The sequence below is a fragment of the Aeromonas sp. R1-2 genome (assembly GCF_040908505.1).
GTDB classification, from domain to species: Bacteria; Pseudomonadota; Gammaproteobacteria; order Enterobacterales; family Aeromonadaceae; genus Aeromonas; species Aeromonas veronii.
Window position 1 is genome coordinate 1 of the sequence record NZ_JBFODU010000050.1, and the last position, 57,671, is coordinate 57,671.

50 protein-coding genes and 1 pseudogene (1 of these 51 running past the window's edge) are annotated in these 57,671 nt (G+C 59.8%); 30 read left to right on the top strand and 21 right to left on the bottom strand.

Annotated features, from left to right (window positions below):
- From AB5Y76_RS16955 to htpG, 3 genes are all read left to right on the top strand, one after another.
- On the top strand, positions 1–296 hold a 296-nt coding region (locus AB5Y76_RS16955; RefSeq protein ID WP_368177766.1), incomplete at its 5' end, for an IS3 family transposase.
- A 669-nt stretch (positions 297–965) separates the two neighbouring features.
- Positions 966–1,568: a recombination mediator RecR gene (recR, locus tag AB5Y76_RS16960; protein ID WP_019444931.1), complete on the top strand. Its 603-nt coding sequence runs from the start codon at positions 966–968 to the stop codon at positions 1,566–1,568.
- Between the two features lie 164 nt (positions 1,569–1,732).
- On the top strand, positions 1,733–3,646 hold the full coding sequence (gene htpG, locus AB5Y76_RS16965; RefSeq protein ID WP_040097518.1) for a molecular chaperone HtpG: 1,914 nt from the start codon (positions 1,733–1,735) through the stop codon (positions 3,644–3,646).
- Between the two features lie 105 nt (positions 3,647–3,751).
- Here the strand turns inward: htpG and AB5Y76_RS16970 are convergent, their stop codons facing one another.
- The 6 genes from AB5Y76_RS16970 to pspF form a co-directional block, all read right to left on the bottom strand.
- Positions 3,752–4,537, bottom strand: a complete 786-nt coding sequence (locus AB5Y76_RS16970; RefSeq protein ID WP_005333681.1) for an ABC transporter ATP-binding protein — start codon at positions 4,535–4,537, stop codon at positions 3,752–3,754.
- Positions 4,538–4,571: 34 nt separating this feature from the next.
- Positions 4,572–5,570, bottom strand: coding sequence for an oligopeptide/dipeptide ABC transporter ATP-binding protein (locus tag AB5Y76_RS16975; RefSeq protein ID WP_005333679.1), 999 nt, complete (start codon positions 5,568–5,570; stop codon positions 4,572–4,574).
- Positions 5,570–6,463 (bottom strand): ABC transporter permease subunit, encoded by an 894-nt coding sequence (locus AB5Y76_RS16980; protein ID WP_263717060.1) that lies wholly within the window; start codon positions 6,461–6,463, stop codon positions 5,570–5,572. The genes AB5Y76_RS16975 and AB5Y76_RS16980 overlap by 1 nt, the downstream gene beginning before the upstream one ends.
- Positions 6,464–6,498: 35 nt before the next feature.
- A complete protein-coding gene (locus AB5Y76_RS16985; protein ID WP_368177767.1) occupies positions 6,499–7,458 on the bottom strand; it encodes an ABC transporter permease in 960 nt (319 codons plus the stop codon).
- Positions 7,459–7,460: 2 nt separating this feature from the next.
- Positions 7,461–9,056, bottom strand: coding sequence for an ABC transporter substrate-binding protein SapA (gene sapA, locus AB5Y76_RS16990; RefSeq protein WP_041202111.1), 1,596 nt, complete (start codon positions 9,054–9,056; stop codon positions 7,461–7,463).
- Between the two features lie 108 nt (positions 9,057–9,164).
- Positions 9,165–10,193: a phage shock protein operon transcriptional activator gene (pspF, locus tag AB5Y76_RS16995; RefSeq protein ID WP_005333674.1), complete on the bottom strand. Its 1,029-nt coding sequence runs from the start codon at positions 10,191–10,193 to the stop codon at positions 9,165–9,167.
- A gap of 196 nt (positions 10,194–10,389) precedes the next feature.
- Here pspF and pspA point away from each other — a divergent pair, with 196 nt between their 5' ends.
- The 11 genes from pspA to AB5Y76_RS17050 all read left to right on the top strand — a co-directional run bounded on the left by pspA (position 10,390) and on the right by AB5Y76_RS17050 (position 19,913).
- Positions 10,390–11,076, top strand: coding sequence for a phage shock protein PspA (pspA, locus tag AB5Y76_RS17000; protein WP_005361184.1), 687 nt, complete (start codon positions 10,390–10,392; stop codon positions 11,074–11,076).
- A gap of 3 nt (positions 11,077–11,079) precedes the next feature.
- Complete coding sequence (pspB, locus tag AB5Y76_RS17005) at positions 11,080–11,316, top strand: envelope stress response membrane protein PspB (protein ID WP_005333672.1); 237 nt, start codon at positions 11,080–11,082, stop codon at positions 11,314–11,316.
- Positions 11,313–11,717, top strand: a complete 405-nt coding sequence (pspC, locus tag AB5Y76_RS17010) for an envelope stress response membrane protein PspC (protein ID WP_005333670.1) — start codon at positions 11,313–11,315, stop codon at positions 11,715–11,717. The genes pspB and pspC overlap by 4 nt, the downstream gene beginning before the upstream one ends.
- 145 nt (positions 11,718–11,862) lie before the next feature.
- On the top strand, positions 11,863–13,269 hold the full coding sequence (locus AB5Y76_RS17015; RefSeq protein WP_263717062.1) for a YcjX family protein: 1,407 nt from the start codon (positions 11,863–11,865) through the stop codon (positions 13,267–13,269).
- A gap of 65 nt (positions 13,270–13,334) precedes the next feature.
- Positions 13,335–14,366 (top strand): YcjF family protein, encoded by a 1,032-nt coding sequence (locus AB5Y76_RS17020; protein WP_263717064.1) that lies wholly within the window; start codon positions 13,335–13,337, stop codon positions 14,364–14,366.
- A gap of 157 nt (positions 14,367–14,523) precedes the next feature.
- Positions 14,524–15,318 (top strand): phenylalanine 4-monooxygenase, encoded by a 795-nt coding sequence (gene phhA, locus AB5Y76_RS17025; RefSeq protein WP_263717065.1) that lies wholly within the window; start codon positions 14,524–14,526, stop codon positions 15,316–15,318.
- Between the two features lie 63 nt (positions 15,319–15,381).
- Entirely contained in the window at positions 15,382–15,720 is a 339-nt protein-coding gene (locus AB5Y76_RS17030) for a 4a-hydroxytetrahydrobiopterin dehydratase (protein ID WP_021231380.1), read from the top strand.
- Positions 15,721–15,868: 148 nt separating this feature from the next.
- Positions 15,869–17,416, top strand: a complete 1,548-nt coding sequence (gene tyrR / locus AB5Y76_RS17035) for a transcriptional regulator TyrR (protein WP_005333656.1) — start codon at positions 15,869–15,871, stop codon at positions 17,414–17,416.
- A gap of 189 nt (positions 17,417–17,605) precedes the next feature.
- Entirely contained in the window at positions 17,606–18,163 is a 558-nt protein-coding gene (locus AB5Y76_RS17040; protein ID WP_005333646.1) for a YfiR family protein, read from the top strand.
- Complete coding sequence (locus AB5Y76_RS17045; RefSeq protein WP_005333644.1) at positions 18,160–19,389, top strand: diguanylate cyclase; 1,230 nt, start codon at positions 18,160–18,162, stop codon at positions 19,387–19,389. The genes AB5Y76_RS17040 and AB5Y76_RS17045 overlap by 4 nt, the downstream gene beginning before the upstream one ends.
- A gap of 35 nt (positions 19,390–19,424) precedes the next feature.
- Positions 19,425–19,913, top strand: a complete 489-nt coding sequence (locus AB5Y76_RS17050; RefSeq protein ID WP_005333642.1) for an OmpA family protein — start codon at positions 19,425–19,427, stop codon at positions 19,911–19,913.
- A 96-nt stretch (positions 19,914–20,009) separates the two neighbouring features.
- Here the strand turns inward: AB5Y76_RS17050 and AB5Y76_RS17055 are convergent, their stop codons facing one another.
- Positions 20,010–20,747: a TerC family protein gene (locus tag AB5Y76_RS17055; RefSeq protein WP_042083356.1), complete on the bottom strand. Its 738-nt coding sequence runs from the start codon at positions 20,745–20,747 to the stop codon at positions 20,010–20,012.
- Between the two features lie 120 nt (positions 20,748–20,867).
- Between AB5Y76_RS17055 and AB5Y76_RS17060 the strand changes: the two genes are divergently transcribed.
- The 3 genes from AB5Y76_RS17060 (at position 20,868) to AB5Y76_RS17070 (ending at position 24,124) form a co-directional block, all read left to right on the top strand.
- Entirely contained in the window at positions 20,868–21,983 is a 1,116-nt protein-coding gene (locus AB5Y76_RS17060) for an ATP-NAD kinase family protein (RefSeq protein WP_263717067.1), read from the top strand.
- Positions 21,984–22,082: 99 nt separating this feature from the next.
- Positions 22,083–22,361: a YfcL family protein gene (locus AB5Y76_RS17065; protein WP_005333639.1), complete on the top strand. Its 279-nt coding sequence runs from the start codon at positions 22,083–22,085 to the stop codon at positions 22,359–22,361.
- Between the two features lie 98 nt (positions 22,362–22,459).
- Positions 22,460–24,124, top strand: a complete 1,665-nt coding sequence (locus tag AB5Y76_RS17070; RefSeq protein ID WP_129503876.1) for an AMP-binding protein — start codon at positions 22,460–22,462, stop codon at positions 24,122–24,124.
- Between the two features lie 109 nt (positions 24,125–24,233).
- Here the strand turns inward: AB5Y76_RS17070 and AB5Y76_RS17075 are convergent, their stop codons facing one another.
- From AB5Y76_RS17075 to AB5Y76_RS17085, 3 genes are all read right to left on the bottom strand, one after another.
- Positions 24,234–25,397: a PLP-dependent aspartate aminotransferase family protein gene (locus tag AB5Y76_RS17075; protein WP_263717069.1), complete on the bottom strand. Its 1,164-nt coding sequence runs from the start codon at positions 25,395–25,397 to the stop codon at positions 24,234–24,236.
- Between the two features lie 134 nt (positions 25,398–25,531).
- A complete protein-coding gene (locus AB5Y76_RS17080) occupies positions 25,532–26,575 on the bottom strand; it encodes an isopenicillin N synthase family oxygenase (protein ID WP_263717070.1) in 1,044 nt (347 codons plus the stop codon).
- Positions 26,576–27,000: 425 nt separating this feature from the next.
- Positions 27,001–27,639, bottom strand: coding sequence for an NAD(P)-dependent oxidoreductase (locus tag AB5Y76_RS17085; RefSeq protein WP_129503879.1), 639 nt, complete (start codon positions 27,637–27,639; stop codon positions 27,001–27,003).
- Positions 27,640–27,740: 101 nt separating this feature from the next.
- Here AB5Y76_RS17085 and AB5Y76_RS17090 point away from each other — a divergent pair, with 101 nt between their 5' ends.
- On the top strand, positions 27,741–28,631 hold the full coding sequence (locus tag AB5Y76_RS17090; RefSeq protein ID WP_139399351.1) for a LysR family transcriptional regulator: 891 nt from the start codon (positions 27,741–27,743) through the stop codon (positions 28,629–28,631).
- A 124-nt stretch (positions 28,632–28,755) separates the two neighbouring features.
- Here the strand turns inward: AB5Y76_RS17090 and AB5Y76_RS17095 are convergent, their stop codons facing one another.
- The 4 genes from AB5Y76_RS17095 to AB5Y76_RS17110 form a co-directional block, all read right to left on the bottom strand.
- Positions 28,756–29,658: a LysR family transcriptional regulator gene (locus AB5Y76_RS17095; RefSeq protein WP_368177768.1), complete on the bottom strand. Its 903-nt coding sequence runs from the start codon at positions 29,656–29,658 to the stop codon at positions 28,756–28,758.
- Positions 29,659–29,758: 100 nt separating this feature from the next.
- Positions 29,759–31,018 (bottom strand): CynX/NimT family MFS transporter, encoded by a 1,260-nt coding sequence (locus AB5Y76_RS17100; protein WP_263717072.1) that lies wholly within the window; start codon positions 31,016–31,018, stop codon positions 29,759–29,761.
- A complete protein-coding gene (locus AB5Y76_RS17105) occupies positions 31,015–31,914 on the bottom strand; it encodes a pirin family protein (protein WP_263717073.1) in 900 nt (299 codons plus the stop codon). Before AB5Y76_RS17105 ends, AB5Y76_RS17100 begins: the two co-directional genes overlap by 4 nt.
- A 59-nt stretch (positions 31,915–31,973) precedes the next feature.
- Entirely contained in the window at positions 31,974–32,711 is a 738-nt protein-coding gene (locus tag AB5Y76_RS17110) for an isochorismatase family protein (protein ID WP_263717074.1), read from the bottom strand.
- Positions 32,712–32,903: 192 nt separating this feature from the next.
- Here AB5Y76_RS17110 and AB5Y76_RS17115 point away from each other — a divergent pair, with 192 nt between their 5' ends.
- Positions 32,904–33,839 (top strand): LysR substrate-binding domain-containing protein, encoded by a 936-nt coding sequence (locus AB5Y76_RS17115; RefSeq protein ID WP_263717075.1) that lies wholly within the window; start codon positions 32,904–32,906, stop codon positions 33,837–33,839.
- Positions 33,840–33,845: 6 nt separating this feature from the next.
- Here AB5Y76_RS17115 and AB5Y76_RS17120 read toward each other — a convergent pair whose 3' ends face one another.
- Complete coding sequence (locus tag AB5Y76_RS17120) at positions 33,846–34,754, bottom strand: LysR substrate-binding domain-containing protein (RefSeq protein ID WP_263717076.1); 909 nt, start codon at positions 34,752–34,754, stop codon at positions 33,846–33,848.
- 276 nt (positions 34,755–35,030) lie between these two features.
- Between AB5Y76_RS17120 and metE the strand changes: the two genes are divergently transcribed.
- Together metE and AB5Y76_RS17130 are read left to right on the top strand one after the other, a co-directional pair.
- On the top strand, positions 35,031–37,295 hold the full coding sequence (gene metE / locus AB5Y76_RS17125; protein WP_263717077.1) for a 5-methyltetrahydropteroyltriglutamate--homocysteine S-methyltransferase: 2,265 nt from the start codon (positions 35,031–35,033) through the stop codon (positions 37,293–37,295).
- Positions 37,296–37,470: 175 nt separating this feature from the next.
- Entirely contained in the window at positions 37,471–38,220 is a 750-nt protein-coding gene (locus tag AB5Y76_RS17130; protein WP_263717078.1) for an ABC transporter substrate-binding protein, read from the top strand.
- A gap of 36 nt (positions 38,221–38,256) precedes the next feature.
- Here AB5Y76_RS17130 and AB5Y76_RS17135 read toward each other — a convergent pair whose 3' ends face one another.
- Positions 38,257–39,120, bottom strand: coding sequence for a LysR family transcriptional regulator (locus AB5Y76_RS17135; protein ID WP_120414109.1), 864 nt, complete (start codon positions 39,118–39,120; stop codon positions 38,257–38,259).
- 166 nt (positions 39,121–39,286) lie between these two features.
- Between AB5Y76_RS17135 and AB5Y76_RS17140 the strand changes: the two genes are divergently transcribed.
- The 4 genes from AB5Y76_RS17140 to pflB all read left to right on the top strand — a co-directional run bounded on the left by AB5Y76_RS17140 (position 39,287) and on the right by pflB (position 46,233).
- Positions 39,287–40,720, top strand: coding sequence for a glycoside hydrolase family 1 protein (locus tag AB5Y76_RS17140; RefSeq protein WP_263717080.1), 1,434 nt, complete (start codon positions 39,287–39,289; stop codon positions 40,718–40,720).
- A 193-nt stretch (positions 40,721–40,913) separates the two neighbouring features.
- Positions 40,914–42,674 (top strand): 30S ribosomal protein S12 methylthiotransferase accessory factor YcaO, encoded by a 1,761-nt coding sequence (gene ycaO / locus AB5Y76_RS17145; RefSeq protein WP_263717081.1) that lies wholly within the window; start codon positions 40,914–40,916, stop codon positions 42,672–42,674.
- A 381-nt stretch (positions 42,675–43,055) separates the two neighbouring features.
- On the top strand, positions 43,056–43,904 hold the full coding sequence (gene focA, locus AB5Y76_RS17150) for a formate transporter FocA (protein WP_005333620.1): 849 nt from the start codon (positions 43,056–43,058) through the stop codon (positions 43,902–43,904).
- Positions 43,905–43,950: 46 nt separating this feature from the next.
- Complete coding sequence (pflB, locus tag AB5Y76_RS17155) at positions 43,951–46,233, top strand: formate C-acetyltransferase (RefSeq protein WP_139478059.1); 2,283 nt, start codon at positions 43,951–43,953, stop codon at positions 46,231–46,233.
- Positions 46,234–46,760: 527 nt separating this feature from the next.
- Here the strand turns inward: pflB and AB5Y76_RS17160 are convergent.
- Together AB5Y76_RS17160 and AB5Y76_RS17165 are read right to left on the bottom strand one after the other, a co-directional pair.
- Positions 46,761–47,195 (bottom strand): YcgN family cysteine cluster protein, encoded by a 435-nt coding sequence (locus AB5Y76_RS17160; protein ID WP_005352569.1) that lies wholly within the window; start codon positions 47,193–47,195, stop codon positions 46,761–46,763.
- A 412-nt stretch (positions 47,196–47,607) separates the two neighbouring features.
- On the bottom strand, positions 47,608–48,093 hold the full coding sequence (locus tag AB5Y76_RS17165) for a hypothetical protein (protein ID WP_064335890.1): 486 nt from the start codon (positions 48,091–48,093) through the stop codon (positions 47,608–47,610).
- A gap of 230 nt (positions 48,094–48,323) precedes the next feature.
- Between AB5Y76_RS17165 and AB5Y76_RS17170 the strand changes: the two genes are divergently transcribed.
- The 4 genes and pseudogenes from AB5Y76_RS17170 to AB5Y76_RS17185 all read left to right on the top strand — a co-directional run bounded on the left by AB5Y76_RS17170 (position 48,324) and on the right by AB5Y76_RS17185 (position 53,236).
- Positions 48,324–48,521, top strand: coding sequence for a DUF4250 domain-containing protein (locus tag AB5Y76_RS17170; protein ID WP_005333612.1), 198 nt, complete (start codon positions 48,324–48,326; stop codon positions 48,519–48,521).
- A 375-nt stretch (positions 48,522–48,896) separates the two neighbouring features.
- Positions 48,897–51,371 (top strand): glycogen/starch/alpha-glucan phosphorylase, encoded by a 2,475-nt coding sequence (locus AB5Y76_RS17175; RefSeq protein ID WP_040066347.1) that lies wholly within the window; start codon positions 48,897–48,899, stop codon positions 51,369–51,371.
- Between the two features lie 202 nt (positions 51,372–51,573).
- Positions 51,574–51,850, top strand: a pseudogene (locus tag AB5Y76_RS17180) (transposase); the annotation flags it as partial.
- A gap of 633 nt (positions 51,851–52,483) precedes the next feature.
- Positions 52,484–53,236, top strand: a complete 753-nt coding sequence (locus AB5Y76_RS17185) for a hypothetical protein (protein WP_263717083.1) — start codon at positions 52,484–52,486, stop codon at positions 53,234–53,236.
- 12 nt (positions 53,237–53,248) lie between these two features.
- Here AB5Y76_RS17185 and AB5Y76_RS17190 read toward each other — a convergent pair whose 3' ends face one another.
- The 3 genes from AB5Y76_RS17190 to AB5Y76_RS17200 all read right to left on the bottom strand — a co-directional run bounded on the left by AB5Y76_RS17190 (position 53,249) and on the right by AB5Y76_RS17200 (position 56,743).
- Entirely contained in the window at positions 53,249–53,710 is a 462-nt protein-coding gene (locus AB5Y76_RS17190) for a DUF2919 domain-containing protein (protein WP_252657000.1), read from the bottom strand.
- A gap of 148 nt (positions 53,711–53,858) precedes the next feature.
- Positions 53,859–54,806, bottom strand: a complete 948-nt coding sequence (gene corA, locus AB5Y76_RS17195; RefSeq protein ID WP_005337059.1) for a magnesium/cobalt transporter CorA — start codon at positions 54,804–54,806, stop codon at positions 53,859–53,861.
- Between the two features lie 293 nt (positions 54,807–55,099).
- Positions 55,100–56,743, bottom strand: coding sequence for an electron transfer flavoprotein-ubiquinone oxidoreductase (locus AB5Y76_RS17200; RefSeq protein ID WP_263717084.1), 1,644 nt, complete (start codon positions 56,741–56,743; stop codon positions 55,100–55,102).
- Between the two features lie 169 nt (positions 56,744–56,912).
- On the opposite strand from AB5Y76_RS17200, the gene AB5Y76_RS17205 reads away from it, so the two are divergent.
- On the top strand, positions 56,913–57,671 hold the 5' portion of the coding sequence (locus AB5Y76_RS17205) for an electron transfer flavoprotein subunit beta/FixA family protein (protein ID WP_263717085.1). The gene runs 9 nt beyond the window's last position; only the first 759 of its 768 coding nucleotides appear in the window; its start codon is at positions 56,913–56,915; its stop codon lies beyond the right edge, outside the window.

Sequence of the window (57,671 nt, forward strand, 5' to 3'; positions counted from 1 at the left end):
GGGGCAGTCAGTACTGTGCCAAGGCTTACCGGGCTCTCCAGGTACAATTTGGCATGCAGACCTCCATGTCACGCAAGGGGAACTGCTTCGACAATGCCCCGATAGAAAGCTTCTGGGGGTCTCTTAAAAATGAACTGGTTCACCACCATAGATTCGAGACGAGAGCGGAGGCCAAGGCAGAGATTCAGGAATACATAGAGATTTTTTACAACCGCCAGCGTCGGCATTCACGACTTGGCAATGTCAGCCCGGCGGAGTTTAACAAGAGGTATTGGAGAACTGCTCAGGCTGCTTGATCCGGGACTGTCCGATCTTGTCAGGACACCTCAAGACAGATTTTTGCGTTAAGCAGTTTCTCCAAGTGCCTTTGCATCGGTCAGATAGGAGCTACAACGCAGTCAATTGCCACAACCTATGTGGTTGACATTTAATTAATTTCCTATATAAAAGTATGATAAGTCTCATAGCAATCACCTGAGACAATTATGTAGCTTTTATTGCGGCAAAAAATGCGTAAGCTATTGAAATTGAAGGTTATATTTGTGCTGTGATATACAAAAGTGAGGGTTCGAATCCCTCCCTCACCGCCAAATTGCAAAAACCGACCTGATGGTCGGTTTTTTGTTTTTAAGCGCCATCCTAATGTGGGTGCCAGCAGTGCAGAGCGATAAACCTCGCTTGGTTTGTCCTGTGTCGCGGTTCGTCTTAAAAAGTGGCAATGCAGAATAATCAGTGATTTGATGCTGCGAATTTGGCGCTCACTGCCACAGTGCACTACCAGATTGCAAAGCCCTGATGGAAACATCAGGGCTTTTTGCTATCCGCGTTTTTAGCGGGCTCTGTGGGCAAGCCGATGGCGATGGGCGGCGGGCTCGGGTATAGTCCTGCGCCAGTTGCGTTATCCTGTTTTGCTGACCCGTCGTGGCCCTGGTGGTGGCGAGGGGCAGGCCTGTGTAAGGAGTGTTATGAAGTTCAGTCCCCTGCTCGATGAGATGATGAAAGCCCTGCAGGTATTGCCGGGGGTGGGGCCCAAGTCTGCCCAGCGGATGGCTTTTACCCTGCTCGAGCGTGAGCGCAGCGGCGGTTTGCGGCTGGCCCAGCTGCTCTCTCGCGCCCTGACCGAGATCGGTCATTGCAGCCACTGCCGCACCTTTACCGAGAACGACCGCTGCGATATCTGCGCCAATCCCAAGCGGGAAGAGAATGGCCTGCTCTGCGTGGTGGAGAGCCCGGCGGACGTGGCGGCCATCGAGCAGACCGGCCAGTTCTCCGGTCGCTACTTTGTGCTGATGGGTCATCTGTCGCCGCTGGACGGCATCGGCCCGGAGGAGCTGGGGCTCGATATTCTCGAGCGCCGGTTGAAGGAAGAGCACATCAGCGAACTGATCCTCGCCACCAATCCGACCATCGAGGGGGATGCCACCGCCTGGTATATCGCCGACATGGCCCGTGCGGCCGGGGTGGAGGTGAGCCGCATCGCCCACGGGGTGCCGGTGGGGGGCGAGCTGGAACTGGTGGATGGCACTACGCTTTCCCACTCCCTGATGGGGCGCCAGCGCCTCAAGTAAGGGGCGGGTGGCGGTAAGTCGCGAAAAACTGAACATAAAATCGGCGGTTACACGCCAACAGGGGGCGAATGAGCAGGATTGCACATTCGCCCCCTTGATATTTGGATCGCTGTCCCCATCTAGGTTGGGCATATGTTCAACCCGATGTTTCTGAGGATTGGTCCATGACCCAAAGTGTTCATGCCGAAACCCACGGCTTTCAGACTGAAGTCAAACAACTGCTGAGCCTGATGGCTCACAGCCTCTACTCCAACAAAGAAGTATTCCTGCGCGAGCTGATCTCCAACGCATCCGATGCGGCGGACAAGCTGCGCTTCAAGGCGCTTTCCGATGCCTCTTTGTTCGAAAACGACGGCCAGTTGCGTGTGCGTCTGGTGGTGGACAAAGAGAAGCGTACCCTGACCATCTCCGATAACGGGATCGGTATGACCCGTGATCAGGTGATTGAGCACCTGGGTACCATCGCCAAGTCCGGCACCGCCGAATTCTTCAAAAACCTCTCCGGCGATCAGGGGAAGGATTCCCAACTGATCGGTCAGTTCGGGGTCGGCTTCTACTCTGCCTTTATCGTGGCCGACAAGGTGACCGTGGTCTCCCGCGCCGCCGGTACTGCTCCGGAGCAGGGCGTACAGTGGGAATCTGAAGGGGAAGGCTCCTTCACCGTCGCTGACGTAACCAAAGCCGGTCGCGGTACCGACGTTATCCTGCACCTGCGTGCCGAAGAGGACGAGTTCCTCGACGACTGGCGTCTGCGCTCCGTGGTGGGCAAATATTCCGATCATATCAGCGTGCCGGTGGAGATGTTCAAAGAGGGTACCCCGGATCGCGAAGAGGATGGCGAGACCATCGTCGGCACCCCGGGCGAGTGGGAGCAGGTCAACCGCGCCACGGCACTGTGGACCCGCAACCCGAAAGATATCAAGGACGAGGAGTATCAGGAGTTCTACAAGCACGTTGCTCACGACTTTGAAGATCCGCTGCTCTGGGGTCACAACCGGGTGGAAGGGGCGCAGGAGTACACCAGCCTGCTCTACGTACCGGCCCGCGCACCGTTCGACCTCTACAACCGCGAGCAGAAGCACGGTCTGAAGCTCTACGTGCAGCGCGTCTTCATCATGGATGACGCCGAGCAGTTTATGCCGACCTACCTGCGCTTCGTCAAAGGGGTGCTGGACTCCAACGATCTGCCGCTCAACGTCAGCCGCGAGATCCTGCAGGACAACAAGGTGACTGCCTCTCTGCGCAAGGCTTGCTCAAAGCGCGTGCTGACCATGCTCTCCAAGCTGGCGAAAGACGATGCCGAGAAGTACGCCAAGTTCTGGAAAGAGTTCGGTAACGTGCTCAAAGAGGGCCCGGCCGAGGATTACGCCAACCGCGAAGAGATCGCCAAGCTCCTGCGTTTTGCCAGCACCGCTGGCGAGGGCGAAGCCCAGACCGTCTCTCTCGAGGATTACGTTGGTCGCATGAAGGAAGGCCAGCAGAAGATCTACTACATCACTGCCGACTCCTATGCCGCTGCCAAGAACAGCCCGCACCTCGAGATCTTCCGCAAGAAGGGTGTCGAAGTGCTGCTGATGTGGGAGCGCGTGGACGAGTGGCTGATGAGCCACCTGACCGAGTTCGACGGCAAGCAGCTTATCTCCGTCACCCGTGGCGAACTGGATCTCGGCGATCTGGAAGACGAAGCCTCCAAGCAGGCCCAGGAAGAGGCCGAAAAGGCCAACGCCGGTCTGGTGGAGCGGGTCAAGAAGAGCCTGGGCGATGCAGTGAAAGAGGTGCGGGTCACCCACCGTCTGACCGACTCCCCCTCATGCATCGTCACCGACGCCTACGGTATGAGCACCCAGATGATCAAGCTGATGCGCGCGGCCGGCCAGCCGGTACCGGAGCAGAAGTACATTCTGGAGCTCAACCCTGACCATGCGCTGGTGAAGAAACTCGACACCATTGAAGACGAGGCACTGTTCGGTGAGTGGGTCACCCTGCTGCACGAACAGGCCCAGCTGGCCGAGCAGGGCGGACTGAACGATCCGGCGAGCTTCGTCTCCCGTATCAACCGTCTGCTGCTGCAAGCCTAAGCAGCAACGCCGGTAACAGAAAGCCCACTGCATGCAGTGGGCTTTTTTGATCCCGCCGTGTGAGCTCGGCAAAACACAGCGGTGAGGGAGGTGGCCAGCGCCTCTCTATTTGCGGTATTCGTTGTTGTAGTTCTGGATGAGACGGCGAGTCACCTCATGCTGGGGATCGGCAAACACCTTGAGAGTCTTGCCGCGCTCCACCACCCGACCTTCGTGCATTACCAGCACCTCGTCGCTGATATGGCTGACGATACCCAGGTCGTTGGCTACCAGCACATAACTCAGTCCCATGGTCTCCTGCATCTCCAGCAGCAGGTTGATGATCTGGGAGCGCACCGAGATATCCAGGGTGGAGAGCGCCTCATCGGCCACCACTATCTTGGGGTTGAGGATCAGCGCGCGCGCCAGCGCCACCCGCTGCTGCTGACCGGAGGAGAGCATCTGCGGATAGAACAGGGCGTGATCCGGCAGCATCCCCACCATACGCAGGGTCTGCACCACCTTCTCGCGGCGCTCCTCCTCGGTCATCTCGGTGTTGAGACGCAGCGGTGTCTCCAGGATCTGGCCGACCCGGATCTTGCGGTTCAGCGAGGTGTTGGGATCCTGAAAAATCATCCGCAGCAGTTTGCAGCGGGTCTGGTAATCGCCGTGCACCATCAGCTGGCCGTCGATGGCGATGTCGCCGCTGGTGGGTTCGATCATCCCGGCCAGAATACGGGCGAGGGTACTCTTGCCGGAGCCAGCTTCGCCGACGATGGCGAGGGTCTGACCCACTTCGAGATCGAACGAGAGGGGTTTGATCGCCTCCACCGCCTGACGACGGAACAGACCGGTGCGGTTCTGGTAGGTTTTGCTAAGGCCTCTGACCTGCAACAGGGATGGCTCGATCACAAGCGGGGCTCCTTCATGGGGGCATTAACGGTCATCATTTTTTTGGCTCCTCCATGTTCAGCGGGAAGTGACAGCTGAACTGATGGCCCTTGATCTTGTTCATCAACGGAGTTTGCACGCACTGCTTCTGGGCGTAGGGGCAGCGCGGCCCCAGACGGCAGCCGATGGGCAGGTGTTGCAGCGGCGGGATGACGCCGGGCAGGGTCTCGAGGCGCGACTTGTGGCGCACCAGCTTGTCAAAGTCGGGGATCGATTTGAGCAGGGCATCGGTATAGGGGTGATGCGGGGTCTCGAGGATCTGCTCCCGTGTGCCCACTTCCACCATCTGGCCGCAGTACATCACGTTGATGGTATCGGTCAGGTTGGCGATGGCGGCGATATCGTTACTGATGATCAGGATGGTGGTATTGCCCAGCTTGTTCATCTTGTCCAGCAGTCGCAGGATCTGGGAGTGGGTGGTGGACTCCATGGCGCTGGTGGGCTCGTCGGCTACCAGCAGACGCGGCTGGTTGGCAATGGCCATGGCGATCATCACCTTCTGGCACATGCCATCCGACAGCTCGTGGGGATAGGCGCGCATCACCTTGCGGTGATCCTTGACGCCTACCCGGTGCAGCAGGGCGATGGCCTTCTTCTTGCGCCACTGGAAGCGCTGCCAGAATTGTCCCTCGAACGAATCGGTCGGGATCGCCTCTTCCAGCTGGGTGCCGATCTCCTCGGAGGGGTCGAGGCAGCTGATGGGGTCCTGGAAGATCATGGCGATCTCGCGGCCCATGATGCGACGGCGCTCCTTGGGGGCCATGGTCAGCAGATCCATGTCGTTGAAGCGCATCCGGTCGGCACGTACCGTCCAGTTGTCCTTCTCGATGCCGACGATCACTTTGGCGATCAGACTCTTGCCGGAGCCGGATTCACCCACCAGACCGCGGATCTCCCCCTCGGTCAGGGTCAGGCTCACCTTGTCCACCGCCTTGACCTTGCCTTGCGGGGTGTCGATCTCGATGGTGAGATTGCGAATATCGAGCAGCGGCATCAGTCATTCCCCTCTTTGAGTGCTTCACGAATGCCTTCACCAACTAAATTGGTCACCAGCACGCTGAACAGGATGGCGATGCCGGGCAGGGTGACGGTCCAGGGGGCGAGATAGATGAGGTCGCTCGAATCGGCCAGCATGGTGCCCCACTCCGGTTGGGGGGATTGGGCGCCGAGGCCAAGAAAACCGACCGCCGAGATATCGAGAATGGCCGCCGACAAGGTGCGGGTGGTTTGGGCCACCAGGGTCTCGACAATGTTGGGCAAAATAGCCAGACGCATGATCCGGAAGGGGGGCGAGCCATCGAGGCGGCTGGCGGTGATGTACTCCTTCTGCATCTCGGCATGCACTGCGTTGTAGGTGGCCCGGATAAAGGGCGGGATCAACGCCAGGGTAATGGCTATCAGGGTATTGCCAAAACCCGGCCCCATGATGGCGACCATGATGATGGCCATCAGCAGGGATGGGATGGAGAGCAGGGTATCGAGCAGGTGGTGCAGCACGCTCGATTTAAGCCCCTTGCTCATCCCGCCGAGGATGCCGATGGCGGAACCCACCACCATGGCGATCACCACTACGACCAGCGCATAACCGAAAGTGAGGCGCGCCCCCACCACCAGCCGGGAGAGCATGTCGCGCCCCAGATCGTCGGTGCCGAGGAAGTAGTCGATGTTGCCGGTCGCCGCCCACGAGGGGGCCAGCAGCAGCTTGTCGGTGTGCTGTTCATCGATGCCGTAGGGGACGACCAGCGGCCCCACCATCGTGATGAGCAGCAACAGCAAAAAGCACCATAGCCCCGCCATCGCCAGCGGATTGCGGCTGTAGGAGGCCCACGTCTGCTCAAGGGGCGAGAGGATCTTGAGCTCGGGATAGATGTTCGATTTATCTTGCATAGGATACCTGGCTCCTGGTCACGCCATGAGCGCGTTCAATCTTGTTTGGCATACAACTCTTTGCGCCGTGCCGGATAGATAAGGGTGGTCAGCAACTCGGTGCTGACGCTGGTCAGGATCACGAAACTGGCCACCACCAGGGGCGCGCCGCGAATGGCGGCGTAATCCTGCAGGGCGATGCTGCTGATGAGCCAGCGGCCGATCCCGTGCCACTCGAACACCACCTCGGTGATCATGGCGGAGGTGAGCACGCTACCCAGTTGCAGACCCAGCAGCGGCAGTACCGGCGGCAGGGCGTTCTTCAGACCATGGCGCCAGACGATCTGCGCTTTGGAAAGGCCCCGGCTCGCCGCCGCCTTGATGTAGTTCTGCTTCATCACGTCGATGAGCGAGCTGCGTACATGGCGGATCACCTCGGTGGTAGGCACTACCGCCAGCACCAGTGACGGAAGGATCAGGTGGCGCAGGGCATCATGCAGCGCCGCTTGCCGCCAGGGCTCGTTGCTGAGCAGCACATCGATCACCGCGATGCCCGTGATGGGGGGCACGTCGTAGAGCAGGCTGATCTGCCCGGAGGCTGGCAACCAGTCGAGATCCAGCGAAAAGAGCATTACCACCAGCAGCGCCAGCCAGAATACCGGCACCGCATAGCCGATAAGACCGGCAGTCATGATGGAGAGATCCAGCGTCTTGCCCTGTGACAGGGCCGCCAGGGTACCGAGGGGAATGCCCACCAGCAGCGAGATGGCGAACGCCGCCAGACAGAGGATCAGGGTCGCCGGGAAGTAGTGGCGGATCTCGTCCAGCACCGGCAGCCCGGAGACGCTGGAGAGCCCCAGGTCACCTGCGAAAATGCGGCGCAGGAAATCGGGGTAGCCGCTCCAGAAGCTGAGCTGATTGCCGATCAGCCGATAGTCCAGCAGATAGGCGACAAAGGTCAGCGCCAGCAGAGTGATAAGCAGCAGGTTGATGCGGCGCAAGGTGTATAGAAGCATGCTTACTCCCTGTGAGCCTGGTTGAAGGAGGTGCCGCCAAAGGGCATCAGCGTCAGCCCCTCGATGTCGCTGCGGCTGACCTGGGTACGCAAGGCGTGCGCCAGCGGGATCAGCGGCAGCTGTTCGTTGAGCAGGGTCTGGGCATAGTAGTAGTTGCGCAGCCGGAACGAGAGCTGGGGCGTGGTGACCGCATCATCCAGCAACTGATCGAAGGCCGGGCTACACCAGCGGCTGTAGTTGTTGCCGCGCTCCACTGCCGAGCAGCTCAGCAGCTGGCGGAAGAAGTTGTCCGGGTCGGCGTTGTCGGCAATCCAGCCGGAGAGCAAGCTGTCGTACTGCCCCTTGGTGAGGCGGCCTTCGATCACCGGCCACTCCCGTTGCACGATCTTGAGCTTGATCCCGACCTTGGCCAGATCGCTGCGGATCAGCTGGGCTGTCTTGACCGCATCCGGGTTGTAGGGGCGGGCGTCCGGTTGTACCAGCACCTGCATCTCGAACCCTTTCTCCAGTCCCGCCTCCTTGAGCAGCTGGCGCGCCCGTTTCAGGTCGGGTTTGCGCTCGGGCAGGCTGGGGTTGTACCCCCATGAGAGGGTCGGCAGCAGGCTGTTGGCGGGCAGACCAGTATCGAAATAGACCGCCTGCAGCAGGTTGTCGATATTGATGGCGCTGGCAATGGCCTGACGCACCTTGACGTTGTTGAACGGCGGCTTGCGGGTATTGAGGGCCAAAAAGGCGACGTTCATCCCCGACTGGACCGAGAGGCTGAGCGCCGGATTTTGCTTGATCACCGAGAGCTGGCTGGCGGAAGGGGTGCTCATTACGTCGCACTCGCCGGTCAGCAGCTTGGCCAGCCGTTTGGCGGATTTGGGGGTAATGTCGTAGACCAGTTGTTCAATCTTGGCATCGCCGCCCCAATAGCCGGGGTGGCGCAGATAGCGAATGAACTCGTTGTGGCGATACTCCTTGAAGCTGAACGGCCCGGTGCCGATGGGGCGGCTATCCAGCAGGGCTGGCGTGCCCGCCTGCAACATCTGTTCGGCGTATTCGGCGGAGAGGATCACCGCATAGTCGCTGGCCAGAGTGGCGAGGAAGGAGGCGTTCGGCTGGTTCAGCTCGAACACTACCGTCTGCGGCCCCTTCTTGCTCACCCGCTTGATCAGCAGATCTTGCCCCAGGCTGTAGAAGTAGGGGTAATCGCCGCCGGAGACATTGTGATAGGGGTGCTGCTCGTCAAGCTGGCGGGCATAGGTGAAGACCACGTCATCGGCATTGAAAGTGCGGGTGGGCTTGAACCAGGGGGTATGGTGAAACGTTACCCCCTTGCGCAGGGTCAGGGTATAGGTGAGGCCATCCTCGCTGACATGCCAGTTGGTGGCGAGCGCTGGTTCCAGCGCCAGGGTGTTGGGGTTCACCTCCAGCAGGCGGTCGTAGAGCGGACGGGCACTGGCATCCAGTGTCACCCCGGAGTTGGAAACATGGGGATTGAAGGAGAGGGGGGATCCCTCAGCACAATAGATGAGTCCGGTTTTGGAGGCCTCGGGTTGCTTCTGGCAGCCGGTGACCAGCACCAGCAGACCCAGCAGCAAGGGTGTGAGCATTCTCATTGTTGAACCATGTTCTTATAGGGGTTTTGTACGCACGTTTTGATACAAATGTGCCAGCGCGAAGGCTGGCGTGTTGCTGGAGTCGGCATCAACCGCACTCCTTCACTCTTGTTCTGCATCGTTATCGCCATCCAGCAGCTGATATTTGCGTAGCATGCCACGGAACTGGTGATAGCTTAAGGCCAGCAGTTGAGCGGCTTTGCGCTGATTATACTGGGATTGCTGCATCGCTTGCTTGAGTAAATTAATCTCGTACTCCGCCACCGCCTGCTTGAGATCGAGCGGCAAGGCGAGGGGGGATGCAGATTGTACCTCGCTTCGGGCCTCTTGCGCAGGTTGCGTGACCTGTGGTCGCCAGGGGGAATCAAACGGGTTGAGCACCAGGGTCGAGAGCGGCAGCTGGGGATTGCCTTGACGATAGATACTGCGCTCCACCACGTTCTTCAGCTCTCTCACATTGCCCGGCCAGTGGTAATCCAGCAGCAACTGGGTCGCCTTGCGCGAGAAACCGGCAAACAGCGGATAGCCCAGCTCTCGGGTCATGCTGTGGGCGAAGTGCTCCGCCAGCATCAGGATATCTTCCCGCCGCTCCCGCAAGGGGGGGAGGGTGATCACATCAAACGCGAGCCGATCGAGCAGATCGTGGCGAAACTGCCCCTTGTCGGCCAGCGCAGGGAGATCCTCGTTGGTGGCGCAGACCAGCCGCACATCCACCTTGAGGGGCTTGGCCCCACCCACCCGCTCGAACTCGCCATACTCGATGACCCGCAGCAACTTCTCCTGCACCCGGGCGCTGGTGGTGGCCAGCTCGTCGAGGAAGAGGGTGCCGCCATCGGCCCGCTCGAAGCGGCCCTGGTGGCGCTTGGCTGCACCGGTAAACGATCCCGCCTCGTGACCGAACAGCTCGGTCTCCAGCAGGCTCTCGCTCAGGGTGGCGCAGTTGATGGTGACAAAGCTTTGATCCCAGCGCGCCGAGAGATAATGTAGGCGGTGGGCGATCAGCTCCTTGCCCGTCCCCCGCTCACCGATGATCAACACGGGTTTGCGCAGCGGGGCGAGCCGTGAGGCCTGCTCAATGATCTCGAGAAATGCGTTGGATTCCCCCAGCAGGCTTTCCGTGGCCGTGGTCATAGTGATCCCTGTCAGTTGTAAAAGCTGGTCAATCTTACCAAAAGTTGGTGATTTTAATCATCACTTGCGCGAGGCATCTTGCAATCCGGCTATTCTGCCCCATATAAATCAACAAGTTAAATTTTGTTCCAGATTGGCACACAAGTTGCCATTGTCAATGGAGAAACAACGCCATGCCAATAACAGGAGTGCAATCATGAGTATTTTTTCCCGTCTGGCCGACATCATCAATTCCAACCTGACGGCCCTGCTCGACAAGGCAGAAGATCCCCAGAAGATGGTGCGCCTGATCATCCAGGAGATGGAGGACGAGTTGGTCAAGGAGCGCTCCAATCTGGCCCGCTTCCTCGCCAGCCAGAAAGAGATTGGCCGTCAGGTCGCCCGTCATCAGGAGCGGGTCGACGAGTGGCAAGCCAAGGCTGAGCTGGCCCTGACCAAGGGGCGTGAAGATCTGGCCCGCGCCGCCCTTATCGAGAAGAAGAAACAGACCGAGTTGTCAGAGACCCTCTACCGCGAGCAGCAGGCGGTCGACAGCGGTATCGAGAAGTTGGGTGAGGAGATCCGCCAGCTCGAAGCCAAGCTGGAAGATGCCCGCGCCCGTCAAAAGGCGATGGCCATTCGCACTGAAGCGGCCAGCAGCCGTCTCAATGTGCAGAGCCAGGTAGCCCGTGGCGAGAGCCAGGCGGTGGTGAGCAAGTTTGAGCGGATGGAGCGTCGCATCGACGAAATGGAAGCGCGCGCCGATCTGGGACAGTCCGACAAGGCGCTGGCGCAGCAGTTTGCCGAGCTGGAAGTGGACGATCAGATAAGCCGCGAGCTGGAAGCGATGCGCCAGAAGCTGGGCCAGGGCGACAGCAAAAGCGAAGGCAAACAGGGGGAGTAACAGATGGAAGATCTGCTGGGCGTATTGATGGTTCCCATGGTGGTCTTCATGGTGGTGGTGGCCCCCATCTGGCTGGTGCTGCACTATCGTGCCAAGGGGCGCATTGGCGCCGGTCTTGCCGATAGCGAGCGGGAACAGCTGCAAGGGCTGCTGGCTCGCACCGAGAAAATGCAGGAGCGAGTGGGCGCGCTGGAGTCGATTCTGGATGCGGAAGTACCCGGTTGGAGGAACAAGGTATGAGCAGTGTCAGTCGTGAAGGCCGTAACCTTTATCGTGATCCCCAGCGCGGCAAGATAGCCGGGATCTGTGCCGGTTTGGCTGAGTATTTCGGGGTGGAGACCTGGATCGTGCGGCTGCTCGCCATCAGTGGCCTTATCTTCGCCGGTTTCATTACCTTCACCGCCTATATCGCTGCCTGGTTCTTGCTCGATAAAAAGCCGGTCACCCTCTATTCGCAAGAGGATGCCGACTTTGCCGAGGTGCGGATGAAAGCGCGCAGCTGGCAGGCGGGGATCACCCCGCATCAGGCGCTGGGCCGCATCGCGCAGGAACTTGACGCGCTGGAGCCCAGAGTTCAGCGGATCGAGAAGCTGGTGACCTCAAGGGAGTTCACCCTGCAGCGGGAATTTCGCAAGCTGTAGTGCTTGCCAAAGCACTCAATGTCGATGGTGGAATCTTCTGTGATGATCCACCATCGACGACAACTATCCAGACGTGGATAAGCGGTCGACCTCTCGCACGGCTGAGCACGCCGGATGCAACCACCAAGGGAGAACGGATCAAGCCTTGATACTCAATAAACTGGAACAGAAGTTGACTCGCCTGCAACACAAGGCGAACGACGTGGTGAACCGGGTGCGGGATCGCCATATTCGGCTGGCGGTGACCGGCCTCTCTCGCAGCGGCAAAACCGCCTTTATCACGGCGCTGGTTAACCAGCTGGAACACGCGGCCATCGATGGCCGTTTGCCGTTGTGGGATGCCCTGCGTCAAGGGCGCATCCTCGGTGCACGCCGGGTGCCGCAGCTCAATGCCCACATTCCCACCTTTGCCTACGAACGTGGCCTCGACTCCCTGTTTGGCGTTCCACCAGCCTGGCCCGAGCCCACCCGCGGGGTGGCCGAAGTGCGTCTCGAAATTCGCTATCGCACCCGTCATCCTCTGCGCAAGCATCTGGGGGAGATCTCCACCCTCTACGTGGATCTGGTGGACTACCCCGGGGAGTGGCTGCTCGACTTGCCGCTCCTTGAGATGAGCTACGAGCAGTGGAGCGAACAGGTGCGCGAGCAGCTTCGTCGCCCAGAGCTGCAGGCACTTGCCGCCAGCTGGCTGACACCCGGGTGGCAGGTCGATCAGCGCTTCGAAGAGCGGCCGGTGGCTGAGCTGGCCGAGCGCTACACCACCTATCTGCATGCCTGCAAACAGGAGCTGGGATTGCACCTTATTCAACCCGGTCGCTTCGTGTTGCCGGGGGAGTATGCCGGTGCCCCCATGCTGCAATTTGTCCCCTGGGTGTGGGAGATGCCTGCCAGCGAGCCCGCCGATGGCACTCTTTACGCCACTCTCAAGCAGCGCTTCGAGCAGTACAAACAGCATCTGGTGCAGGGTTTTTATGAGCAGCACTTTGCCGGCTTTGATCGCCAGATCGTGCTGGTGGATTGCCTGCAGCCCCTCAACGCCGGGGCGGCCAGCTTTGGCGACATGCAGCAGGCCATCGCCCGCATCATGGAGAGCTTTGCCTACGGCAAGAGCAACTGGTGGCGGCGACTCTTCTCGCCCCGTATCGACAAGCTGCTCTTTGTGGCGAGCAAGGCTGATCACGTCACCCCCGAACAACATGCGCCCATGGTCTCCCTGCTGCAGCATCTGGTGCGCAGCGGTCGCGGTCAGGCTCGTTTTGAGGGGATCACCACCGAGTGTCTGGCGCTCGCCGCCATCAAGGCGACCGAAGTGGGCAAGGGGGTGGCCAATGGCCGCGAGTTCCCCGCCATCCGTGGCACCAGCCTGAGCGGTGAGCCGCTGCTGCTGTTCCCCGGGGAGGTGCCGCCTCATATTCCCCCCGCCCAGTGGTGGAACAGTCAGGGTTTTGATTTTCAGGCTTTTCGCCCCATGCCCATGAGCCCCCATCAGGCGCTGCCCCATATCCGGCTCGATGCGGCGCTGGAGTTTCTGCTCGGGGATCACCTCGAATAACGGTGTGCGGCTCGGGTTTGTTTCCTGCGCCGCCCGCAGGAGACTGTTTTCAGGAGAACAAGGCGATGAACGATCAGATAAAAGAGCGGCCACCGCTGCAGGGCAAGGTGATCCTTGAGCCTGCCTTGACGGTGGCCAGTGACGAGCGACCGCCCGCACCGGCCCAGCGGCTGGAGGAGGCGAGCTTCGAGCGCCTCGACGAGCTGGACGATTTCACCGAGGTGGAGAGCGCCCTCGTCATCAAACCGCGTCGCCGTCATCGGCTGCTGGCGTGGGGGCTGGGGGCGGTCGGTCTGCTCTCGTTGGGCCAGTATGGCGCCTTTCTTTACGATCAATTCCTCACCACCCCGCTCTGGGGCAGCGCCTGGCTGGCAGCCTCGGCGCTGGTGGCGGCGGGTACCGCCAGCGTGGTGGGGCGCGAGTGGCTGCGGCTGCGCACCCTCAAGCGGCGTCAGGATGTGCGCTCGCGAGCAGAAGATCTGCTTGCTCATCAGGGAGTCGGGCAGGGGCAAGCCTTTTGCGAAGGGTTGGCGGTCAAAAGTGGCGACAAGGGGCGCGAGGGGTATCAGACCTGGCTGGCTCAGCTCGACGAGAGCCACAGCGATCGGGAGGTGCTGACCCTCTACAGCCAGCTGGTACTCGGCGAGCGTGACAAGCTGGCGCAGGCGCGGGTGGCCAAATGGTCGGGGGAGGCCGCCGTGCTGGTGGCGCTAAGCCCGCTCGCCACCGTCGACATGATGCTGATGTTGTGGCGCAACCTGCGGATGATCGAGGATATCGCCGATGTCTACGCCATCGAACTCGGCTACTGGAGCCGCATACGTCTGATCCGTCAGGTGTTTCGCAACATGCTCTACGCCGGTGCCACCGAGCTGGTGACCGAGGTGGGGATGGACTTGCTGGGCGCCGAGTTTGCCGCCAAGCTCTCTGCCCGCGCGGCGCAAGGGGTGGGGGCGGGGCTGCTCACTGCCCGCCTTGGCCTGCGCACCATAGAGGCGTGCCGCCCGCTGCCCTGGTGTGCGGACGAGAAGCCGAAACTCGGCGAGCTGCGCAAGCGGCTGATCGGCCAGCTGGCGGGGTATCTCAATAAGCCTTGATGGCTGCTGGAGATGAATAGCGGTTGTCACAATTTATTTACAACTGTTTCAGGCAGCCGACTCATGGGTCGGCTGCTTTTTTTGTTGCCATTTCGTTACAGTGAAACCGTGATGAAACGGCAAGGCGCCTGATGTGGCGCCAGAGGATGGAACCGCTATGGCAACCTTCTACACCGCCCACCAGCCGGATGCTGACGGGGTGATCCACTATAGCAACGAAGAGCACGGCACCTGGCAGATCCTGATCGAACGTCAGTTCGCCGCTCTCGATGGCAAGGGGTGTGATGAGTATCTGGCCGGTCTTGACAGGCTGGGGCTGCCCCGTGATCGCATCCCCCAGCTGGCCGAGATCAACGCTGTCTTGCAGCCCGCTACCGGCTGGTCGGTGGCGGCGGTGCCAGCGCTGATTTCGTTCGATCGCTTCTTTGCCCTGCTGGCCAACCGCCAGTTTCCGGTAGCGACCTTTATCCGGCGCCGCGACGAGCTCGACTACCTGCAAGAGCCGGATATCTTTCACGAGATCTTCGGCCACTGCGCCATGCTGACCAATCCGGCCTTTGCCCACTTCACCCACCTCTACGGTCAGTTGGGGCAGCAGGCGAGCAAGGATCAGCGGGTTTTTCTGGCGCGGCTCTATTGGTTCACCGTGGAGTTTGGCCTCTTGGCAACGCCGGACGGGCTGCGTATCTACGGTGGCGGCATTCTCTCCTCCATCGGCGAGACCGCCTATGCCCTCTCCGGCCAGCCGCTGCTGCAACCTTTCGATCTGTTGACCGTGCTGCGCACCCCGTATCGCATCGACATCATGCAGCCCACCTATTTTGTGCTGCCGAGTCTCGATCATCTCTACCAGCTGACCGGTGAGGAGATCATGGCTGCTCTGGCGGAGGCCAGTCGGCTTGGCCTCTATCCGCCACGTTTTGAGGTTCTCGCTGGCAAACAGGCGAGCTGACCAAAAGCAAGCAACCCTATTTCATGTTCATTAATTTTTCATTAATTCAAGCAGGAGTAACCCATGTCCGAACTGGCCAGCCAGCAGTGTGAAGCGTGTCGCGCCGATGCCCCCAAGGTGAGCGATGAGGAGCTGCGCGAGCTGATGCAGCTTATTCCTGACTGGCAGCCGCTGGTGGTGGAGGGGGCGCTGCAACTGCGGCGAGAATTTACATTTCGCAACTTCAAGGAGGCGCTGGCTTTTACCAACCGCCTGGGGGAGCTGGCGGAAGCGGAGTTCCATCATCCGGCCATCCTGACCGAGTGGGGCAAGGTGACCGTCAGCTGGTGGACCCACAAGATCGGCGGCTTGCACCGCAACGACTTCATCATGGCGGCGCGCACCGATCAGTTGCTCCGCTAATCGCACCCCAAACCAGCGTCATCGGTTGACCCGGGCCTGCCTGCGAAAGCGGGGCAGGCCCGCATTTTTATGGGCTGGCGCTCGCACTGGGGGGATCGAGACTGTATTATCCGCTCATTCATAGAGTTAGCTAGGAAGTGTGTCCCGAATGCGTCTTGAAGTCAGCTGTGAAGACCGCCTGGGCCTGACCCGGGAACTGCTCGACCGCCTGGTGGAGCACAATATCGATCTGCGCGGCATCGAAATCGATACCTCAGGCATCATCTATCTCAACTTTCCCGAGCTGGAGTTCAGTGATTTTCAGCACCTGATGCCGGAGATCCGCCGCATTCCCGGCGTCTACGACGTCAAGACCATCCCCTACATGCCTTCCGAGCGAGAGCATCACGAGATCGAGGCGTTGCTCAAGGCGCTGCCGGATCTGGTCTTCTCCCTCGACAGCAAGGGCAAGGTGACCCAGGCCAACCAGTCTGCCCTCACCACCCTCGGCTTGCCGGTGGAGGAGGTGCGCGGCGTGGCGCTCGGTTCGCTGGTCAAGGGTTTCTCCTTCACCCGCTGGCTGGAGGCGAGCGAGATCAAGCCGCAGACCTGCAAGCTCAGTTTCAATGGCGAAGAGTATCTGGCAGATCTGATGCCGCTGTTCGTGGCAGAAGCCCGCGGCAAGCAGGCGCTGGCCGGGGCCGTGGTGGTGCTCAAATCTGCCCGTCGGGTCGGCCTGCACTTCAGCGCGCTTCATGCGGTGGAAGTGGGGGGCTTCGAGCATCTGCAGGCCGAGAGCCCCAAGATGAAAGAGGTGCTGTCGCAAGCGCGCAAACTGGCGATGCAGGATGCGCCGCTGCTGATCGTCGGCGAGACCGGTACCGGCAAGGAGCTGCTGGCCCGTGCCTGTCACGGGGCCAGCCTGCGCTCCAGCCACCCCTTTATGGCCCTCAACTGCGCAGCCATGCCCGATAACGTGGCCGAGAGCGAGCTGTTCGGTTATGCCCCCGGCGCCTTTGGCAACAACACCGAGGGCAAGCGCGGCGTGCTGGAGCTGGCGAGCGGCGGCACCCTGATGCTGGACGAGATCGGCGACATGTCTCCCCATCTGCAAACCAAGTTTTTGCGGGTGTTGCAGGATGGGGTATTCCGCCGGGTCGGTGACGAGCAAGAGGTGAAGGTCAACGTGCGTTTCATCTGCACCACCCAGAAGCAGTTGCTGGATCTGGTGCACGAAGGAACCTTCCGCGAGGATCTCTACTATCGCCTCAACGTGCTCAGTCTGGCGCTGCCTCCCCTGCGCGAGCGCAAGGCAGACATCATGGTGCTGGCCCAGCAGTTTGTCTCCCGCTTTGCCAGCGAGTTGCAGCGACCCCGTCCGCGCTTTACCCGCAACATGGCCGACTACCTGACCGCCTACCGCTGGCCGGGCAACGTGCGTCAGCTGCGCAACTGTCTCTACCGTGCCATGACCCTGCTGGAAGGGGATGAGCTGGGACCCGAGCAGATCGACCTGCCGGTGGCGGCCGATACCATGCCGCTGATCGACGAGTGGTTTGAGGGGAATCTCGACGATGCGGTGAAGCGCTTCGAGAGCCAGCTGCTGGCCCGGCTCTATCCCGCCTTCCCGTCGACGCGCCAGTTGGCCAAACGCCTGGGCGTGTCGCATACCGCCATCGCCAACAAGCTGCGGGAATACGGCATCAGCAAGAAGTGATTTCCGTCTTGTTGCCTGCCACCAGAGAGCCCGTTACCAGACGGGCTCTCCGTTTTCTTTACACGAACTCCGTAGTTGATGGCGGGGTGAGACTTGTCAGGCCAGTGTCAGCCAACTTACTATCTGGGTTCATGTACCCGAACCGCAATGCCATAGCAGCGGTATTGTCAAGGCGACTACCTCCCGATCATGCTGTTACTCTTTTCCCCCCGTTTAACTGCCCGTCTGGCGCTCCTGTTGGTTGCGTTTGGCCTGCTGTTGCCCCGCGCGCTGGCGGAAACGGCCGCAGAGAGCCGGGCGACGGCGGTCAGGGAGCTGGTGCTCGATATCATGAGTTATACCCGCTGGCCCACCGAGCCTGCGGTGCTGCGCATGTGCGTGGCGGCGCCTACCGAATATGCCGGCGCCCTCTTTACCATCGATCGTCAGGCCAATGGCCGTACCGTGCAGGTCCATCGTTACGAGGCGAGCGATCCGGCCATCAGCGATCACTGCGATGTGCTCTATCTGGGAGTGCTCGACGAGCCGACCCGGATTGCGCTGTTTGCCCGCCTGCAGGGACACCCTGTGCTCAGCATCAGCGAATACAACCACGACTGCTCCACCAGCTCGGTGTTCTGCCTGCAGACCTCGCCGGACAGCGTGCGGGTGCGGTTTAAAGTGAACCTCGATGCCCTGGCCCTGAGCGGCGTCCGGGTGCATCCCGCCGTGCTCAAGCTGGCCCATGCCGACAAGGGGGTTCCATGAGACGACAGGTGAGCGCGGCTCCCCGCCGTCTGACCCTGCGTCAGAGCCTGGGGCGAACCCATCTGGTGGCCGCCATCACAGCCGTCAGTGTGGCGGGACTCTTTTTTACTCTGGTGGCCCTGCTGGTAGTGCGTTTTTACGCCGACCACAATCTGGAGCTGGTAGCCCGCGCCATCAGCTACAGCGCCGAGGCGGCGGTGGTGTTCCACGATGAGGAGGCGGCGAGCGAGGCGCTCAGTGGTATCGTTGCCAAGGAAGAGGTGGCCCAAGCCACTATCGTACTGACCAATGGTCAGCTGCTCGCCAGTTGGGAGCGCCCCAGAAGCAACCCGCTGGTGACGCTCGAAGACTATCTGGCCCAACTGCTGATGCCGGGGCCTGTCAAACTCCCCATGCTGCGGGGTGGTGAGCAGATCGCCACCATCGAGCTGCGCGGCCACGGTGAATATCTGTTGCTGTTTTTGCTCTCGGCGCTGCTGGCGATGGTGGTTTGCCTGATGCTGAGCGCCATGGTGGCACTCTATGTGGCTGACCGGATGCAGGTCTCCATCACCGCACCGCTGCGCAAACTGGCACTTGTCGCCCACTCGGTACGTCGACAACGCACCTTGGGGATGCGGGCACCACCGGCCGATATCGTCGAGATTAACGAGCTGGGGGATGACTTCAACTCCCTGCTGGACGAGCTGCAAGCCTGGCAGGCCCAGCAGGCCCGCGAAAATGCCAGCCTGCTCCATCAGGCGACTCACGATGCCCTCACCGGACTGCCCAATCGCGCCCTGTTTGAAGCGCGGCTCGCGCAGGCCATCTCCCTCGGCGAGCAAGAGGGGTTTGCGCTGCTCTATCTCGACTGCGATCGTTTCAAGCAAATTAATGACACGCTGGGGCACAACGCCGGTGACGATGTGCTGATCGCGCTCTCAAGACGGGTACAACATCAGCTGCGTCCGGATGATCTGGTTTTTCGCCTCGGTGGTGACGAGTTTGCGGTGCTGGTTGGCCCACTCCAGCGACAGCATGAGGTGGAAGAGGTGATTGGCCGCATCCAGCAGGCGATGAGCGAACCGGTGGCGCTGCGTGACGGTCGTCAGCTGGTGGCAGAGGTGAGTGTCGGCTTCGCCGTCTATCAGGCGGGCATGAGTGCCAGCGTGCTGTGTGATCAGGCCGATGCAGCCATGTATCTGGCGAAACGGGCGCGCCGCAGCGAACAGCAAACCATCGCCTGACTGGCAAGAATAACAACATAAACAAGGAGCAAACCATGAAGATCACCCACCTGTTGAAAGTGACCCTGCTGGGGTTGATGTTGTCATTGCTGGCCGGTTGCCAGAGTGCCCCCAAGGGGTTGACCCCGGAGCAAATCGCCGTGCTCAAGGAGCAGGGCTTTTATCTGACCGATGAGGGGTGGACGCTGGATCTGGCCAACCGGGTGCTGTTTGCCAACAACGTGGGGGCGCTCAATCCCCAGACTCGCCAATCCGTTGAAAAACTGGGTAAAACACTGCTTGGCGTAGGGTTGGACAAGGCGCGGGTGGATGGGCACACTGACAATACCGGCGAGAGCAGCTACAACCAGCAACTCTCTCTGAAGCGGGCCCAGTCGGTGGCCGATGTGCTGGTCTCGGTCGGCATGAAGCCAGCCAATCTGGAGATCCATGGCCGTGGCGAGACCATGCCGCTGGCGGATAACAAGACCAGAGAGGGCCGGGCCGCCAACCGCCGGGTTGCCATCGTCATCAGCGATCAATAACCCTTTCATCGTTTCGTTACCCATAAAAAAAGAGCGCCCGACCGGCGCTCTTTTTGATCGCGACAGCTGGGGTCGCGAGGGCATGTGGGGGCAGGGTTACTGCGCGCTATTTTGCCCGTTATTGTCGTGATGGCTGCGCAGGCGGATGTTGATCATCTCCACCACCAGCGAGAAGGCCATGGCGAAGTAGATGTAGCCCTTCGGAATATGCAGGTCCATCCCCTCGGCCATCAGGGCGAAGCCCACCAGGGTGAGGAAGGAGAGGGCCAGCATCTTGATGGTGGGGTGGTTATCGACGAAATCACCGATGGATTTGGCGGCAAACATCATGATGAAGACGGCGATCATGATGGCCAGCACCATCACCGGCACGTGATCGGCCATGCCGACCGCGGTGATCACCGAGTCGAGGCTGAACACGATATCGAGGATGGCGATCTGGATCAGGGTGCTGATAAAGCCCGAGGCCGCTTTGCTGACGCTTTCCGGCTCGGCCGCCCCTTCCAGGGTGACGTGGATCTCGTGGGCACTCTTGCCGATGAGGAACAGGCCCCCCAGCAGCAGGATCAGGTCGCGGCCGGAGATGGCTTCACCCAGCACGGTGAAGAGCGGATCGGTGAGGCGCATCACCCAGGCCAGCGAGAGCAGCAGCAGGATCCGGGTACCCATGGCGAGCCCCAGACCCAGAATACGCGCTTTTTGACGCTGCGCCTCCGGCAGGCGACCCACCAGGATGGAGATGAAGATGATGTTGTCGATGCCCAGCACGATCTCGAGCAGGGTAAGGGTGGCGAGTGCGACCCAGGCAGAGGGATCAAGAACCCATTCCAGCATGATTGAACCTTGGTTGAAAATTGGTTGGAAAATTGAAGCAGCGCATTCTAGCAGGGGCGCCACTGCTTGTCCCAGAGGGGGGAAAAGATAAAAATGGTGGCCATCGCAAGGGAGGCTGGCATGTTTCGATTAGGGTTCATTATTAATCCGGTCGCCGGGATTGGCGGCGCAGTGGGGCTCAAGGGCAGTGACGGCGTGGTGGATGAGGCGCTTGCTCGTGGTGCCGTGCCCAAGGCGCAGGAGCGGGCGCGGCAAGCCTTGTTGCCACTGTGCGAGCTGAGCGTCCCGTTCGAACTGCTGACGGTGGCGGGAGAGATGGGGGAGACGGTAGCCCGATCTCTGGGACTACCCTGTCGGGTCATCTATCAACCGGCCGGGGAGAGTACCTCGGCCGGTGATACCCGCCACGCTGCAGAGCTGATGCGCGAAGCCGGGGTCGATCTGCTGCTGTTTGCCGGTGGCGATGGCACGGCGCGGGATATCTGCGCCGCGGTGGGGGAGTCCTGCCATGTGCTCGGCATTCCTGCGGGGTGCAAGATCCACTCCGGCGTCTACGGGGTGACGCCCGCTGCCAGCGGGCGGGTGGTGGCGCGGATGATCGCAGGGGAACTGCTCAGCCTGATCGATGCCGAGGTGCGCGACATCGACGAGGAGGCGTTTCGCGCGGGCAAGGTGCGGGCCCGCCACTACGGCCAGCTGAAGGTGCCCGGTGATCTGCGTTACGTACAAGCGGTAAAACAGGGGGGCAAGGAGTCCGAAGAGCTGGTGTTGGCGGATCTCGCCGCCGGTGTGGTGGAGCAGATGGAGCCCGATACCCTCTATCTGATGGGCTCCGGCAGCACGGTGGCAGCCTGTATGGCTGAGCTCGGTCTGGAAAATACTTTGCTCGGTGTGGATCTGGTGGAAAATGGCCGACTTATCGGGCAGGATCTCAGCGCCGCCGAGATCCTGACCCGGATCCGCGGCCGTCGCTGCCGACTGATCATTACCCTGATAGGCGGACAGGGACATCTGTTCGGGCGCGGAAATCAGCAATTGAGTCCCGAGGTGATTCGGTGTGTCGGGCTGGACAATATCCAGGTGCTGGCAACCAAAGCCAAGCTTGCCGCCCTTGCGGGCAGGCCGCTGCTGGTGGACACCGATGATCCCGAATTAAACCGGGCGTTGCGTGGTTATCTGCGAATAACCACGGGATACAAGGATCAGGTCATCTACCCGGTGGCCAACCCGGAATAGGACGCCAAGGACGCTGCTGGCCTGGCGCCAGAGAGCTGCAATCAACCGGATTGCGGTTCCATACCCCCGAATTTTTTGCCGCAAATGAGGCTGCGTTACATGACGATTCACGATTTTGAGCACAAGTTGTTGGGACTGATCGACAGCATGGTTGCTACCGCGACCGACGATGAGCTGTTTGCGGGGGGTTACCTGCGAGGTCATATCTCATTGGCCGTTGCCCGGGCCGAGCTGGAAGGCAAGACCCTGGTGCGGGACGTCAAGAGCTATGTGCTGCGCAGCCTCAACGAGGCGATCTTGCAAGGTGAGCTTTCTGAAGAGGATGAAAAACTGGTGCAGGCGATGTGGAGTCGTTTGCAACAAGACGCAGAAGCTTGATCGGATACACAATTCAAACTGAAGTTTGAGTTTGTTCTTCCCCTGAAGTTAGTGAAAGGTTAATAATAAGTTTCGCCTTTTGTTTCAGGGATTAAACTATGGCCTCCTCCTCACGCATTGCCAATAAACTGCCGCTCGAGATGCTCTATCACTGGGAGCGGCAGTGTCCTGATCGAACCTACCTGCGTCAAACCATCAACCGCGAATATGTCGATTTCACCTGGGGTGAAGTGGCCGATGAAGCGCGGCGGATGGTGACGGCCTTGCGTCACCTCGGTCTGGTGGCCGGTGACAAGGTGGCGCTGCTCTCCAAGAACTGCGCCCAGTGGTTTATCGCCGATCTGGCGATGCAGATGGGGCAGTATGTGAGCGTGCCCATCTACCCGACTGCCAACGTCGACACCATCGAATATGTGCTGCGCCACAGCGAGGCCAAGGCGATCTTCGTCGGCAAGCTGGATGACTGGAAGAGTCAGGAGCCTGGCGTACCTGCCGATCTGCTGCGCATCGCCTTCCCCTACGACACCATGCCGGCCAGCCACCAGTGGGATGACCTGCTGGAGGCGCATGAGCCGATCCCTGACAGCCCGGTGCAGGCCCCTGACTCCCTGCTGAGTCTGGTCTACACCTCCGGCAGTACCGGCAAGCCGAAAGGGGCCATGCTGAGCGTTGAGCGTTACGCCTGGTCGTGCGAGAAGCTGGTGGAGACGGTGAGCCTGAGCCAGGCCGATCGGGGCTTCTCCTACCTGCCGCTGGCCCACATTACAGAGCGGGTCTACATCTACGGCGGCAGCCTCTATGGCGGCGCTACCATCGCCTTTCCCGAATCCCTCGACACCTTTATCGAAGATGTCAAACGCTGCCGTCCCACCGTCTTTATCTCGGTGCCACGGCTGTGGGCCATGTTCCGCATCAAGATCCACGAGAAGCTGCCCCAGAACAAACTGGAGTTGCTGCTCAAGATCCCGCTTATCTCCGGCCTGATCAAACGCAAGCTGCAAAAGGGGCTTGGGCTGGATCAGGCCCGGGTGTTGGGCTGCGGTTCTGCGCCTGTCTCCCCTGCGCTGCTTGAGTGGTATCTGAGCATCGGCCTCAAGGTGACTGAAGCCTGGGGTATGACCGAGAACCACGCCTACTCCACCATCAATTACCCGTTCCGCGCCGACAAGATCGGCACCGTCGGCAAGGCGGGGATCGGGGTGACCATCAAGATCTCCGAGGAGGGGGAGATCCTCTGCCGCTGCGAAGGGATGATGCTGGGTTACTACAAGGATCCCGAGCACAGCGCCGAGGCCATCGATGCCGAGGGGTGGCTCCACACCGGCGACATGGGCAAGCTGGACCGGGAGGGTTACCTCACCATCACCGGCCGGATGAAGGATGTGTTCAAGACCGCCAAGGGCAAGTATGTGGCGCCGGTGCCCATCGAGGGACTGCTGGGGCAGGAGCCCATTATCGAACAGCTCTGCGTGATTGGTTACGGCATGCCCCAGCCCATTGCGCTGGTGCAACTGGCCGAGAGCGCCATGAAGGGCAATCGGGAGGAGGTCAACGCCAGGCTGGAAGCGGCGCGGGTTCGGGTCAACGATCAGCTGGAATCTCATGCCAAAATTCGCGGCATTCTGGTGGTGAAAACCCCTTGGAATATCGAGAACGGCGTGCTGACCCCCACCATGAAGATCAAGCGTCACCTGCTGGAGCAAAAGTACGCCCAGGTCGGGGATCGCTGGCCCTCATCCCAGGTGGTGGTGTGGGAGGAGTAAATCCCGTCTTTCCATAGCGCAACAAACAACAACGGCCCTTGATGGGCCGTTGTTGTGTTTGAGGCATATCACTCGCCGCTGTTTTGTCGGCGAGTAAAAGCGCGCCCGGTTAGATCTGCGCCAGCGCGGTGGCCAGATCGGCGATCAGATCGTCCGCATCTTCCACCCCGATGCTGAAGCGGATGAGGTCGTCGTTGACCCCGGCGGCGAGGCGGCTCGCCTCGTCCATGGCGGCGTGGGTGGTGCTGGCTGGATGGCAAGCGAGACTCTCGAGATCCCCCAGACTCACCGCCTGCACGAATAGCTGTAGGTTATCGAGCAGGGTGGCGCAGCGCTCAAACCCGCCTTCAAGTTCAATACTCACCATGCCGCCAAAGCCGCTGGCGAAGGCGCTGAGAGCATCGTGGCCTGGATGGTTGGCAAGCCCCGGGTAGATCACCGTCTTCACCGCCGGATGTGCCGCCAGAAACTCGGCAACTTTCTGGGCATTGTGCAGGTGGGCATCCATCCGCAGCGGCAGGGTCTTGACCCCACGCTGCAGCAGGTATGCCTCCTGCGGGCCGATGGGGGAGCCGATATGCTTGAGGGCCACGGTGCGGATCGATTTCATCAGGGCGTGAGAGCCCGCCACCACCCCGGCGATGATGTCGCCGTGGCCACCCAGATATTTGGTGCCGCTGTGCATCACTACATCGACCCCGAGCTCCAGCGGACGCAGCAGGTAGGGGGTGAGGAAGGTGTTGTCACACACTGTGATGGCGCCCACCTTGCGGGCCGCTTCCACCACCAGCCGCGGATCCACCACCTTGAGGGTGGGGTTGGTCAGGGTTTCGAACAGTACCACCTTGGTGGCGGGGCGGATATTGGCAAGCAGATCCCGGTCGCTCTCGTAAGCGGTGATCTGGATACCGGCGCGGCTGAAGGTCTGCTTGAGGAACGCATCGGTGCCGCCGTAGAGCGGGCCGATATAGGCTACCTCATCGCCGCTGTCGGCCAGGGCATACATGATGGCGCTCACCGCCGCCATGCCGCTCGCCACTACCAGCGCTTCGTCAGCCCCTTCCAGCGCTGCCAGTTTCTGCTCCAGCTCGGCGGTGGTGGGGTTGCCAAAGCGGCTGTAGATAAAGCCGGGAGCTTGACCTGCAAAACGCTCCTTGCCCGCTTGAGCGTTGAAGTAGCTGAAGGTGCTGCTCTGGTAGATCGGGGTGGTGAGGGCGCCGGTCTGGGGGTCGATCCGCTGGCCGCTGTGTACGCTCATGGTCTTGAATTTCATCGTGTTGCTCCGTGATGGCCAGGCTCTGGCCATGACTTGTTTTGTTGCTTGTTGCTTGTTGTTCGTTGTCAGGGCGGGTATATCCATGCTGCTTGTGGCTTATGCATATACCCGCTGGCGGATCTCTGCGCTGCTCAGGCCAGTATCGCTTCGCTTTCAGTGCGCGGGAGGCGAGCGGGCTCCAACGGCCCATAGTGACGGGCCGCCACATCCGGGTGGGAGCGCAGCCGCCCTTTCAGCACGTTCTCCCCCACCTGATTAAAGAGCGGGTTGGTCGGGTCACTCTCCGGCCCTTGCGCCTGCGCTGCCAGTTCGGGGGAGAGGGTGAGCTGGGGTACGGTGGCATCGAGTCGCGCCGCCATAAAGAAGGCGCAGGAGAGGCGCGAGACACCGGGCGGCGGGCTTACCACCCGATGCAGGGTCGCCTTGAGATAGCCGTTGGAGGCTAGCTCCAGCAGCTCGCCGATATTGACCACCAGCGCTCCCGGCAGGGGGGGCGCGGAGATCCAGCCGTCGGCCGTCTCGACCTCAAGCCCCGAGTGATTGTCCTGCATCACCAGCGTCAGGTAGCCAGGATCCTTGTGGGCGCCGACCCCCTGACTGCTGCCACCCGCCTCTTGCCCTGGGTAGTGAATCAGCTTCATGTGTTGGTAGGGGGCGCCGCGAATACTGTCGTCAAACACGTTGGCCGGTTGCTCCAGCACCTCGGCAAAAGCGGCCAGCAGGGTGAGGGTGATATCGCTCAGCCGCTCCTGCCACGCCAGCAGATGGCCTTTCATCTCGGGAAAGGTAGTCGGCCACTGGTTGGGGCCGATCAGCCGCTGCCAGGGTTCACGGATCAAGGCCGCAGGCAGGGCTTGCGCCTCATTCATGATATCGAACTGCTCTCGCAGATCCGGCCGCTGGCGGGTCAGCTCGGCACCGACCCGGTTGTAGCCGCGAAAGTGGGGGCTGTTGACCATCTGCACTGCCAACTTCTCCTGCTCCGGCAGAGCAAAGAAGCGCTCTGCCAGCGCCAGGGTCTCTAGCATCTCAACCTTGCTCAAGCCGTGGCCGACCAGATAGAAAAAGCCCACATCGCGGGCGGTCGCGGCCAGCCTGGCCAGCATAGGGCGACGTACCTCGGGCGCCCCGTTGAGGGCAGCCAGATCGATGATCGGCAGTGGTGAATGTTCCATGTGCACCTCCTCACTCTTTCGTTATCTCTGGCGCCATCTCTTGCACTGCCTCCGCTGTTGGCAGACCTGATAAGCGGCAAACGGGATGGCGCGACAGTGTGGCGCCATCTGGGATAAAGGGGATGCTACTGTTCGGTGTTATAAGACGTAAACAACAAATTATTCTTAGTTATACACAAAATTCGAAATGGAATTCGGCAACTGATGGGCTGAAGGTTTTTTGCGCAGCCATTGTGGGGTAAAGGGGCAATGATGAGGGGGAGAGTGATAACCAGAGGCAAGCTGCCAGTGGCAAAAATGACCAAAACAGAAAATGGCCAAAACAGAAGGGAGGCGGATGCCTCCCTTCTGGTTGAGCGGGTGTTCACCTGACCGGGTGCGTAGGTGAGTGACTGTGCATTCTGGCCTTAACCGATTGCTGGCTCTCAGTAACCCAGGGTAAAGCGCTGGCGCTGGTGAGCCGGTTTTTCCACTTCGTTCAGCACGCCGTCGGCCAGATCTCCGGCGGTGATCCCGGCAGGCTGTTCGCCGCTAAAGAGCACCTGATCGCCACCAATCCGATAGCCGCCGCGCTTCTCGCCCGGTTCGAGGAACACCGGGGGAGAGACAAAGCGCCAGTCGAGGGTGGTTTCACGACGCAGGGCGGTGAGACCGTCGCGGGCCGCCAGCGCCCCCTGTTTCCACTCGGCCGGAAACTCAGGGGTATCCACCAGTTGCACGCCGGGGGCAACCTCCAGACTGCCGGCGCCACCTACTATCAGCAGCCAGCTGTTGGCCGCTTTGGCTGCTGCGACGATCGCGTTGGCGCCCTTGAGGTACTGGTCGTAGATATCCGGTGTGGTCCAGCCCGGGTTGTAGGCGCTGATCACCCGATCGTGCCCCTTGAGCACCTCGGCCAATGCCTGCGGGTTTTGGGCATCCACCGCCACGGCGGTGACCTGCGGATGGGCGGTCACCTTGCTGACATCGCGGACGATGGCGGTGACGTGATGGCCGCGGCTGATGGCCTCGTTCAGGATGGCTGAACCGACAAAACCGCTGGCACCGATCAGGGCAATCTTCATGGGGAACTCTCCTTCACTGTTGGAATGGGGCTATCCTACGCCGCCATTTATGATTTAATAATCACCTCAAAAATGCATTCACTTATAAGTTGGATTTAATAATGGAACAGCTCAGACGTTACGCCATCTTCGCCGCCGTGGTGGAAGCGGGCAGCATGACAGGGGCGGCCAAATCCCTTGGCATGACCCCCTCCGCCGTCAGTCAGCATATCAGTCAGCTGGAGAGCCTGCTCGGACTGCCCCTGCTCCATCGCTCCACCCGTCGTCTCAGTCTGACCGAGGCGGGAGAGGTGGTGTGGCAAGGGTGTCGGGCGTTGCAGCAGACTCTGAGCGAGACCGAGCTGCGCCTCTCGGAGGTGCGCGACGCCCTGCTCGGGGAAGTGCGGATCACTGCCCCGGTGGGGATGGCGGGCCAGCCGCTGGCGCTTGCCCTCTCACCGCTGCTGCAGGCCCACCCCGGCCTCACCATCCAGATCATCGCCGACGACGAGAAGCGGGATCTGATTGCCGAGCGGATCGACGTGGCGCTGCGGGTCGGCACTTTGCCCGATTCGACTCTGGTGGCCCGCAAACTGGGGCAGACCCGGATGCTGCTCTGCGCCGCTCCCGCCTATCTGGCGCGCAAGGGGACGCCGCGCATGCCCGCCGATCTGGCCACCCACGACTGGCTCTGCGGCGACATGCTGGGCAACGGTTTGCTGCTGCAGGATGAAAAGGGTGGCGAACACAGGGTGAGGTTCAAGGCCAAGGTGCTCTGCAACAACGTGTTGCCCCTGCGCCAGTTTGCGCTGGCGGGGCAGGGGATCTCGCTGCAACCGGAGGGAGAAATTGGCGAGGATCTGGCGCAGGGGCGTCTGCTCGAACTGCTGCCCGGTTTTCGGGTGCAGCCGATGGAGATCCACGCCATCACACCGCAACGGGAGATCCCGGAGAAGGTGCGGCGGGTGGTGGAGGCGCTGCGCAGCTACTTCGGCACGACGATGTCGTCATGAGCTGCGCCTTAATGGTTGAGAAAAGGCCCCCGATTATCCTGAAGGGGGATTATCCATAAGGCGGTTTGTCGAGAAGAGCGATAGCCCGGATGAGGAGATGGGCATGCTTGACTGTTAAGCATACTTAAAACGAACTGACGGCCCGCACCTGATCTTTGAGCCAATTAAGCCCGGTATCCTGACCGGAGCTCTTGTGCCAACTCATGTAGACGGGGCAATCCTCCGAGAGCCAGGGGAGGGGATAGCTGGCCAGATCCAGCGCTTGCCCCAGCTTCTCCATATGCCACTGGCTGGCGACGCAGAGCCAGTCGGCACGACTCACCAGATGCAGGGCGGTGAGAAGGGAGTCGCTCTCGTAGGCAATCTGGCGCGGCGGCAGCGGCGCCTTGGTCAGGGTGTTGAGCAGCAAGCTGTCGAGCCGCCTGGTTTGCAATACCACGTGCTTTTCGTTGAAGAAGGTAGCCATGTCGGGGGCCTGACGGATCCTGGGGTGATCCTTGCGGCAGGCGATGCGCAGGGCCTGGGACATGATCTGCTCGTTTTCGATCCCCTGCTCCGCCATCGGCTTGGTGGCCAGCACCAGATCCACGCTGTGCAGATAGAGGCTGTTCTGGCGCAGGGCTTCGTCCTGCACCTGGGTGTTCCACTCCAGCTGACAGTTGGGGGCTTGGGTCTGCAGCAGGTTGTTGAGCTCCGGCAGGAAGAAGATATCGATATCGGGCACCCCCGCGATGCGAAAAGTGCGCCGACTGGTCTGGGGATCAAAGAGATCGGTGCGCTGCAGGCTGCGCTCCATGTCGTGCAGCGGCACCATGATCTCGTGATGCAGACTGAGCGCTCGCGCCGTGGGGGTGATGCCGCGTCCCTGGCGGACAAACAGCGGCTCGCCCACCAGGCTGGTCAGGCGGCTGATGGCCTGGCTGATGGCCGAGGGGGTCATCTCCATCATCTCGGCGGCCGTGGTGACACCACCATAGCGGATCACCGCATCGAGGACGCGAAAGAGATTGAGATCGACTTGAGACATGGTGGCTACCGTTAAGCATGATTAAACAGTTAACATACTGAACAGCCTCTTGTCCGGCCAGTATTCCCTGCGATAACTGTGATGTTTCCCTCTCTATTCGTCACCTTTCATCTTGCCGCGAATGCGATCGAGCCTGTTTTGCAGCCATGCTTGAGCCCGGCAGGTGGCCCGCGGCATAGAGTAGCGCGACCAGCAGCAAGCCGCCCAGAAAGAGCCAGCGAGCGCTCCCCCAATGGCCGCTGTCCGTCATCAGGGCCGCCAGCAACAGGGGGCCAAGCAGCTGACCGAGGTTGGCGAGCTGGACAAAAAAGCCCTGCACGATGGCCAGTTGTACCGGCCCCTGACTCACTCCCTGTGCTGACGAGAGGATAGCCGGCGGCGCCATGCCACCCGCCAGGGAGAGGACGAGGCACAATCCATAGGCCCACCACGGCGACAGGCCGGGCCAGAAGGCGAGCATGCCGCACAGCGCCATCAGGCTCAGTGCCCAGCTGATGAGCCGATCTCGCGCTACGCCCCGGCGCAGCAGCCATGCCCCCAGCAGGTTGCCGGGAATATTGGCGACCACCGCCAGCGCCGAAAGCAGGGCGATCTGGCTTTGGCCAATCCCGGGGCTGCCTTGCAACATGGTTGGCAGCCAGACAAAGAGCGCCCAGAGCATCAGGCTGTAGAGCGTGAACGCCAACCCGTAGCGCCAGAGTGCCTTCTGCCGGAGCACCGTGAGCTGGCGCAGCGGGTGGCCCGAGTTGATCGAGTTTTGGGGTGCCCAGACCCGCAGTTTATCTGCCGAGCGACTGGCGAGCAGAAGCAGCAGGGCAGAGAGTTGCGGGAACATCAGGATCAGCCAGGCCAGTCGCCAGCCACCTTGCGCCGTGAGCCAGGGGGTGATCAGCATACCCGCCGCCGCCCCGAGAGGCAGGTTGACCGCCCACAGGCTCAAGGCCAGTCGCTTATCCTCCTCCCGGCTCACCGCCACGATAAAGGCGGGCATAGCCACCGAGACCAGCAAAAAGCCAATCCCCTGGACAATGCGCGACAGCAGCATCATGGCCAGCCCGGTGGCGGGTAGTGCCAACGCCCCGCCTGTGACGATAACCAGTAGCCCGACAACCCCGGTTTGCCGCCCACTCCAGCGGGTCAGCAACAGGCCGAGAAAGAGGCTGCAGAGGATCGCCAGCGTATTGAAAGCTGAGGCGAGATAGCTGGCTTCAACCAGTGTCAGCCCCAGCTCGCTGCGCAGAATGCCGAGTACGGCGGGCACTTTGCCAAGGCAGAGGGCGCCGCTGGCACCGGCAAAAATGGCGAGGAAGACCAGAGGCCAGCGCGTGCTTTGTGGCTGGTGGCCAGCGAGCGTGCTCATGGCCGATATTGGCCGTTGCGCAGCCACTCATCGTTGAGCTGACCAAATTCGCCGCGCTGATAGGCATGCAGCCGATCTGCAATGGCGTCGTGGCTGTTCATGACGAAGGGGCCATGTTTGACCAGGGGTTCATTGAGCGCCTGGCCTGAGAGCAGCACGAAGTGGCAGGGCTCGGTGGCCTCAAGCTGCAGAGCCACCGCCTCGCCGCCATCGGCAGAGAGGCTGACACCCATCCCGTGACCTGCCGGGATGAGGTGCCGCTCTCCCTCCGCCTCCAGGGTCAGCGATCCGGTTAGGGGATAGATCATGGCATTCCAGCCTGCCGCCAGCAGATGGGTGAAGCGGCTGCCAGGCACGCAATGGCCATCGAGCAGGGTAAAGGGTTGGGGCAGTTCTACCGAGTGTGGTGCCGTTATCCCGTTGCTGTGGCCTGCGACCACCCGTACTCGCACCCCTTCGCCATGAAACTCGGGGATGGTGGCTGCGGCTGCGTGGACGGCAAAAGGCGACGCCATCTTCTGACGGGCAGGCAGGTTGACGAAGATCTGCAGGGCGTGAACATAGGGCGATGCCCCTTCCGGCTGCTCGGTATGTACGGCCCCGCGCCCGGCCGCCAGCCAGTGGAGCGCCCCCGGTTCGATGGGGCCCTGATTGCCGAGGGAGTCGTAGTTGACGTGGGGGCTCGTCGAATCCTCGAACAGATAGGTGACGGCAGAGATCCCTGCGTGGGGATGGGGCTCGAAGGTGGGGGCGGTCATCTGGAAGTGATCCACCATCACCACGGGGTCTATCAGACCGTTGAAAAAGTGTTCGCCAAAATGGCTGGCTGCAAAGCCGTTGCCAATACGCAGCGGTTGGCCCTTGACGGGGGCGGAGAGAGTCAGGCGTCTGGTCATCGATATAACCTCTTGAAGACAAAAGAAGCCTTCGGTCATCTGACCGAAGGCGAGGCGAGTTACGACTTCTTGGCACCTTCTTGCATCTGCCACACCAGGGTGGCGAAAGGCATGTCGAGGGCGCTGTAGACATCGTGCGCCTTGGGGTCGACGTTGCTGCGCAGCATCTCGACCGCGGCGGAGGCGTAGTCGGTGACCGGGATACCGGCCCCCAGCAAGCGTTGCAGCCCAGTGGTGCGCTTGGCTTCGTTGAAGGTGCCGGAGGCATCGAGCACCACCCGGGCATCATAGCCGGCAGCCTTGGCAGAGAGGGCCGGGAAGCTGGCGCAGATCTCGAGGGATACCCCGGCGATGATCAGCTGTTTGCGGCCGGTCTTCTCAATGGCGGCGCGCACGGCAGGATCGTCCCAAGCGTTGATGACGGTGCGGTTGATCACCTTCACATCCGGCAGGGCACTGGTCAGTTCGGGCATGGTGGGGCCCCACATGCCATCGGGCATGGTAGCGGTCACGATCACCGGCACGCCGAGGGCGCGGGCGGCGTTGGCCAGCGCCACCACGTTGTGCTTGAGCTCGCCCACCGTGGTGTCGCGCACGCCGCTCAGCAAGCCGACCTGATGGTCGACCAGCAGCAGTACCGCATTATCTCGGGAGAGCATCTCCAGATAGTGGTTGGGTGATACGGTCGGATGGCTGGCAGCCTCGGCAGCTATAGCCGGTGTCGCTGTGGTGGTCAGCGTGGCAGTCAGGGTCGCCAGACCGAGCAGGGTGGCAGAGCAGATTTGTCGCAGTTTCATGGTGAACTCCTTGTGATATTGGAACAGTCAAACGGCCCTTGCTGGTGGGGCGGATTGCCCGCGCAGCAACCGTCTGATGGGGACAGGACCATTATGATGGCTGCAAAAATGGCGACAATCTGGTGAAATAGGTTCTTATCGTTCCATCAATGGAACGATGTAAATGCACCTCACCCTGACCAAGGCTGCCCGATGACACCACTGGAACTTGATTTGAATGATCTCTATCTCTTCACCCATGTGGTACAGCGGCAGGGATTCACCGCCGCCGCGCGGGCGCTTGGCGTACCCAAGTCGCGGATCTCGCGCCGGATCCGGCTGCTGGAGGAGCGGCTGGATACCCGGCTGCTGCAGCGTACCTCACGCCAGCTCAGCCTGACCGATGCCGGTGAGGTGCTCTATCGCCACTGTCAGGCGATGCTGGCCGAGGCGCAGGCCGGAGAGGCGGCTGTGCGGCAACGGCAGCAGGAACCGAGCGGTCTGGTGCGGATCAGCGTGCCCATTACCATTGCCGATGCGCTGCTCGCCCGCTTGCTGCCCGCGTTTATGGCGCAATACCCCAAGGTGAGACTCGCCGTGCAAGCCAACAATTGGCAGGTGGATCTGCTGGAGGAGGGGTTGGATGTGGTGATCCGCGGGGTGGCCTTCGAGCAGCCCCCCTCCAGTCTGGTGCAGGTACCGCTTTGCACGGTGCAGTGGGGCGTGCTGGCGACCCCGGCGTGGCTCTCCCGCCACGGTGCATTGATGCATCCGCGCCAGCTGGAGGGAGAGGATGCCCTGCTCTTCAGCTCGCTGGAGCGTCAGGCCGATCTGTTGCGGCTGCGGCACGACAGTGGGGAGAGTGAGGAGGTGGCGGTCAATGTGCTGCTGCGCAGCGACAATGTGCAAACCCTCAAGCAGGCGGCGCTGGCGGGGCTAGGAATGGTGGGCTTGCCACTTTACGCCTGCGTGAATGAGCTGGCGGATGGGCGGCTGCAACAACTGTTGCCCCAGTGGCGTCCCAAAGGTGGCAAGCTGGTGATGCTCTACCCAGCGCGGCGCGGCCTGTCACCGGCGGTCAGAGCCCTCATCGACTTTATCAAGGCAAAGTTGCCTACACTGCTGGCAGAGGTCGGTCAGCCACGCTGAGGAGGGCTATCCCTCCATCTTGGTGCGAATGCGCTCGAACAGGCTCTGCAGGCAGGCTTGATCCCGATCGGCGGCCCGCACCGCGCCGTACATATGGCGACGGATACCGCTGCCGAGGGGGCGGGCGCAGAGCATCCCCTGTCTGACAAACTCGTCGCTGGCCCAGCGTGGCAAGGCGGCGACGCCGAGGCCGGCGGCGGCCATCTGCAGCATCACCGAGGTGTTGTCCACCGGCTTGCAGCGGGCGGGCTCCACCCCGGCGGGTTGCAAAAAGCGGCTGAAGATATCCATGCGGCTGCGCTCCACCGGATAGACCAGCAGCACCTCCGCCCCCAGATCGCCCGGCTCGATGTGGCTCCGGTGGCAGAGGGGATGATCCGGTGCCATCACCAGAGTCAGATCAAAGGCAAACAGCGGCTCGAAGTGGAGATCGCCGCGGGCCTGCACGTCCGAGGTGAGAAGCAGGTCGAGCTGGCCGCCGAGCAGGGCATTGATGGCATCAAAGCCCGGCACCGACTCCACCTCCAGGTCTACCCCAGGCCACTGGCGGCGAAAATCGGGCAACAGCGGCAGCAGCCACTGGATGCAGCTGTGGCAATCGAGCGCCAGATGCAGCCTGCCCGCATCGCCGCTCTGCAAGGCCTGCAACTGCTTCTCGGTCTGGGCCAGGGCGGGCAGTACCTGACGGGCGAGGGCGAGCAGCTGGCTGCCGGCGGCGGTCAGCACCAGCGGGCGGCTTTTGCGCAGGTAGAGCTCCAGATTGAGGCGGGTCTCCAGCTCTTTGAGCTGATGAGAGAGGGCGGACTGGGTAAGGTTGAGGGTCAGCGCCGCACCGGCCAGCGAGCCCTGCTCGGCCAGCGCGGTCAATGTTTTCAAGTGTTTGATCTCTATCCCTGCATTGCTTGGCACTGCCATAAGATGGCTCCTTGTGAGATTGCGTATGGCGCTGAGGTTGCGGTCGGCGGTGGCCTGCTGCGCTTCTTGACTCCGGCACCTCTTGCACCTGTAAACATCGGCCTCTGTATCCTCGCGGTGAACCTGACTGGCGGTCAGTTGAGGATTATTTGAGAGCCACTTGAAGAGGATTCAATAGCCAGCGTCACCTTATCTTGTCATTTTGGATGTGTAAACATCTGGATGGCTAAATCATCCAGTTTCCCATCAGATGAATGAGCATAAGGAAATGAACCTATGACACGAGCACACACCCTGGGCTTCCCCCGTATCGGCGCCAAGCGCGAGCTGAAATTTGCCCTCGAATCCTACTGGCGTGGCGAGACCACTCAGGCCGAACTCGTTGCCGTGGGCAAGACGCTGCGTGAGCGCCATTGGCAGGCCCAGCACGGTGCCGGGGTCAATCTGCTGCCGGTGGGCGACTTCGCCTGGTACGATCAGGTGCTCGGTACCAGCCTGCTGGTGGATGCGGTGCCTGCCCGTCACCGTCATGGCGAGACCGATCTCGACACCCTGTTCCGGGTAGCCCGCGGCCGTGCGCCGACCGGCCCGGCGGCGGCGGCCGCCGAGATGACCAAATGGTTCAACACCAACTATCACTATCTGGTGCCGGAATTCAGCCGTGACCAGCGCTTCAAGCTGGGCTGGAGCCAGCTGTTTGACGAGGTAGAAGAGGCCAAAGCGCTGGGGCTGCCGGTCAAGGCGGTGCTGCTGGGACCGGTCTCTTATCTGTGGCTCGGCAAGGAGAAAGAGAGCGGCTTCTCGCGCCTTGAACTGCTCGATCGCCTGCTCATCGTCTATCAGGAGATCCTGGCCAAGTTGGCCGCCCAGGGAGTGGAGTGGGTGCAGATCGACGAACCGGCGCTGACGCTGGACTTGCCAGACGAGTGGCGACTGGCCTACCTCAACGCCTACGAGCGCCTGAGCGGCCCCTGCAAGCTGCTGCTCACCACCTATTTCGGCTCGGTGGCCCATCAGCGCGACATCATCACCAGCCTCAAGGTAGATGGCCTGCATCTGGATCTGGTGGCCGCCCCCGAGCAACTGGAGACCCTGGTGCCGCATCTGCCCGCCCAGTGGGTCATCTCTGCCGGGGTGATCAACGGCCGCAACGTCTGGCGTGCCAATCTGGCCAAGCTGGCGCCGACTCTGAAGGCACTTAAAGCCAAACTCGGTGAGCGGCTCTGGTTGGCCTCCTCCTGCTCATTGCTGCACAGCCCGGTGGATTTGACCCTGGAGCAGGAGCTGGATCCCCAGACCCGCAGCTGGTTCGCCTTCGCCTTGCAAAAATGTTTCGAGTTGGGGCTGCTCAGAGAGTATCTGGATGGGGGCGAGCTCGACAAAATCACCGCCTACAGCCAGCCCATCGTCGATCGGGAGTCCGACAGCCGGGTGCACAAAAAAGCGGTGCAGTCACGGCTCGCCAGCCTCACCAACAGCGATTTTGATCGCCACAGCCCCTATCCGGTCAGGGCCGAGCTGCAGCGCTCGGATCTCAAGCTGCCGCTGCTGCCCACCACCACCATTGGCTCCTTCCCGCAGACCTCCCAGATCCGGGTATTGCGGCAGGATTGGCGCGCCGGTCGCATCGATGACAGCGCCTACGAGGCTGGCATTAAGGCCGAGATCCGCGATGCCATTGCGCGTCAGGAGGCCATCGGGCTGGACGTGCTGGTTCATGGTGAGGCCGAGCGCAACGACATGGTGGAGTATTTCGGGGAGCTGCTGGATGGCTTTGCCATCACCCGCTTCGGCTGGGTACAGAGCTATGGCTCCCGCTGCGTCAAGCCGCCGGTGATCACCCGCGATATTGACCGCCCGACTCCCATGACGCTCGAATGGACCCGATTTGCCCAGAGCCTGACCGACAAGCCGGTCAAGGGGATGCTGACCGGCCCTGTGACCATCCTCTGCTGGTCCTTCCCGCGGGAAGATGTGAGCCGCGAGCAATCTGCCCTGCAAATCGGGCTGGCCATTCGTGACGAGGTGGCAGATCTGGAGGCCGCTGGCATCAAGATCATCCAGATCGACGAACCGGCGATCCGCGAAGGCTTGCCCCTGCGCAAGCAGGATCATCAGGCCTATCTCGACTGGGCGGTGCGCGCCTTCCGTCTGAGCGCAAGCCCGGTGGCGGACCGCACCCAGATCCACACCCACATGTGTTACAGCGATTTCAACCTCATCATCGAGGCGGTGGCGGCGCTGGATGCGGATGTGATCACCATCGAGACCAGCCGCAGCCAGATGCAGCTGCTTGAAGCGTTCGAACGCTTCAACTACCCCAACGAGATTGGCCCGGGCGTCTACGACATCCACTCGCCGAACGTGCCGAGCCAGAGCTGGATTGAGGGGTTGCTGCGCAAGGCGGCCAAGCAGATCCCGGCCGAGCGGCTCTGGGTCAACCCGGATTGCGGCCTCAAGACCCGGGGCTGGGAAGAGACTGAGGCCGCCCTCAAGGTGATGGTCGATGCCACCAGGGCGCTGCGGGCCGAGCTGGCGTAACCGGCTAGCCGTGACCGCCATCGGTAAGGTGGCGTGCTGACAAACGAACGAGAGAGGGGAAGCCATTGCTTCCTCTCTCTTTTTTCGTTGGCCACTTTTCCACTGGATCCTGAACCTTGCCGCAGCCCGCTTTGCACTAGGCTCAGAGTTGGCAGAAGTGGATGGAGTCGCGGCCATGAGAGTCAGTCTGGGGAGCGCAATCCTGTGGGGATTGCTGATGTGGCAGAGTGCATGGGCGGCGCCAGCGGCCGAGTTGAAGATGGTCTACTTTGACGACTTTGCCCCATATTCGTGGCGTGACGAACAGGGCAGGATGCGCAGGCTGATGATAGACGTGATGGATCGGGTGGCAGCGCAGATGGGGCTGCGGGTGCGCCATGAAGGTTATCCGTGGCAACGGGCGCAAAAACTGGTGCGGATGGCGCAGGCCGATGGCTTTGTCACCATCGCCACCCGGGAGCGCCGCTCTTACACATTGGTGGTGGAGGAGCCCGTTACCACGACGGTTTTGACGGTATTTACCCGGCTTGGCCACCCCCGGATGAGCGATTTTCAGCGTGCCAGCCGCTTGAGCGACTTCAAATCACTTACCTTTCTCGACTATTTCGGTAACGGCTGGGGCAAGGAGAACCTGGCGGGCTTCACCGTTCATCACACCATCAATGTCGATAATGTTTTCAAAATGCTGGCGGCGGGTCGGGGGGACCTGATGGTGACCGACCCACTGGTGGCACGCTTCAAACTCAACCAGCTGGGATTGTCCGGGCAGGTGGTCGAGGTGCCGCTGCAGCTTGCCTCTACCCCGTTCAATCTCTGCATCGGCAAGCACTCCCGCTTCAATACCCGGATAACCGAGTTCAACCGTGCCCTGCAACAGCTGCGACAAAGCGGCGAGTTGGCGCGTATCGTCGAACGCTATCGTTGATGCGTTGCCGCCATCTGCGGTTTGCCAAGGGCGTGTCTATCTTGGCGTCATATCGGCGATGGTTGCCCAGAAGGCATCGATCAAGGGCCCCTTGCTGTGGGGCGGACGGATCAGGCCAATGGTCCAGCAGGCTTCCCCGTCTCTCAAGGGGAGGGTGAGCACATCCGGGTGCTCTATGGTGGTGGAGGAGGGGACCAGGGTCCAGGCGATCTCGGCTGCCGCGGTGGCGACGCCAGCGGCGAAGTCGTTGACGTACTGGATATCGCGAAAACGCAGCCCGCTCTGGGCCAGATAGTTCATCAGGTGATCGTAAAACGACGGGGCCTTGTCCCGACGCAGGATCGCCAGCGGCTTGTCCACCAGATCCGCCAACTCCCTCACATCGCGGTAGCTGGCGGGCAGCACGGCGACAAAGTGGGCTTCGACCACTGGCAGGGCGTGCCACCCCTTGGGGGCGGGCAGGCGACAAAAACCGAGATCCAGCTTGCCTTCACTGAGCGCCAGCAGCTGGTGGTGGGTGGAGAGATCGTTGAGCTCGATAGTCACCTGCGGCCGCTCGGCGCGAAAACGGGCAATGGCGGCGGGCACCAGGATTTTGGTGGCCACGCCAAAGCCGATGCGCAGGGTGCCGACATTGCCCGCCAGCACGTCGCGGGCGGTGCGCGAGAGCTGCTCGCTCTGGATGACCACAGCGCGGGCATCCTCATACAGCGCCCTGCCCAGTCCGGTGAGGCGAGTGGTGCTGGCGTTGCGCTCGAACAGCTCACCGCCAAGCTCATCCTCCAGCCGCTTTATCTGTTTGCTCAGGGCCGACTGGGTAACGTGCTGACGTACCGCCGCTTGGCCGAAGTGCAGCACCTCCCCCAGAGTGACGAAGGCTTTCAGATCCCGTAGCTCCATCAGGGCTCCTTTCATTCCTGTTGGGAATGTTGAGTGGTCAAATTTGTCATTGGACGGAATTTTAGAAGTGATGGATGCTTATGCCAATTCATTTCGGGTGCCCAGACAGGGGGCGCCGAGTTATCAGAGATGGCTGACACCATCAGCGCAGAAGGAGCAACACCAGATGCATCACCACAAGTTCAACGACTTCCCGAGCGATTTTCTGTGGGGCGCAGCCTCCGCCGCCTATCAGGTGGAGGGAGGCTGGAATGCCGATGGCAAGGGGCCCTCGGTGTGGGATCTCTTCACCAAGCTGCCGGGCAAGACCTTTGAGGGGAGCAACGGCGATGTGGCGGTGGATCACTACCACCGCATGGAAGAGGACGTGGCGCTGATGGCCGAGATGGGGCTCAAGGCTTACCGCTTCTCGGTGAGCTGGCCGCGCATCTATCCCACTGGTCGGGGGGAGGTGAACGAGGCGGGTCTGGCCTTCTACGAGAAGCTGATCGACACCCTCTTGGCCCACCAGATCGAGCCGGTACTGACCCTTTATCACTGGGATCTGCCGCAGGCGCTGCAGGATGAGTACGGCGGCTGGGAAGACCGACGCATTATCGAGGATTTCGAGCGCTACTGCGTGACCCTCTATCAGCGTTTTGCCGGCAAGGTGAAGTACTGGGTCTCTCTCAACGAGCAGAACTACAACCTGACCAACGCCTATCAGCTCGGCACCCATCCGCCGGCCGTGCAGGATCGCAAGCGCTTCTTTGCCGCCAACCATATCGCGTTTCTGGCCAACGCCCGGGTGATCAAGGCGTTTCGCCAGCATGTGCCAAACGGCCTCATCGGCCCGAGCTTTGCCTACTCCCCTGCCTATCCGGCGTCGTGCGACCCGAAAGATATGCTGGCCTATGAGAACGCCGAGGAGTTCAACAACCTCTGGTGGCTGGATGCCTACTGCTTTGGCCGCTATCCCCAGGCGGCGCTCGCTTACTTGCGGGAAAACGGTGAGGCGCCGGAGATCCTGCCGGGCGATATGGAGCTGCTGCGCGAGGGGACGCCCGACTACATTGGCGTCAACTATTACTACACCCTGACCTACACAGATAACCCCTTGGGCGGTCAGACCCTGCAGCGGATCAACACCACCGGCAAGAAAGGCACTACGCCGTCCAGCGGCATCCCCGGCCTCTACAAGACGGCGCCCAATCCGCACCTTGAGACCAGCAACTGGGACTGGGCCATCGACCCGACCGGTATGCGCATCGCGTTGCGTCGCCTCTCTTCCCGCTATGGTCTGCCGCTGATGATCACCGAGAACGGCCTTGGCGAGTTCGACAAGCTGGAGGCGGGCGACAAGGTGAATGATGCGTACCGCATCGATTACCTGCGCAGCCACGTCAAGGCGTGCCAGGAGGCGATGCAGGATGGGGTGGAATTGCTCGGCTACTGCGCCTGGTCGTTCACCGACATCCTGAGCTGGCTCAATGGCTACCAGAAGCGCTACGGCTTCGTCTATGTGGATCGTGACGAGCAGGGGGGCTCCCTTCGCCGGATCAAGAAAGCGAGCTTCCACTGGTACAGCCAGGTGATCGCCAGCCAGGGCAAGCAGCTCTGACGGTTTATCGCGTCGCGTAACAAGCGGGCCCGGGCAATCCCCGGGCCCGCGCTGTTTGTGGCGGGGGAGAGGGGGCAAGCTGGTTTCTCACCGTGCGACTCATCCCTCTTTGCTGATTTTTGTCCTGCCAAAGCCGCCGACCCCTGCTATTATCTGCGGCCGAACATGAGCCAATAAAAATCAGGATATCGTGATGACTGACCACACTTTTATTCCCGGCAAGGACGCGGCGCTGGAAGACTCCATCGAACGCTTCCAGACCAAGCTGCAAGCCTTGGGCTTTGATATTGAAGAGGCCTCCTGGCTCAACCCCGTGCCGAACGTCTGGTCGGTGCATATTCGCGACAAAGAGTGCGCCCTCTGCTTCACCAACGGCAAGGGTGCCAGCAAGAAGGCGGCCCTCGCGTCTGCCCTTGGCGAATATTTCGAGCGTCTCTCAACCAACTACTTCTTCGCCGACTTCTATCTGGGCGAGCAGGTCGCCAACGGCGATTTCGTTCACTACCCGAACGAGAAGTGGTTCCCCATCGAGGGTGACCAGTTCCCGGCCGGTCTGCTCGACAGCTTCACCCGCAAGTTCTACAACCCGGACGGTGAAGTGACCGCCGACATGCTGGTGGATCTGCAGTCAAACAACGAGGAGCGCGGTATCGTCGCCCTGCCGTTCGAGCGTCAGTCCGATCACGAGACCGTCTACATCCCGATGAACATCATCGGCAACCTCTATGTCTCCAACGGCATGAGCGCCGGCAACACCAAGACCGAAGCGCGCACCCAGGCGCTCTCCGAGGTGTTCGAGCGCCACGTGAAGAACAAGATCATCGCCGAGGCCATCAGCTTGCCGCTGATCCCGGACGAGATCATTGCCCGTTATCCGGGGATTGCCGCCTCCATCGCGGCGCTCGAAGCGGAAGGCTTCCCCATTTACAGCTTCGATGCCTCCCTGGGTGGCCGCTATCCGGTCATCTGTGTGGTGCTGCTTAACCCGAGCAACGGTACCTGCTTTGCCTCCTTCGGCGCCCATCCGCGCTTCGAAGTGGCCTTCGAGCGTACCGTCACCGAGCTGCTGCAGGGCCGCGGTCTCAAGGATCTCGACGTGTTTGTGCCGCCGTCATTCGACAACGAGCAGGTGGCGGATCACCACAACCTCGAGACCCACTTCATCGACTCCTCGGGCCTTATCAGCTGGGATCTGTTCAAGCAGGATGCGGACTTCGAGTTTGCCGACTGGGATTTTCGTGGCACCTCGCAGGAGGAGTTCGACCACCTGATCGGCATCTTCCACGAGCTGGAGCAGCCGGTCTATATCGCCGACTACGAGCATCTGGGTGTCTACGCCTGCCGCATTCTGGTGCCGGGCATGTCCGACATCTATCCGGCCGAAGATCTGCTGCTGGCCAACAACAATATGGGCGCCAACCTGCGCGAAGTGATCCTGGCACTGCCATCACTGGATTGGGATGCCGAGCAGTACATGGCGTTGTTTGATCAACTGGATGAAGAGGGGCACGACGAGCGTACCCGTGTACGCGAGCTGCTGGGCATCGCCGCTGCCAAGGGTACCGCGCTGCACACCCTGCGCGTTGGCGAGCTGAAAGCCATGCTGGCGCTGGCCGCCGGTGAGCTGGAGACTGCTCTCGATCTCATCGATTGGACCATGGAGTTCAACCAGTCGGTGTTCTCAGCCGAGCGTGCCAGCTACTACCGCGCCCTGCGTGCCTGCGTCGAGTTGTTCCTCGACGAGGAGCGGGATCCGGAGCAGTATCGCGCCGTCTTCACTCGCATGTATGGCGAAGAGACGCTGGCACAGGCATGGGCTAACGCCACTGGCGAAGCACGCTTCCACGGGCTGGAAGCGGCCGACCTGTCGCTCTCCCAATTCCCGCTGCACCAGAAGCTGCTGGCGGCCTACGAGAAGCTGCAGAAGGCCAAGCGAGCCCATCACTGGGCGTGATCGTTGTTGTAAAGGAAGGGGCCGAGTGGCCCCTTCTGTTTATCGTGCAGCAAGGCACGGGATTGTTATTCAAAGATGAAATAAAAAACAAAAAATACCCCTAAGGGGGTTGATGACAGGGCAGGGGATGTGCTGTCGATCTGCAAAGATATCTTGCCAATGCCACATTTCCATGCTCTAGAATAAATTCTTTAAAATCATTGCATTAAAAATGTGATATTTCTGTTTCAGCTGATACCTGGTGTAAAGTGGCGTAGCCATCGCACTAAAATATTTGTAGTAAAATTACATTCGCACTCTGATAAACTTGATCAATGTCAATTTTGGCTATTTGGCCCTTTGTTATGATTTCAACAGGCAAAACATTCAGGTAGAAAATAATTGAAAGCTGAATCTCCATTCGATTGTCTCAAGCCCGAAGCCATCGCTGCACTGGCTGAAGACATCACCTATGCCAAGGCTACCAAGCCGGCATACAAGGTCATTCCACTGGCCATCACCGCAGGCGCTTTCATCGCCATCGCATTTATCTTCTACATCACAGTGACTACCGGAACCGGCTCCATGCCTTGGGGTATGGCCAAGTTGGTGGGCGGTCTCTGCTTCTCTCTCGGACTTATTCTCTGTGTGCTGCTCGGTGCCGAGCTGTTCACCTCCACCACCCTGACGCTGGTGGCCAAGGCTGCCAATCGCATCAGCTGGGCTCAGCTGCTCAAGAACTGGGGTCTGGTCTACTTCGGCAACCTGATTGGCGGTCTGCTGATGGTGGCGCTGATCATCGTTTCTGCCGAGTACACGGCCGCAGACGGTCAGTGGGGTCTCAATGCCCTCAAAGTGGCCCAACACAAAATTCACCACACCTTCTTTGAAGCGGTGGCGCTGGGTATCCTCTGTAACCTGATGGTATGTCTTGCTGCCTGGATGGCCTTTGGTGCCCGCAGCGCGACTGACAAGGTAGTGGTTATGCTGCTGCCGGTTGCCATGTTCGTTGCATCAGGTTTCGAGCACAGCATCGCAAACATGTTTATGATTCCGGTTGGTATCGCTATCCACAGCGTGGCTAGTCCGGAATTTTGGCAGGCCATCGGCCAGGATCCGGCAACCTTTGCTGACCTGACCGTATCCAACTTCGTCCTACACAACCTCATCCCCGTGACCATCGGCAATATCATCGGTGGTGGCGTGATGGTTGGTCTGACTTACTGGTTTATCTTCCGTCGTCATCATTAAGGATGATTGCGGGATACTACATCAATACCGTGTGAGGTAATGAAAAATGGCAGAACTTAACGAACAGTTCCAAAAAGCATGGGAAGGCTTCGCGGCCGGTGAATGGCAGACCTCTGTCAACACCCGTGACTTCATCCAGAAGAACTACACCCCGTATGAAGGTGACGAGTCCTTCCTGGCTGGCGCGACCGAAGCGACCACCAAGCTGTGGGACAAGGTCATGGAAGGGATCAAAATCGAGAACCGCACTCATGCGCCGGTTGATTTTGATACTGACCTGCCCTCCACCATTACCGCACACGATGCCGGTTATATCGATCAGAGCCTGGAGCAGATCGTTGGTCTGCAGACTGACAAGCCGCTGAAGCGCGCCATCATCGCCAACGGCGGTATCAAGATGGTTAAAACTTCTTGCGAAGTGTACGGTCGTCAACTGGACCCGATGGTCGAAAAGATCTTCACCGAATACCGCAAGACTCACAACCAGGGCGTGTTTGACGTTTACACCAAAGACATCCTGAACTGCCGTAAGTCTGGTGTTATCACCGGTCTGCCGGATGCCTACGGCCGTGGCCGTATCATCGGTGACTACCGTCGTGTTGCTCTGTACGGTGTTGACTTCCTGATGGCCGACAAACTGGCCCAGTTCAAGTCCCTGCAAGCTGACCTGGAAAACGGCGTCAACCTGGAAGCCACCATCCGTCTGCGCGAAGAGATCTCCGAGCAGCACCGTGCCCTGGCACAGATGAAGGTGATGGCTGCCAAGTACGGTTGCGATATCTCCGTACCGGCCAAGAACGCTAAAGAAGCCGTACAGTGGACCTACTTCGCCTACCTGGCGGCAGTCAAGTCCCAGAACGGTGCAGCCATGTCCTTCGGTCGTACCTCCAGCTTCCTGGATATCTACATCGAGCGTGACCTGCAAAAAGGCCTGATCACCGAGCAAGAAGCCCAGGAGCTGATGGACCACATGGTCATGAAGCTGCGTATGGTTCGCTTCCTGCGTACTCCGGAATACGATTCACTGTTCTCCGGCGACCCGATGTGGGCGACCGAGACCCTGGCTGGTATGGGCGTTGACGGCCGTACTCTGGTCACCAAGAACAGCTTCCGTATGCTGAACACCCTGTACACCATGGGCCCGTCCCCTGAGCCGAACCTGACCATCCTGTGGTCCGAGAAGCTGCCGGTCGGTTTCAAAAAGTACTGTGCCAAGGTATCCATCGAAACCTCTTCCGTTCAGTACGAGAACGACGATCTGATGCGTCCGGATTTCAACAACGATGACTACGCCATCGCTTGCTGTGTATCCCCGATGATCGTTGGTAAGCAGATGCAGTTCTTCGGTGCTCGTGCCAACCTGGCCAAGACCATGCTGTATGCAATCAACGGTGGTATGGACGAGAAGCTCAAGATCCAGGTCGGTCCGAAAACCGAGATGGTCAAGTCCGAGTACCTCGACTACAACGACGTAATGGATCGTCTGGACCACTTCATGGATTGGCTGGCCAAGCAATACGTTGCTGCGCTGAACATCATCCACTACATGCACGACAAGTACAGCTACGAAGCCTCTCTGATGGCGCTGCACGACCGTGACGTATATCGCACCATGGCGTGTGGTATCGCTGGTCTGTCTGTAGCGGCTGACTCCCTGTCTGCCATCAAGTACGCCAAGGTCAAGCCGATTCGTGACGAAGATGGCGTTGCCATCGACTTCGAAATCGAAGGCGAATACCCGCAGTTCGGTAACAACGACGCTCGCGTCGATGATATCGCCTGTGAGCTGGTTGAGACCTTCATGAAGAAGATTCAGAAGCTGAACACCTACCGTGGTGCTGTTGCTACCCAGTCTGTTCTGACCATCACCTCCAACGTGGTATATGGCAAGAAGACCGGTAACACCCCGGATGGTCGTCGTGCTGGTGCTCCGTTCGGCCCGGGTGCAAACCCGATGCACGGTCGTGACCAGAAAGGTGCTGTTGCTTCCCTGACTTCCGTAGCCAAGCTGCCGTTCGCTTACGCTAAAGATGGTATCTCCTATACCTTCTCCATCGTTCCGAACGCACTGGGTAAAGATATGGAAGCCCAGAAAGCCAACCTGGCTGGCCTGATGGACGGTTACTTCCACCACGAATCCAACGTAGAGGGTGGTCAGCACCTGAACGTTAACGTGATGAACCGTGAAATGCTGCTGGACGCCATGGAAAACCCGGAGAAATATCCGCAGTTGACCATCCGCGTATCCGGTTATGCCGTTCGCTTCAACTCTTTGACCAAAGAGCAACAGCAAGACGTCATCACTCGTACCTTCACCGCTTCTCTGTAATCGAGACGTAGTGAGCAAAAACCGGCGCCAAGGCGCCGGTTTTTTTATGCGTGCGATTCAGGGGGAGTAATCATCCCCTGTGAATCGCCCCCAGTTTCATCGCAACCACAACAGCTGTTACTGGGTATTTGAAGAGGATTAAGGGGAGGGGGTCACCAGGATTGACCTAGGTCCCGTTTGTAATGCGATTATGCTTTATTCGCGCTCTAGGGGGATAGGCGGTTGCTTTGCCTGCCATTGCATCAGTGTTGCTATGGCTCGTGGAACAGCTGATCAGGTTTAAGGGGTGAACAGAGGCGCCATCGCGGGTATCAAGCAATACCCATAAGCCTGTGACTATGGAATCATTCTCTGCCTCTGCCTCTGCCTCTGCCTCTGCCTCTGCCTCTGCCTCTCTCAATGCGCAGCTGGGAGGGGGTCTGGTTTAGCCAGCCAGATATGTGTGAAGCTACAAACCCTGCTTGCAGAAACAACAAGGGCTGCACATTGTGCAGCCCTTGCCTCTGGAGAATAGCGGGTTGAGCGTGTCAGCTGGCCCAGGTGATGATGTGATCGATCCATTCACCCGCCTGATCCTCGTGAATGACTTTGCCACGGACGGATTGACCAGCCTGATGCATCGCGGAACGACTGCCGGTCAGCAGAGGATGCCACTCTGGAAGAGCGTCACCTTCAGACAGCAGGCGATATGCGCAAGTTGAGGGGAGCCAGTCATATTCGGCGATCTTGTCATGGGTGATCTGCAGACAGTCAGGCTCTTTTTTGAAACGATTGGCGTAATCAGAGCACTGACAGGTCTTGGTGTTAAGCAAATTGCAGGCGACATTGGTGAAAACCAGTTCGTCGGTATCTTCATCGATCAGCTTGTTGAGGCAGCATTTTCCGCAACCATCGCAGAGGGATTCCCATTCGGACTCAGTCATCTGCTGCAGACTCTTGGTCTGCCAAAAGGGGGCTTGCATCATACCGCTCACTTATTACACCTGATAAAACGCGTGGTTATACCCCTTGTTACCCGGTATTTCAAGGAGAGGGTCACTCCGGTGGGCAAATTGTCGTGATCAGCTCAAATGAATGCAATGACTTTCAGCCTCATCATATTGCTCAAACGGGTTCGCTGGTGGGCAGGAAGTCCCGCAGGTTTGAATACTTGGGCTGCATGATTGTCCAGTTCAGGTTTTATTTTCTGCTTCTTTATCCGTTACATCTTTTGATGTTTGTCTGCTTGCAGCAAGCAGGGTCAAATGATCTCCGATGCCTACCGTCAGGCTGTTGCAAGCTTGTCTTTCAAATAAAGCCGCTGGTCACAAATTGTTTGCGCCCTTCTGTCACTGCGACCCGCGGGAGAGCCTGCGCAGGCGTTCGTTTTTTGTCTTAATGATTGAGATAGATATCTTGCTCTGAATAGGCCAGCAGAGGTGTGCCGAGGTTAGTCCGTTTCGCGCCAAAGAAGCGGGTGAGTACGCCAGATTGCTGTCCTAGTCGCTGCAGCTTGACGTGATCCAACTCGATCTGCTCGGGTAGCCAGGTAAATACGGCGGCGCAGTGACCATTGCCCAGACTGCGCTCCAGGGTTTGCTGCCAGTTCTTGATTTTGGGGCTATGTACCACCAGCACTCTCTTGGGATCGATACCTCGCTCTTCCAGACGGCTGACTGTGGGGCGTCCCGGCGGGGCGATCAACAAGATCCAGCCGGTATGAGCCTCCCCAAGCTTTGTCAGCTCGCTCAGAAACTGATCATCGGACTGGATAGTCACACCATAATGAGCCAACTCCGCTTTGCAGGCGGTTCTGGTTGGCCAGGGCTTGCTCATGACACGATTCATCGCAAAGGGCAGTGAGTGCAGGGGCTGGTTCATATATGGGGTTCCTGTATGAATATCCAAGCTGTATGTGTATACAGTAGTTCTATCCTGTGGCAGTGACAAGGTGTTTTTGCTGAAAAATGTGATGGTGTTGGCATGTGTCGTTAGTAAGGTTATGTTTTTAAACACTATTTAATATAAAGCTGGTTGGGTGTTTTTCGTACTATGGACAAACCTTGCGTAACCGCCCATGGTTATACAGGTCATTTACAGGAGCTGCCGCCATGGATATCAGTACCTTGCAACGTCTTGATGCCAACATCTTGCTGGGCATCATCAATGAGAAGCTAAGGCTTGAGTGTGACGGGTTGGAGGAGCTGCTGGCCTATTACGATATGAGTGAAGAGCAGTTGGCAGGACGTCTGGATCAGATTGGGTACCATTACGATCCATTGAGCAATCAGTTCAAAGCACATCTTTAAGGGTGCAATGATTGCTTCATATTTATACGGTAATTTTTCAGGCACATTGAAACCGGTTTCAATGTGCCGTCTTGCTGCCTATTTTCAGGGATTTTCAAGGCTTGGCAATCTCTGAAAACCTATTCATGCCAGAATATTTTTATTGTTTCATTAAGTTTATGATAATAAAGGGAATGTTTGTTTTTATGCGATCAATTAAAGGAAAGGGTTTTCAAGCTTTTCAGGCTGTTTTTATCGGTTAAAGTGTGACTTGCGTTAACTTTTAATTCTGCCGCTTTAGTTAGTATTCTCACGCCGGTACATATTTTGAGATAACAACAGCGCCGGTCCCGCAAGCGGGATAACAATTTTATTTGTAACGAAGGAATATGGTTTATGGCTACCAAGAAGAAGACAGACCAGGATCTCCAACTGGATAAAGATCAGCTCAAGGCGAGTATCGTGCGTCACCTGCGTTCTACCTTGGGAACAAGCGAACAGAAAGCCTCTCCCGAAGCGTGGTGGAAAGCCACTGCTGCGGCTGTCAATGAACAGGTGTACGAGCGCCTGACCCGCACTCAGCAGACTCATTTCAAGAAAGATACTCGTGCGATTCACTATCTCTCTGCTGAATTCCTGATGGGACGATTGACTTCCAACAACCTGCACAACCTCTCCCTCTACAAGACTTGCGAAGAGGCGCTGGGCGAACTCGGTCTGGAACTGACCGACCTGTGCGAACAAGAGCCGGACATGGCACTTGGCAACGGCGGCCTGGGTCGTCTGGCTGCCTGCTTTATCGACTCGCTGGCCACTCTGAACTATCCGGCGGTTGGTTACGGTATCCACTACGAACACGGTCTGTTCCGTCAGGAAATTCAGGATGGTCGCCAGATTGAGCGCCCAGACTCCTGGCGTGAATATGGCAACCCCTGGGAGATCTGCCGTCCCGAGTCAGTGCAAGAAGTGCCGCTCTATGGTTACGTCGAGACCGTGTTTGGTGACAATGGCGGCCTGAAGAAGGTATGGCACGCCGGTCGCAAGATTAAAGGGGTGCCTTGGGATATTCCGGTGGTCGGTTTTGGCGGTCACACCGTCAACATCCTGCGTTTGTGGGAATCCCGCGCCTCCGAGTTTTTCGACTGGGACGTGTTCAACGCCGGTGGTTACATCGACTCCCAGGCGGAGAAAGCCCAAGCCGAGACCATCTCCAAGGTGCTGTATCCGAACGATGAGACCGATGCAGGTAAAGAGCTGCGTCTGATCCAGCAGTACTTCTTCTGTGCTTGCTCCATCAAGGACATCATGCGCCGCTACAAGCGGGTCCATGGCAGTGACTTCAGCAACTTTGCCGCGCAAATTGCCATTCAGCTCAACGATACTCACCCGACTGTCGCCATCCCGGAACTGATGCGGGTGCTTGTTGACGAGGAAGATCTGAACTGGGATGCCGCTTGGGCTATCTGCTATCAGGTCTTCTCTTATACCAACCACACTCTGCTGCCGGAAGCGTTGGAGAAGTGGTCGGTCAGCCTGTTCGAGAAAGTACTGCCTCGCCATCTGGAGGTGATTTACGAGATCAACGCCCGCTTCCTGAACGAGTTGGTGGAGCCCAAGTGGCCGGGCAACGATGCCATCAAGGCCAAGCTCTCCATCATCGAAGAGGGAGCCGTGCGCAAGGTTCGCATGGGCAACCTGTGCGTGATCGGTTCGTCCAAAGTGAACGGTGTGGCCGAGATCCACTCCAAGCTGGTGAAGGAAGATCTCTTCCCCGAGTATGCCGAGCTGTGGCCGGAAAAAATGTGCAACGTGACCAACGGGGTAACCCCGCGTCGCTGGCTGCTGGCCTGCAACCCGGAGCTGGCGGGTCTCTACAACGAAGTGGTGGGCAAGGAGTGGCCGCTGCAACTGGACAAACTGCGTGGCGTGGTGAAGTTTGCCGACGACAAGGCGTTCCAGCAGCAGTTCATGACCATCAAGCGTCACAACAAAGAGAAGCTGGTCAAGGTCATCAAAGACGAAACCGGTATCGATGTCAGTGCCGAGGCGATCTTTGACGTTCAGATCAAGCGTCTGCACGAGTACAAGCGCCAGCAGCTGAACCTCATTCACATCATGGCACTCTATCGTCGTCTGCTGGCCAACCCGGACTATGACATGCATCCGCGCGTGTTTATCTTCGGCTCCAAAGCGGCGCCCGGTTACAAGCTGGCCAAAGACATCATCTATGCCATCAACAAGCTGGCGGATCGGGTCAATAACGATGCTCGTATCCAGGGCAAGCTGAAAGTGGTGTTCATGCCGAACTACCGCGTGAGTCTGGCCGAGAAGCTGATCCCGGCGGCAGATGTCTCCGAGCAGATCTCTACTGCAGGTTATGAAGCATCCGGTACCGGCAACATGAAGATGGCACTCAACGGTGCAATCACCATCGGGACGCTGGATGGAGCCAACATCGAGATCGCCGAAGAGGCGGGGGCCGAAAACTGTGCCATCTTCGGTCTGAACGTGGACGAAGTGAAGTCGCTGAAGGCGCGCGGTTATAATCCGTACGACTTCTACTATGCCAACTCCGAGCTCAAGGCCGTGCTGGACTGGTTTGATACCGACTACTTCACGCCGGGTCGTCCGGGTGAGCTGGCCTCCATCAAGCGCTCTTTGCTGGAAGGGGGAGACCCTTACCTGACCCTGGCGGACTTCCAGTCCTACTCGGATGCACACAAGCTGATCGATACCTGGTATCGGGATCCGGCACTGTGGGCGAAGAAGGCCATCATCAACTCGGCCACCATGGGCAAGTTCAACTCAGACCGTTCCATCCAAGACTATGTGGATCGGATCTGGGATCTGAAGGCCTGCAACATCGGCTAATTAGATGCAGAGATGAAAAAAACGCAATGAAGTGAATCCCACGTTAGCTGGCGAATGACATGGCCTGAGTTCGGTACTCTACCCGGCTCAGGCCGTATAGTTTGAACTGTAGTGATCAACTAAATCCGGACACTTGGTTATGAGGTATCCTGATTTTCACAGACAGTCCCGATTGTTACGATGAGACAATCGGGGGTGTTGAATAAAATCGAGAGAACACAATTCACCAGAGTTTCGGGCAGAGTCGGTTCGACTGGTGTTGGAGCAAGGCCTTGGCCAAGCTGAAGCCGCCAGAAGGTTGGGTATAGCCAAGGGCACACTGAGCAACTGGGTGGTCGCAGCCAAAGGAGGAAAGGATACACATCGGCCCGCGTTCTGTCGCCGAGCTGGATGCTGAAGTGACCCGGCTACGCAACGCTCTCGCACAAGTCAACATGGTGCGCTACATCATAAAAATGTATGGTCTGCTCCTTATCTGCAGGCTTCAACTGATTTCCAGAAGTCGTTTGCGTCAATGTATCCGGTCTGTCTGTGAGCCGTTTTCCGGCTCTGGCCTTGATGGGAGCCGCACGTCGTCGTCCTAATAAAGCTATCAGTCACAAGAGACTGCTTTTTTAGCCAGGCTGCAACGTCGTGGGGTAACGCTTCTGTCATCTGTTTTGGGCTCGCAAAACCGGGTATGAGTTCTATCTGTTAAACGGCTGAGCTTGCGTCAGGATACGGTTGGTAATCCCTGCCGGATGTCAGCACTTTCCAGCAAATTCGCATTATCTTGTTGGCCAGGGCGATAAGGACCACATGGTGGTGATGGCGAGAACAGCTCAGGCTGCTTGATCCGGGACTGTCCGATCTTGTCAGGACACCTCAGTGAATGGTGGCGGGGGTAGTGGCTACAGGCTTCATCGACGGCAAGCTCGAAGAATGAGACCGAATTGCATCCGAGCGATTACTGCGTTATAGCAAATGATAATCATTGTTGATTGTATTTGCTGTCTTGCCCTGCTTTTTGCCTCAAGCGGACGGTGCCATGGATTGAAAAGCGCAAGGAATAGCTCATGATGACGAGGCATTAGAGCACGGTGTACGGCGACGGATCTGAGAGGGAGACAAGGATGGGGAAGTGGCGCTGGAGAGGATACTTGCTGTTGCTTTGGTTGTGGTGTTGGCCGCTGTGGGGCGAGGTGAAGGTGATCCCGGTCTTCGAGGCGCAGGCGGCGGTGCAGACCCTCAAGGAGATCTATCCCCAGCTTGGGGTGAGTGCCATGGGTAACCAGCTGGTGCTGAGCGGGACGCCAGCCCAGCTGCAGGAGGCCGAAGCCACGCTGGCGCAGATCAACCAGCCACCGCAAAGCCTGCTTATCGAGTGGCGGGTCGATGGTGCCGCCAGCGGTCAGCAACTGGGGGGCTCAATCAGTCGCGACGAGGCCAAGCGGCAGTGGCTGCTCGATGGCAACGCCCGGCAGTACCAGCGTAGCCAGAACGACAGCTGGCAGGTGCGCGGGCTGTCGGGCCGTCCCGTGCTGCTGCAGATGGGCTCCTATCAGCCGGTGACTTTCTACCAATGGAACGGGGGGGCAGTGGTGGGGATGATGCCGCTGGTGAACGGCCTCTATGCCACGGCCACCTTGATTGGCGATCGGGTGCAGATTGCGTTGAGCAGCGAACAGGCGAGGCTGGATCAGGGCACCATCAATCGTGGGCAGAGTGCCACCGAGGTGAGCGGGGCCTCGGGCCAGTGGCTGACGGTGGGAGAGCTTTCGACCAGCTCAGCGGATCAAGGAAGCAGCCTCGGCACCCAGCTACAGGGAGGGCGAGGCAGCCAGAGCGAGCGCCAGACCCTGCAGATCCGGGTCACTCGTCAATAGGTGTCAGCCCCGTTAGTGGGGCTGGTCTGCGGCATATTCCCGTAGCTGGCGACTGCGCAGCAGATACCAGAGTGACCAGAGGCTGGCGACCAGCACCAGTGCGGTGGGCCAGCTGAACGACCACTTCTGCAGATTGAGGCTGTGCAACTGCATCAGCATACCGCTGACGGCAGAGCAGAGCAGCAGCAGCGGGCTGTGGCGTCGAAGTCTGGCGCGAATGCTCTGGGTCTGCTGATAGGTGCCTCCGCAGGCGAGCAACGCCAGGATGGCGGGCACATCGGTCAGCAGGCTGATGTAGAGGGTGATCTTGTCCGGATAGAAGAGGGTCAGGATCTCGCTGCCGCTCTCGCGGGTGACCCCTGCCATCAAAAAGAGCCAGACCGAGCGGGTCAGCAACAGGGCGATGGGCCAGAACCAGAGGGGCGGGCGCAACTGGCCGTGATCGTCATATCGGTGTTCGGGGTAGAGGGTCATGGTTGCCCGTTATCCACTTGAATTGAGTGATGGAAGGGATATGGGGCGACGAAGCGTCCTTTGCAAGGCGTTGGGCGTGGCGCAAATTAATCGGGGGGCCATGCCCCCCAATCGGTTTCTTCAGATATCGCAGCGCGCGTCGGCGGCGTTACAGCCAGCCTTTGCGCTTGAAGAAGAGCCCGGTGCCGAGCGATGACATCACCATCAGCACCAGTGACATGGGATAACCATACTCCCAGGCGAGCTCCGGCATGCGGCCGAAGTTCATGCCGTAGATACTGGCGATCAGGGTCGGCGGCAGGAAGATCACGGCGGCTACCGAGAAGATCTTGATCACCTTGTTCTGCTCCAGATTGGTCACCCCCATGGAGGCCTCCAGCTGGAAGTTGATCTTGTCGAACAGGAACTGGGTGTGGGGCAAGAGAGATTCCACGTCGTGCAGCATCTCGTCGATCCACTTGTTCTGCTCCAGGCTCATGCGCTGGCGCAGGCTGCGTTTGAGGAAACGCAGGGCGCGGCGGGTATCATGCAGGGAGAGACGGATCTGGCCGTTGGCCTCTTCCTGCGCCATCAACTCCTTGAGCATGGGGTTGATCTGATCCGGCTCGAAGATCTGATCGGCGGTGTTTTCCAAGGTCTTGTAACCATCTTCGATAAGGTCGGAGAGGTACTCCACCTTGAGGTTCTGCACCTCCAGCAGGATGTCGAGGGCATCCTCCACTTCCAGCCGATCCTGGCGCATATAGTGGCGCAGCAGGCGCACCAGCCCGATGTCATCTTCGCGAATGCTGATCAGCAGGTTGTTGCGCAGGGTAAAGGAGACGTGGACACCCTTGGTGTCACGACCGATCCGCTGGGGAAACAGGGAGTGAATGTGCAGACCATCGGTATCCCAGTAAAAACGGGCGGATGCTTCGATGTCGTCGAGCTCTTCCTTGTCGGGGACCTCTTCCAGGAACAGGCCCGTCAACCATTCTCGCTCTGCCGTGTCCGGCTTGTAGGCATCCAGCCAGACCGTGTTGTCAGGTACTATGTCGTCAGGCCCGAGCGTGACTATGTCCAGCACCTTGTTGTTGAGAATGTAGGCGGTGATCATCTGTCCCCCCTTAAAAAGTCATGGGTAATCAGGGATGGTTGCACAGGTCATGCGGCCTTAGATCGCTGCAGAAGGCGATCCCGTGGATAAGCAGATCGGGCCGATGGAAAACCTGAATGCGGCGAACTATACAGGGGCGGGCCGCGCTTGTCAGGGGCTATTCATCAGGGATTCAGCCTGTTTGTTCAAAAAAACAGCGAGGTCGGATCACCTGAGCAGCTATACGGGGTAGAACCCAGCCTTTGGCTGGGGGAGGGCTAGCTGGGGCTGCTTGTTGCCGCTGCCCCGCTTCATCACATATTCGGATAATTGGGCCCAGAGCCCCCTTGTGGCGGTGTCCAGATAATGTTTTGACTGGGGTCCTTGATATCGCAGGTTTTGCAGTGGATGCAGTTGGCGGCGTTGATCTGCAGTTTGGCCGCGCCTTCCATTTCAAGCACTTCAAACACCCCGGCCGGGCAGTAGCGTTGGGCGGGTTCAGCCCAGGTGGGCAGATTGACCTCGACCGGAATGCGCTCGTCCTGCAGCTTGAGGTGGCAAGGCTGATCCTCGTCGTGACTGGTGTTGGCCAGATACACAGACGAGAGTTTGTCAAAGCTCAGCTTGCCATCGGGTTTGGGATAATGGATGGGCTCGCAGCGGCTGGCCACGCGCAGCTGACGGTAGTCGTGAGCCTTATCGAACAGCTTGAAGGGCGAGTTTGCGCCAAACAGCCGTTGCTCCAGCCAGTTGAAGGCACCGCCCAACCAGGGACCGTAGCGGTGAAGCGCCGCGCCGAAGTTGCGCGCCGCCTTGAGTTCGCGGGCCAGCCAGCTCTGGTGCAGCTCGTCACCATACTGGGCCAGATCCCGGCCTCCCTCATCGCCCCCCCGCAGCTCCATCGCGACGGTTTTTGCCGCCACCATGCCGGACTTCATGGCGGTGTGGATCCCCTTGATGCGGGAAAAGTCGAGAGTGCCCGCATCACAACCGATCAGCAGGCCGCCCGGGAAGTGCATACGGGGCAGGGCGTGCCAGCCCCCCTTGGTGATGGCGCGGGCGCCATAGCTGATGCGCTCCCCACCTTGCAACACGCCGGCGATAAGCGGGTGATGCTTGAGGCGCTGGAATTCGTCGAACGGGCTGAGCCAGGGATTCTGGTAGTTGAGATCGACAATCAGCCCGACCGCCACCTGATCCCCCTCCATGTGATAGAGATAGAAGCCACCGTGGCTATTGCCGCCCCCCTGCTTGCCAAGGGGCCAGCCACTGCCGTGCAGCACCTGTCCCGGGTTGCCCCGACCTGCTGGCAGTTGCCACAGCTCCTTGAAGCCGATGGCATAGTGCTGGGGCTGGGCAGGGCTTGTCAGATTGAATGTGGCGATCAGCTGCTTGCCGAGATGACCGCGGGCCCCTTCGGCAAAGAGGGTGTAGCGGCCGAGCAGCGCCATGCCGGGCACATGATCAGCTTTTGGATTGCCCGCCCGATCCAGCCCCAGATCGCCGGTGATCACCCCCTTGACCCGACCCGCTTCCATGATAAGTTCGCTGGCGGTAAACCCCGGGTATATTTCGACTCCCAGTTTTTCCGCCTGTTGGCCAAGCCAGCGGCAGAGATTGCCTAGGCTGACGATGTGACAGCCCTCATTGTGCATCCGGGGTGGCACCGCCCAGGCGGGGAGTTGCAGGGAGCGTTGCTCGCTTTGCAGCAGATGAACCTGATCGTCGCTGACCGGCACGCCGAGCGGCGCTTGCTGCCAGCCATCCGGCAGCAGCTCTTCCAAGGCGACGGGATCAAACAGGGCGCCGGAGAGCAGATGGGCGCCAATTTCGGCCCCCTTCTCCAGCAGACAGACAGAGAGAGTGGCATCCTGCTGTTTCAGGGCGATGGCTGCACTGAGCCCCGCCGGACCGCCGCCGACGATGACGACATCAAATTCCATTGCTTCCCGTTCCATCTTGCCTCTGCGCTCTGGTTGGCCTAGGGTAATGCTGGTAGTTTACGTAAACGTAAAGCAGTTGTAAGCAAAGCTGAGCAAGAAAAAGCAAAAAATCAGGGAAGAGCGTACTGCAACATACGCAGAGGCACACTAATGAATTCAATCCAAAGAGACGAGGCATGACCCCATGAAGCTGCTGGTCGCAATCAAACGGGTAGTCGACTACAACGTCAAGATCCGGGTGAAGGGAGACGGCTCCGACGTGGAGCTCGCCAATGTGAAGATGGGGATCAACCCCTTTTGTGAAATTGCGGTGGAGGAGGGGGTCAGGCTGCGGGAAGCCGGGGTTGCCAGCGAACTGGTGGTGGTGACCTTTGGCCCTGACGCTGCCGCCGAGCAACTGCGCCATGGGCTGGCGCTGGGGGCTGATCGGGCGCTGCACTATATAACCGGTGAGAGTGTCACCGATGAGACGCTCACCCCGCTGACTGTCGCCCGCGCCTTGCACAAGGTGTGTGAGCAGGAGCTGCCGGATCTGGTGCTGCTCGGCAAGCAGTCCATCGATTCAGACAACAATCAGGTGGCCCAGATGCTGGCTGCCCTCAATGATTGGCCGCTGGCGACCTGCGCGTCCGCCCTCAAGGTGGAAGCGGGAGAACTGCTGGTGACTCGCGAAATCGACGGTGGCCTCGAGACCCTGGGCATGCCGTTGCCTGCGGTGGTAAGCGCCGATCTGCGTTTGAATGAACCGCGTTTTGCCTCGCTGCCGAACATCATGAAGGCCAAGCGCAAGCCGCTTGATAGCGCTCCGTTCTCGACACTCGCCGTTGAGGTGGCCAACCAGACCCGTTTGCTCGGGGTGATGGCGCCGCCAGCCCGCAGCGCCGGGATCAAGGTGGGCTCGGTGGACGAGCTGGTGGACAAACTCAAACACGAAGCGAAGGTG

Coding starts and splice junctions, on each gene's coding strand:
- recR (WP_019444931.1), top strand. CDS start 966: ATGAAGTTCAGTCCCCTGCTCGATGAGATGATGAAAGCCCTGCAGGTA.
- htpG (WP_040097518.1), top strand. CDS start 1,733: ATGACCCAAAGTGTTCATGCCGAAACCCACGGCTTTCAGACTGAAGTC.
- AB5Y76_RS16975 (WP_005333679.1), bottom strand. CDS start 5,570: ATGCCGCTGCTCGATATTCGCAATCTCACCATCGAGATCGACACCCCG.
- AB5Y76_RS16980 (WP_263717060.1), bottom strand. CDS start 6,463: ATGCAAGATAAATCGAACATCTATCCCGAGCTCAAGATCCTCTCGCCC.
- AB5Y76_RS16985 (WP_368177767.1), bottom strand. CDS start 7,458: ATGCTTCTATACACCTTGCGCCGCATCAACCTGCTGCTTATCACTCTG.
- sapA (WP_041202111.1), bottom strand. CDS start 9,056: ATGCTCACACCCTTGCTGCTGGGTCTGCTGGTGCTGGTCACCGGCTGC.
- pspF (WP_005333674.1), bottom strand. CDS start 10,193: ATGACCACGGCCACGGAAAGCCTGCTGGGGGAATCCAACGCATTTCTC.
- pspA (WP_005361184.1), top strand. CDS start 10,390: ATGAGTATTTTTTCCCGTCTGGCCGACATCATCAATTCCAACCTGACG.
- pspB (WP_005333672.1), top strand. CDS start 11,080: ATGGAAGATCTGCTGGGCGTATTGATGGTTCCCATGGTGGTCTTCATG.
- pspC (WP_005333670.1), top strand. CDS start 11,313: ATGAGCAGTGTCAGTCGTGAAGGCCGTAACCTTTATCGTGATCCCCAG.
- AB5Y76_RS17020 (WP_263717064.1), top strand. CDS start 13,335: ATGAACGATCAGATAAAAGAGCGGCCACCGCTGCAGGGCAAGGTGATC.
- phhA (WP_263717065.1), top strand. CDS start 14,524: ATGGCAACCTTCTACACCGCCCACCAGCCGGATGCTGACGGGGTGATC.
- AB5Y76_RS17030 (WP_021231380.1), top strand. CDS start 15,382: ATGTCCGAACTGGCCAGCCAGCAGTGTGAAGCGTGTCGCGCCGATGCC.
- tyrR (WP_005333656.1), top strand. CDS start 15,869: ATGCGTCTTGAAGTCAGCTGTGAAGACCGCCTGGGCCTGACCCGGGAA.
- AB5Y76_RS17040 (WP_005333646.1), top strand. CDS start 17,606: ATGCTGTTACTCTTTTCCCCCCGTTTAACTGCCCGTCTGGCGCTCCTG.
- AB5Y76_RS17045 (WP_005333644.1), top strand. CDS start 18,160: ATGAGACGACAGGTGAGCGCGGCTCCCCGCCGTCTGACCCTGCGTCAG.
- AB5Y76_RS17050 (WP_005333642.1), top strand. CDS start 19,425: ATGAAGATCACCCACCTGTTGAAAGTGACCCTGCTGGGGTTGATGTTG.
- AB5Y76_RS17055 (WP_042083356.1), bottom strand. CDS start 20,747: ATGCTGGAATGGGTTCTTGATCCCTCTGCCTGGGTCGCACTCGCCACC.
- AB5Y76_RS17060 (WP_263717067.1), top strand. CDS start 20,868: ATGTTTCGATTAGGGTTCATTATTAATCCGGTCGCCGGGATTGGCGGC.
- AB5Y76_RS17065 (WP_005333639.1), top strand. CDS start 22,083: ATGACGATTCACGATTTTGAGCACAAGTTGTTGGGACTGATCGACAGC.
- AB5Y76_RS17070 (WP_129503876.1), top strand. CDS start 22,460: ATGGCCTCCTCCTCACGCATTGCCAATAAACTGCCGCTCGAGATGCTC.
- AB5Y76_RS17075 (WP_263717069.1), bottom strand. CDS start 25,397: ATGAAATTCAAGACCATGAGCGTACACAGCGGCCAGCGGATCGACCCC.
- AB5Y76_RS17080 (WP_263717070.1), bottom strand. CDS start 26,575: ATGGAACATTCACCACTGCCGATCATCGATCTGGCTGCCCTCAACGGG.
- AB5Y76_RS17085 (WP_129503879.1), bottom strand. CDS start 27,639: ATGAAGATTGCCCTGATCGGTGCCAGCGGTTTTGTCGGTTCAGCCATC.
- AB5Y76_RS17090 (WP_139399351.1), top strand. CDS start 27,741: ATGGAACAGCTCAGACGTTACGCCATCTTCGCCGCCGTGGTGGAAGCG.
- AB5Y76_RS17095 (WP_368177768.1), bottom strand. CDS start 29,658: ATGTCTCAAGTCGATCTCAATCTCTTTCGCGTCCTCGATGCGGTGATC.
- AB5Y76_RS17100 (WP_263717072.1), bottom strand. CDS start 31,018: ATGAGCACGCTCGCTGGCCACCAGCCACAAAGCACGCGCTGGCCTCTG.
- AB5Y76_RS17105 (WP_263717073.1), bottom strand. CDS start 31,914: ATGACCAGACGCCTGACTCTCTCCGCCCCCGTCAAGGGCCAACCGCTG.
- AB5Y76_RS17110 (WP_263717074.1), bottom strand. CDS start 32,711: ATGAAACTGCGACAAATCTGCTCTGCCACCCTGCTCGGTCTGGCGACC.
- AB5Y76_RS17115 (WP_263717075.1), top strand. CDS start 32,904: ATGACACCACTGGAACTTGATTTGAATGATCTCTATCTCTTCACCCAT.
- AB5Y76_RS17120 (WP_263717076.1), bottom strand. CDS start 34,754: ATGGCAGTGCCAAGCAATGCAGGGATAGAGATCAAACACTTGAAAACA.
- metE (WP_263717077.1), top strand. CDS start 35,031: ATGACACGAGCACACACCCTGGGCTTCCCCCGTATCGGCGCCAAGCGC.
- AB5Y76_RS17130 (WP_263717078.1), top strand. CDS start 37,471: ATGAGAGTCAGTCTGGGGAGCGCAATCCTGTGGGGATTGCTGATGTGG.
- AB5Y76_RS17135 (WP_120414109.1), bottom strand. CDS start 39,120: ATGGAGCTACGGGATCTGAAAGCCTTCGTCACTCTGGGGGAGGTGCTG.
- AB5Y76_RS17140 (WP_263717080.1), top strand. CDS start 39,287: ATGCATCACCACAAGTTCAACGACTTCCCGAGCGATTTTCTGTGGGGC.
- ycaO (WP_263717081.1), top strand. CDS start 40,914: ATGACTGACCACACTTTTATTCCCGGCAAGGACGCGGCGCTGGAAGAC.
- pflB (WP_139478059.1), top strand. CDS start 43,951: ATGGCAGAACTTAACGAACAGTTCCAAAAAGCATGGGAAGGCTTCGCG.
- AB5Y76_RS17160 (WP_005352569.1), bottom strand. CDS start 47,195: ATGCAAGCCCCCTTTTGGCAGACCAAGAGTCTGCAGCAGATGACTGAG.
- AB5Y76_RS17165 (WP_064335890.1), bottom strand. CDS start 48,093: ATGAACCAGCCCCTGCACTCACTGCCCTTTGCGATGAATCGTGTCATG.
- AB5Y76_RS17170 (WP_005333612.1), top strand. CDS start 48,324: ATGGATATCAGTACCTTGCAACGTCTTGATGCCAACATCTTGCTGGGC.
- AB5Y76_RS17175 (WP_040066347.1), top strand. CDS start 48,897: ATGGCTACCAAGAAGAAGACAGACCAGGATCTCCAACTGGATAAAGAT.
- AB5Y76_RS17185 (WP_263717083.1), top strand. CDS start 52,484: ATGGGGAAGTGGCGCTGGAGAGGATACTTGCTGTTGCTTTGGTTGTGG.
- AB5Y76_RS17190 (WP_252657000.1), bottom strand. CDS start 53,710: ATGACCCTCTACCCCGAACACCGATATGACGATCACGGCCAGTTGCGC.
- corA (WP_005337059.1), bottom strand. CDS start 54,806: ATGATCACCGCCTACATTCTCAACAACAAGGTGCTGGACATAGTCACG.
- AB5Y76_RS17200 (WP_263717084.1), bottom strand. CDS start 56,743: ATGGAACGGGAAGCAATGGAATTTGATGTCGTCATCGTCGGCGGCGGT.